Here is a 45,728-nt window from a genome sequence, read left to right on the forward strand (position 1 = left end):
CTCTGGCTCTGGCTCTGGCGCGGGACGCGGCATCCCGCTCTCGGAATCGCGAAAGGGTAGATCTCCGCACGCGCCCGTGCGGAGATCTACCCTTTCGCGATTCCCGGGGGCGAGAATGGGCGGATGCCGCAGCCCGACGCAGACGAAGCGCTCGACGCGATCGCGGCCGAGCTGTACATCCTGCCGCCGTCGGAGTTCACCGCGGCGCGCAACGCGCGCGCCGGCATGGCGGCCGGACCGCTCGCGAAGCAGATCAAGGCGCTGCGCAAGCCGACCGTGGCCGCGTGGGCTGTCAACCTGCTGGCGCAGGACGGGCAGCTCGCCGACGCGGTCGAGCTGTCGGCGGCGCTGCGTGAGGCCCAGGACGACCTCGACGCCGCCGAGCTGGGACGCCTCGGCAAGCAGCGGCGCCAGCTCGTCGCGGCCCTCGCGAAGCAGGCCGTAGGTCTGGCTGAGGACGCCGGCGGCAGCTTGAGCGCCGCCGCGCAGGACGACGTCGTGACGACGATCAACGCCGCGGTGATGGATGCCGCAGCCGCCGCCGCAGTGCTCACCGGCCGGCTGGTCACGGCGCTGGAGGCGGGGGACATCGAGCCCGGTGCGCTCGCCGAGGCGGTCGGCGGATCCGTGCCGGGGGTGGTGGCACCGCCTCCCCGTGACGACCTGGCCGAGCGCCGGGCGCGCAAGGCCGCTGAGAAGGCCGCCCGCGAAGCGGAGCGGCTCGCCAACGAGGCCGAGCGGGAACTCGCGCGCGTCGACGCGCGCCGTGCCAAGGCGCAGGAGCGCGTCGACCACGTGCGCGAGCGGATCGACGACCTCCGCCGCGACCTCGCCGCGCTCGAGAACGACGAGGCGGGCGCCGTCGACAAGCTCGAGACGATCGATCGCGAGCGCGCGGATGCCGCGGCGAAGGCCCGCGACGCGGCGAAGGAGTCCGAACGCGCCCAGGCCGCGCTCGACGACGCGTGACCGCCGCGCCTGACCACCCCGCCTGACCACCTCCCCTGACCGCCGCGCCTGACCGACGACGCGTGACCGCCGCGCGTGACCGCCGCGCAGGGAAGAGGCATCCGTCTTTCACAGGACTCTCGTAGACCCGACCCCTACCGTCGATCGCATGGCGACTCCCGCACCGCTGGTGCCCGCGACGGCGTCCGATGAGGGTGAGATCACGGTCTCGCCCAGCGAGCTGAGGGAGCTGCGGGACGAGCTGCAGCGCTTCATGATGGAGTACCGCTTCGGCCTGCAGGAGGTCGAGACGAAGATCGGCATCCTGCGCGAAGAGTTCCTGCTGACCCACGACTACAACCCGATCGAGCACGTCTCGAGTCGGGTGAAGTCGCCCGACAGTCTCGTCGAGAAGGTGCAGCGCAAGGGCATCGACGGCGACTTCGCCTCGATCAGGAGCAGCATCACCGACATCGCGGGCATCCGCATCACCTGCAGCTTCACCGCCGACGTGTACCGCCTCTTCGACCTGCTCACCGCACAGGACGATGTGCGGGTGCTGCACGTCAAGGACTACATCGCCCAGCCCAAGCCCAACGGCTACAAGAGCCTGCACGCGATCCTCGAGGTGCCGGTGTTCCTCTCGACAGGGCGCATCGAGGTGCCCGTCGAGGTGCAGTTCCGCACCATCGCCATGGACTTCTGGGCGAGCCTCGAGCACAAGATCTACTACAAGTACGCCACGCAGGTGCCGGACGAGCTGCTCGAGAGCCTCAAGGACGCCGCCGACACCGCTGCCGAGCTGGACGCCCGCATGGAGCGCCTCCACAGGGAGATTCGTGCTGGCAGCGCCTGGCAGATCAAGGGCTCCAGCGCCGGGCAGGCGGCGCCCGTCGCCGTGCGCGAGATCACGGGCGCTGCCGCTCCGGCGACGGGAGACTCGGATGCCGCAACCCGGCGCCGCGACGACGGCGGACTGCAGGCAGTCTGACGCCTCGGCTCAAGCGCACCGGAGCGTTCGGCGCGTTTCGTCTCGCTCGTTCCTCGCTCGCTCAACGACCGGGGGAGAGGTATCGGTCGTTGAGCGAGCGATCGCCAGCGACCGAGACGAAGCGCCTCGGGCTCACGGGCGGCGTTTCGTCTCGCCGGATCGGTCGAGTGGGCTCAGCTCGCGAGGACGGCGCCCGTGCCGGCGAGGTACTCGTCGACGTCACGAGGGCCGAAGACGGCGGTGTTCGCGACATAGCCCTGCGCGAGGGCCACGATCGAGCGGGCGGTGTCGGCGGCGAGAGCCTCGGCCTTGGCTCCATCCACTGACTGTGCGCGCGCCCACGGCCCGATCGCGTGAGTGAGGGCCGCCCTCAGGCGTCCTGCCGTGCGGAGCATCTCGTCGCGCAGCCCCGGCTCGACCATCGCCTCACCCCAGAACTGCAGGACGAGCGAGGTCGACAATCCGGCTTCGCTGAAGATCGACAGCATGCGGCGGAGCACCTGCCGAGGCGTCAGGACCTCGCCGCGGGCGCCCGCGGCCTCCAGAGCGTCGAGACGCGGAATGAGGAAGCGCCCGACCACATAACGGGCGAGTTCCGACTTGGTGGAGAAATGCGAGTAGATCGCCCCGGTCGAGAGGCCCGACTCCTCGACGATGTCGGCGATGGAGGTGTCTCGCACGCCTTTGCGCTCGAGCACCCGCAGCGCGGCGCGACCGATCTCGTCGCGGCGGGCTTCGCGGTACTCCTCCGACACTTTCGGCATGGAAACAGAATACCGATTCTGTTATTCTCACAAACAGAACCACCATTCTCTTTTAATTCCACTCATAGAAGGAGGTCGCGATGTCTCTTCACCGCGCACACACCGACGCTCCGGTGCGCCCCACCCGCTGGCCCGTCGCCGCAGCGTTCGGGCTCCTCGGCTCCGTCATCGTCGCCGTCATCGTGATGGCGTTCGTCTGGCCGGCCGCCACGTCGCAGCCCCAGAACCTGCCGGTCGGCATCTCCGGACCGACGGATGCCGTCACCGCCGTCGAAGACAAGCTCGGCGAGCAGGACCCTGCGCCCTTCGACCTCCACGAGGTCGACTCGCGGGAAGACGCGGTCGCGCAGATCGAATCCCGCGCGCTCTACGGCGCAATCCTCCTCGGCGATGAGCCCGAGGTGCTGGTCGCGACCGCCGCGAGCCCCGTCGCGGCGCAGGCGCTGCGCGGGGTGGCGACCCAGCTGCAGTCGCAGATCGACACCGCCGCCAAGACGGCGCTCACCGATCAGCTGACGGCGATCGTCGGCGCACTGCAGTCCGGCCAGAGGCCGCAGCTGCCGGAGGGTGCCGCGGGCGCCCCGCCGGAGATCCCGACCGTGACCGTCACCGACGTCGTGCCGCTCGCCGAGGGCGACAGCACGGGCGCCGGGCTCGCGGCATCCGTCTTCCCGCTCGTGCTGGGCGGCATGCTGGGCGGCATCCTGCTCACGCTCCTCGTGCAGGGCGTCGTGCGACGACTCATCGGACTCGTCGTCTTCGGCATCGCCGCGGGTGCGCTGATCACGCTGGTGATGCAGACGTGGTTCGGGATGCTGACGGGCGACTGGCTGCTGAACGCCACGGTCATCGGCCTCGGCGTGAGTGCGACCTCTGCACTCATCATCGGCCTCGCGGCGCTGATGGGCCCTCCCGGCATCGGCGTGGGCGCGGTCATCACGATGGTCATCGCCAATCCCATCGCCGGTGCCGCGATGCCGCCGCAGTTCCTGCCCGAGCCGTGGGGCGCGATCGGCCAGTTCTTCGTGCCGGGCGCGTCGGCGACGCTGCTGCGGTCGGTGATGTACTTCCCGGATGCCTCGACCGCACCGCAGTGGATCATCCTGGGCGCATGGCTGGTCGGCGGCGTCGTGCTGGCGCTCATCGGGCATCGGCGCACCCGCGCCGAGCTGACGCCCCCCGCGCGTCAGCTCGAGCCTGCCGAGCCCGCGGAGCCGGTGGCGTCGCTCGAACCGGCAGAGCCGCTCGCGCGCTGACCGGCCGCACGGATGCGCGTTCCGGCGCCGCCCCCACGGGCGGCGCCGGATTCGGCGCTCCCGCGGGACCTGCTCGCCGAGAGCGCGCGTCCGCGTGACGTGTCCTGGCTAGTCTGTTCGCGTGGACGACCTCGAACCGACGCTGCTGGTGATCCCGCTCCTGGCGGTGCTGGCGCCGCTGCTGGCGCGAGGGGTCGGCCGGTGGATGCGCGTCCCCGTGGTGGTGTTCGAGCTCGTGCTCGGCATCCTGGTCGGTCCCGCCGTGCTCGGCTGGGCGGTGCCGAGCGAGTTCATCGACACGCTGTCGGAGTTCGGGCTCGCGATGCTGTTCTTCGTCGCGGGCACCGAGATCGAGTTCGGCTCGTTCCGTGGCCGCCTCGGCCGCCGGGCGTCCCTCGGGTGGCTCATCAGCCTCGCCGCGGGGATCGCTGCGGGCTTCGTGCTCGCATCGGGGGAGGCGGCGATCGTGATCGGCGTCGCGCTGTGCTCGACGGCGCTCGGAACCCTCCTCCCCATCCTCCGCGACGCCGGCGAACTGCCCACGCCGTTCGGCAAGGCCGTCGCCGCCATCGGCGCCGTCGGCGAGTTCGGCCCGCTCATCGCGATCTCGATCTTCCTCGGCGGCCGCGAACCGGGCCTGTCGACCGTGGTGCTCGCCCTCTTCGCCGGTTTCGCGGCGCTCGCCATCTGGCTGGCGTTCAAGGTCCCGCGCGGCGCGATGCACGCGTTCGTGAGCTCCACCCTCCACACCTCGGGGCAGTTCGCGATCCGGGTGGTCTTCGTCATCCTCGCGGCGCTCGTCGCACTCAGCATCGTGCTCGACCTCGACCTGCTGCTCGGGGCCTTCACCGCCGGCATCATCTGGCGCCTCCTCATGCGCGACGCCTCCGAGCCCGATCGCGAGGCGGTGGAGAGCAAGATCGAAGGGGTCGCGTTCGGGTTCCTGGTGCCGATCTTCTTCATCTACACAGGGGTCACCTTCGACCTCGAGGCGCTCCTCGAGGAGCCGGCCACGTTCCTGCTGGTACCGGTCGTGCTCGTGGCGCTGCTGGTGGTGCGTGGGCTGCCATCCACCCTCGCCGCACCCGAGGGATCGGCGCGGCGCGATCGGCTGTCCATCGCGCTGCTCGGGGCAACCGGGCTCCCGATCATCGTCGCGGTCACGCAGATCGGCGTGGACGAGGACATCCTGACGACGTCGCACCAGACCGTGCTCGTCGCCGGCGGCATGCTGTCGGTCCTGCTGTTCCCCCTCATCGGCATGGCTCTCCGCGGCGAGCGGGTGAAGGCCACGCCGGCGCGCGAGGACGACATGGCGTGAGCACCCTCGAGCTCTTCGACGCCGCCCGCGCGCGGCTCGCCGACGCCCCGCGCGAAGCGCTGGGCGAGCTCGTCGTTCCTCGGCGCATCCTCGGGGTCGCGCGCGCCCCGCGCGTCGAGCGGCGCGGTGCCGCGTGGCATCTGGGCGCGCTGCTGCTCACCGACGACGCCGCGCTCGCGACGGCAGACATCGTCCGCGCGCGCCAGGAGGCCCGGCGCGGCTACGCCGCCGAGTCCCAGCGGCAGCGCGCCGAGCTCGCCGCAGCTGCACGCCGCGGTGGCTTCGCAGAGGGCGAGACGGTCCACCTCGGATGGCGGGTGCTGCGACCCGACGTCGTCGACGCCGGCGGAGAGTCCGGCCCCCTCGTCTCGCTCGACGGCGTCGCGAGCGTGCGGTGGAGCGCGGCCGGGGGACTCATGCCGCTCGAGGCGTACCTCGCCGAGCGGGTCGCTCTGCTGCTCGATCCTCCAGGCGGTGCCTAGACCGGGCGGTGCGTAGACCCGGCGCTACTGGGCGGAGCGCGACGTGTCAATACGGTCAGCGGCGCCAGGAGGGCCCCGTACGGTGTGGGCATGGCCGCTCGGGACCTCACACGTCAGATCGTCGTCATCAGCGCGTTCTGCTTCATGATCATCGCCGCGATGGTCGGTACCGGACTGTTCGGCGGCACGCCGGTGCAGGATCTGCAGGACGGCGCGCTCGATGAGGACGGTTCGTATCTCGCCCCCGCGAGCCCGGCGTTCTCGATCTGGTCGGTGATCTACATCGGCCTCTTCGCCTACACGGTCTGGCAGGCTCTGCCGCGGCAGCGGGGAAGCGAGCGACAGCGCGCACTGGGCTGGCTCATCGCGGGCACGATGGCGCTGAACGGCCTGTGGCTGGTGATCGCGCAGTTCGGCTCGCTCGCGATGACCGTGCTCTCGATCATCGTGCTGCTGGCGGTGCTGGGTGTCACCTTCCACCGCACGGTCATCGAGCCGGCAGACGGGTGGGCCGACAGGCTGCTCGTCGACGGCGTCACGGGCCTTCACCTCGGCTGGGTGACGCTCGCGACCGTCGCGAACATCACGGCGTGGCTGACTTCGATCGCCCCGCCCGAGTGGGCGGATGCCGCCGACCTGTGGGGCGTCATCGTGCTCATCGTCGTCGGGGTGGTGGGGCTCGGCATCGAGGCGGCGAGCCGCTGGCGGCTGGCGCCCGCGCTCGCCCTGGCTTGGGGGCTGAGCTGGCTCGCGGTGGCCAGGCTCACCGGCGACCCGTCCAGCGCTGCGATCGGCGTGACGGCGCTCATCGTCGCCGGCCTGATCCTCGCGGCCGGGGTGATCGGCACCGTGCTGCGCGTGGCGACGGGTGTGCGCAACGCCGAGGCGTGAGTCAGGCCGACGAGAATCGATCAGCGAAAGCGCGGAGCAGTCGCGCAGGCTCCGTGACGGATGCCGCGAGCACACGTCGGGCGATGGTGTCGTAGTCCGCCGAGTCGAAGTAGCCGTCGTCGCGGTACACGGCCATGCGCTCGGTGAACGCCTTCGTGGTCGGCTCAGGGTGGAACTGGGTGGCGTAGAGGCGATCGCCGACGCGGTACGCCTGGACGGGGCATCCGTCGTTCGATGCCAGCAGAACCGCTCCATGGGGCAGTTCCTCGCAGCCCTCCTTGTGGGCGGTGAGCGCCGTGAAGCGGCTGGCGAGGCCGCCGAACACCGGGTCGGCGCGGGCAGCATCGCCGAGCTCGACGATGACGGGGCCGGTGTCTTCGGGGAAGGCCCGGCTCACGATGCCGCCGAGCGTGCGCGTCGCGACGCCGATGCCGTAGCAGGTGAAGAGCGCGGCCGGCCCCATGCCAGACGCGGTGTGTTCGGCGATGCGCGCGAGGTCTGCCTCGAGGCGGCGCTGGGCGTCGGTCTTCGTCGAGTCCGGGTCGGTGACGTTGAATGGGCTGCCGCCGATGAGAAAGCCTGCGTAGCGCTCGAAAGCGTCTGCCGGCAGCGGTTCGCGCACGAGGTCGTGACGTGCGAGGCGGCTCTCGTCGAGGTGCATGGCCGCCCGGAACGACTCGTACTCGGCGGCCGCCGCGCCCACCTGCGGCCGCACGCAGACATAGAGCAGCGGCGCGGTTGTCATGCACGAATTCTAGGTCGCGGGTCGCCGCGCGTGCGAAGGGGCGACATCCGCGGTATTCGACGGGTATGCGTGTATCAAACCGGCACTATCGCGCTCGGGCATGGTGTGGACAGAATGGGCGCTATGACACAGGCTGGCGCCGAGCCATCCGTCGACTCCGCGGAGCCGGCGCGATGGGAGCGGGCCGCCGCACTCTTCGTGCGGTGGCGTGAGGGTGACAGCCGTGCGATGGACGAACTCGTCCGCCTGATGACGCCGCCGTTGTGGCACGTCGTGCGGGCGTACGGCGTCGACCCTGCGCTGGCACAGGACGTCGTGCAGACGACCTGGCTGACGCTCGTACGCCGTCACGAGACCATCAACGACCCGCTCGCGGTGTCGGGGTGGCTCACGATGTGTGCGCGCCGCGAGGCGTGGCGCGTCGGCAAGCAGCATCGGCGTGCCGATGCCACCGAGGCCGAGTCGCTCGAACCGCACCTTCCTGTCCACGAATCCGCCGAGCAGACCGCGGCGCAGGACGACGAGACCCGTCGCCTCTGGACAGCGGTCGCCACGCTCAACGATCGATGCCAGCGCCTGCTGCGGATCGTCGCGTTCGAGGACCGCCCCGACTATGCCCGTATCGCAGAAGACCTCGCGATGCCCATCGGATCGATCGGACCGACCCGCCAGCGCTGCCTCGCAAAGCTCCGCGCCGTGCTCGAGGGCGACGGATGGAGAGGTGACGACGATGGAAACTGAGGACTTCGCGGCCGACGCCGCGCTCTTCGCACGCATGCGCCGCATGTGGGAGGACGTCGATCCGGTGCCGGCCGAGCTGGTCGACCGGATGGTCGCTGCCGTCGCCGTCGAGGACCTGTCGCGCGAGTACGCCCTGCTGACGCTCGTCGAGGGCACCCTCGCGGCCGTCCGCGGCGAGACCGACACCGCGACGCTGCAGTTCAGCGACGGCACGACCAGCGTGCTGCTGCACGTGACCGCCACCGAGGACGGCGGCAGACGCGTGGACGGATGGGTGGATGCCACGGCGCTGGCCATCCGGCTGGTGCAGGGCGACCACGAGTGGTCGGCCGAACCGGGCGAGCACGGACGCTTCGCCTTCGACGAGGTCACGCCTGGGGTGGCGCGACTTCGCCTGGTCGTGAAGGACGCCGACGGCGCACTGCGCGACTTCCAGACCCCGCAGTTCGAAGTCTGATTATCGGAATCGGATGCCTCTGCTGAGGCATCCGATTCGCCATGCGCAGTGCAGTCACACATGAAGGGGAATCATGCCTGATCCGCAGAAGCCGACCCACACTCCACGATTGACCTGGCGGCAGCGAGAGGCGCGCCGCGTACGTGCCGCGCTTCTCGACCCCGACATCCTGCCGGTGGGGACCGGATTCGCTCCGACGGTCTACGAGCCTGACGTGCTCCTGCTCGCACCGACCGGCAAGACCGTGCCGCGGAGTCTCGACAAGTCGCCCCTTGCCGCGATCGCGGAGAGGCTGGGCTGGACCGTCGAGATCGAGGACCTCGAGAACCCAGAGCCGCAAGACGGCGTCGCGACCCGGTCGGTCGGGTCTTCGAAGAGCACGGTCGCCGCCGGCTCCCGCCGACGCCAGGGCGTGGCGCGCACCAAGCGCGTACGCATCGGCGTCGCTCCCGACCCGAAGACGCAGCAGCCGCTCACCCGTCCCGACGCGGCGCGCCTGCTCGTTGAAGCCCGTCGCGCGGGAGTCACCGGCATCGGGCTCAACCACGTCCTCTCGACCGACTCGCTCGATGTGAATCCGTTCAAGGGGAATCCGTTCAAGGGGAATCCGTTCAAGGGCAACCCGTTCAAGGGCAACCCGTTCAAGGGCAACCCCTCGGGGATCGAGGGGTACGCCTATCCGGGCCTCGGGGGACGGCAGCCGGTGACATTCATCGGTGGAGACCTCCCCGAGCCGAAGCTTCCTCTCGAGGACCGGCCGGTGGTGGCGATCCTGGACACGGGACATGGCAGCCACCCGTGGCTCGACGAAGCCGTGATCGATGCGGTCGCGGAGTACGGCGGCGAGATCGGCATCGTCGACGGCCAAACGGACCCCGACCGCTACCCGTCGATCGGCAGCCCCTTGGACGGCGTGGTCGACAGTGCTGCCGGGCACGGCACCTTCATCGCGGGCATCGTGCTGCAGGCGTGCCCGGAAGCCCGCATCCTCCCGGTTCGCATCGCTGATGGTGACGGGCTCATTCTCGAGAACGATCTGATCGCGGCGCTCGGCAGGCTCGTCGACATCGTGGAGGACACCGACGGCGGTGGCCGCATCGATGTCGTGAACCTCTCGTTCAGCTTCTACCACGAGACGCCCGAGCGGCAGTCCGTCGAGAGCGAGCTCTACGACCTGCTCGCGCGTCTGCGACGGGCCGGCACGGTGGTGGTGTGCTCAGCCGGAAATGACGCGACCGACCGCCCCGCTGCTCCTGCCTCCATGCACCACTGGGATGGTGCCGACTGCGGGATCGAGAAGGAAAAGGAAGCCGACCTGGTCCCCCTCGTGACGGTCGGTGCACTCAACCCCTCCCGCCACACGGTCGCCCTCTTCTCCAACATCGGCGAATGGGTGCAGACCTATGTGCGAGGCGTGTCGGTGCTCTCGATCATCCCGGTCGACTTCGAGGGCGGAATCCAATCCGACCTGCGCAGCGATGAGTACGGTCATCGGCGCGAGACGCTCGACCTCGACGACTTCCGGTCGGGGTTCGCCGTGTGGAGCGGCACGTCCTTCGCGGCGCCCCTGGTGGCCGGCCGCATCGCGCAGCGGCTGGCAGAAGCGCGCGGGGGGTCGGCATCGGCGAAGTCCCAGCCGCTCGTGCAGCACGTGAGCCGGGTCGTCAAGGAAGTGCTCGACGAACAGATGACGGAGAAGGAGGATCTGTCGGCGATCAAGCCGTCCGACTAGCCACCGCACGCCAGACCTTCGTCGCATGCGCGGCGAATTCGCGCCATGCTGTGAGGATGACCTTGACGGCTGGGGAGCTGTATCGGCGTGGTCGTGCTCACCTCAATGGGGGTCGCAACGCGGCGGCACGCCGCGAGCTCGCGCGCGCCGCGGCGCGGACGGACGATCCCGATCTTCGGGCGCGCATCGCCGGTTCGATGGCAGCCGTCGTGATCCGACAAGGCGATCCCGAAGCAGCTGAGCGCCTCTGCAAGGAAGCACTCGCATATCCGCGGCTGTCCCGCCAGACATCGGCGATGCTCCACGGGCAGCTGGGGCTCCTGGCATTGGAGCGAGGTGCACTCGACGAGGCGGTGAGCTGGCTCGACAAAGCGATCGACGGCATCGGGGACGAGGCAGAGCATCGAGCCCCGATGCTGCTCAACCGCAGCCTCGCGCACAGTCAGGCTGGGCGGTTCCGTGCGGCCAGGGCGGACCTCGAACGTGCCGCACCCGACTACGCGGCGACCGGCAACGATGTCGAGCGTGCCATGGCGGTCCACAACGCCGGGTACGTCGCCCTCCTGGAAGGCGATCTGATCGCGGCGCTGTCGACGATGGCGGCGGCGCGGGACGCGCTCGCTGCAGCCTCCGACGTCAACGCCGCGATCTGCGACCTCGACAGAGCCGAGGTCCTGCGCGACGCGGGGCTGGTCGTCGAAGCCGAGACCAGTCTGGTCCGCGTCGCTCAGACCTTCGGTGCGAACCGAATGCCACAGGCCCGAGCCGAGGCCGAATTCCATCTGGCCCGCGCCTTGCTCACACACGCTCCCGCCCGCGCGGAGCAGGTCGCGCGTCGCGCGGCGCAGCGGTTCCGCAGGGTGCACTCCGAGTGGTGGGCGCTCCGGGCCGACGGCGTTCGGCTGAGGGCCGCGCTCCTGTCGTCGATTCCGGATGGCAGCGGCGGCCGCACCGCCGGCAGCGGCTCCGCGCGGCGCATCGATCTCAGGGCGGTCGGCGAATTGTCCGACGCGCTCCGGAATCACCGGCTCGAGGCAGAGGCTGAGGCGCTGCAGCTCACCGCCGACCTGTGGCGCGCGCGGGTCGGCATCGACGACCGAGATCACGGCGGAGTGCGCGTCCGCCCGACCGCCCCGATCCAGCTCACCCTGCTCACCCGCCAGGTGCAGGCTGCCCGCGCCCTTGCGCAGGGGCGTGAAGATCTGGTGCGCGCTCGTGCGGCCGCCGGACTCGACGCGCTCAGCGAGTGGCAGGCGTCGTTCGGCAGCCTCGATCTTGCGACCTCGCTCGTGATGTACGGAGAGGGGCTGATCTTTGCGGGACTGCAGTCGGCTGTTCGTTCGATGCGCCCGGACGTGGTGTTCGAGTGGGCCGAGCGCGCCCGGTTCCTGAATCAGGAGGTCGTGCCGCTTCGCCCGCCACCTGATCCCGAGTTGGCGGCCGACCTGGCCGAGCTTCGCGCGCTGCGCGTCGAGGGCGGCCCCGATTGGCTCTCGTCAGGCAGGGCCCGGGAACTGGGCGAACAGCTGCGTCAGCGGCAGTGGGCCACCTCGGGTGCGGCGGGTCGACGTCCGCGCGCATCGCTCGACGAGCTGCAGGAGGGACTCGACGACGAGACGGCATCGGTGTCATATGTCTTCGATCGCTCGGGGATGGTGGCCGTCGCGGCGCGGCGGGATGGTGCCCGCGTCGTCCGGATCGACGCGTGGCCGGAGGTCGGGCGGAGCGTGGCTGCGTTGCGAGCGGATGCCGATGTGAGCGCCGCCGTGCGCGCGGGACCCATGGCCGCAGTGGTGCAACGCTCGTTGGACGAACGCGTCGCGGCGCTGTCGGCAGCGCTGCTCGCTCCGGTGGCGGAGGTCGTCGGCGACCGGAAGCTGGTGCTCAGCGTCCCCGGCATCCTGGGCGGCATCCCGTGGGCGCTGCTGCCGGCACTTCGCGGGAGGGTCTTCACCGTGGCCACTTCCGCGTCGCAGTGGCTGTCGACGAGGGAGCGCTCCGACGCTCGGCGGGTCGCCTTCGCGGCGGGGCCACGAGTCGAACGCGCCGCCGAAGAAGTCGCGCGGGCCGCGGAGGCATGGCCCGATCCGATCGTTCTGCGGGACGAGGACGCGTCGGTCATGGCGCTCACCGGTGCCGCGTCCCGCGTCGACGTGCTGCATGTCGCCGCGCATGGCCGCCATTCCGCGGAGCACCCGCTGTTCTCGGGTCTGCAGCTCCACGACGGAACCCTGTTCGGCTACGACGTCGATCTCATTGAGAAGGTGCCGCATACGGTCGTGCTGTCGGCGTGCGAGGTCGGCCGGTCGTCGATCCGCTGGCATGAGGAGGCCGTCGGAATGACCCGCGTCTGGCTCCACGCCGGATCGCGCAGCGTCATCGCGGCGCCAGTCGTGGTCGCCGACGACGCGGCGTGCGAGCTTCTGGGAGCGATGCACCAGGGTCTGGCGGCGGGCGTCGCACCGTCGATCGCACTGGCCGAGGCGTCTCGGCGGACAGGGATCGTGGCTCCCTTCCAGGTCCACGGCGCCGGATTCTGATCAACGCGGCTTCGCCGGCATCATCAGCCCTCACGGCAAGACGAACTCAGCCATCTGAGATCTCGCTTCGGCATGTATCAGAGCCGATGACGCCTGCTCCAAGTCATCGGAACGGCTCGTGCACGCCGGCGGGGGGTCGGGTGCAGAGCAGAAGGCCACTCTGGGGAACGCAGGTCGGGCTGCGGGTCTTCGCGCCGATCCATGAGGGGCGCCGCACTGGGGACTGGGGGCGGCGCCCCTCCTCCTGCGTCCTGACGGCGGTTCAGCCGCGGGAGGAGTTCGCGGTGCGTCCTCGCACGATGCCCACGAACGCGTCGACGGCGGGCGTTGTGCGATCCGCGGCCCACGCCAGCGCGACCGTGGAGGTGGGGCCGTCCAGGAGCGGCCTGTACTCGACGTCCTTGCGCTGGTGAAGCCGCGCGAGCGACATCGGCACGATGACGATCCCCACCCCTGCGGCGACGGTCGCGATCGCCTCGGCCGTGTCGGCCGGGGGAGCGAAGCGCGGCTTCTCGGTGCCGGGCACACTGATGCGCAGCACGTCGTCCTCCGGAACGATCAGCACCTCGCCGACGAGGTCGGCGGTGTCGAGCTCTCCGGCGGCCGTCAGGTGCGACTCCTTCGCACACACGACGACCGGCACCTCGTCGTAGAGCGGGATGACGTGGAGCCCGTCCTTGTCGATCGGCAGCCGCACGAGGGCGGCGTCGACCTCGCCGTCGACGACGGGCCGTCGCTGGTCGGCGAAGGCCAGGGGCACGAGCTCGAGGCTCGTGCGCGGCATCCGTTCCTTCCAGGTGTCGATCCACTTGCCCGGCGTCGCACCGGGGATCGCGCCGAGGAGGAACGTCGCCGGCATCGGCGGCTCGGCGGGGGGTACCGGCGACGGCCCGGGCGACGGCTGCGGCCGGCGCGGCTGAACGGGCTGCGGCTTCGCGGGCTTCGCCTTCGCTGCGGAGCCGGATGCTGCGCCACGGCGCTTGCCCGCGGCATCCCGTGCCCGTCCGCCTGCGCGCGACCCACCCTTCGCCATACCGTTCAGCGTAGCCCGGGCGCTATCGTTCGCTCATGGTGGCTATCCTCGCAACGGTCTTCGCAGCGCTGGCGGCGCTGCTGCACCTGTACATCTTCGTGATGGAGAGCGTGCAGTGGACGCAGCCGAAGATCTGGAAACGCTTCGGCGTCGCCGACCAGGCGGCCGCCGACACGACGAAGCCGATGGCCTACAACCAGGGGTTCTACAACCTCTTCCTCGCGATCGGCGTGGTGATCGGCCTCGTGCTGATCTTCGCGGGCTCGGATACCGCACCCGTCCGCGCGGCCGGCCTCGCGCTCGTGCTGTTCAGCCTCGGATCGATGGTCGCGGCGGCGCTCGTGCTGTTGAGCACGGGCATGCGCTACCTGCGCGCTGCGCTCATCCAGGGGACGCTGCCGCTCATCGGCTTCGTGCTGTTCCTGTTCGCCTGACGGCTCAGCCGCACGCGCTCCACCGGCCGACTCCGGTGGCGACCGCCGTCGACTCGAGGGAGCGGAGCAGCGCCTCCTGGCTGCGGTTGGGCGAGTAGATCTCGACGCGCGCATCGCCCTGCGCCACGAGCTCCCCGTTGACGAACCGGCCGTCGGGTGTCCAGACATAGAGCAGCGTCCGGCCGTACTGGTCGTGCACCTCGGCATCGGGCGCCACCCAGATCGTCGACCCGGCGGGGACGAGAGCAGTCAGCTTCGCCGTCGCCTCCGAGCCCCAGCAGTCGAGTTCGGGGGAGATCTCGGGGGTGTCGATTCCGAGCAAGCGGACACGCGTCGACTCGACGTCCTCGACGACGGCGTTCGGCGTCGCCGCCCGAGCGCGCAGCGTATCGCCGTCGTGCACGCTCTCGACCGTCATCTCGAACGCATCGGACGGAATCGCGGGCATCGTCGGCGCTGCGCCGGGCGTCGCGACGCCGACCTCTGCCGAGTCGCCGTCGCGCCCGGCCCACCACCAGACGGCCGCGCCCGCGACGGCGAGCAGGAGGATTCCGATGAGGACGCGTCTGAACACGTCGCGAGCCTATGCCGTGCGCGCGACGCTCCGCGATCGCGGGATCAGGCGGCCAGGCGCAGTCCCCGCTGGTCGGTGGCGACGCGCTCGCCGTCGGCGATCGTCTGGTCGTCGCCGATGAGTGAGCCTCCGGCGACGCGGGCGTCGTGTCCGACGTGGGTGCGGACGCCGATCTTCGCCTTCGGGCCGATCGCGGCGCGCGGACCGATGTGGGCGTGCGGCTCGATCACGGCGTCGGGGCCGATCACGGCATCCGACTCGACCCACACACCGCGGCCGACGTGCGCGCCCGCGGCGATCTGCACGCCCGGTTCGACATACGACCCCGCTTCGACGACGGCGCTCGGGTGCACCTTCGCTCCATGCGCGATCAGACCACGGCCGTTGACATGCTTGCGGTAGCGCAGCGTCTCGCCCTGGTCGTTCTCGATGTCGATGTAGTTCTTGCCCACGGTCCCCTCCTGGAGCCAGCACAGAGTGCTGAGTACAGAAATAACGGCGGGCGCAGGGCATATATTCCCGCGCATCAGAACGATTCGGTCACCCCGAGAGAATGGCTCCGCATTCCCGAGAATGCGGAGCCGGCAGCCATTCGCTCAGTGCGCCACGAACTCGTCGGCGGCCGACAGCGCGCGGTCGATCACGTCCAGGCCGCGCACCAGCTCGTCCTCGGTGATCACGAGGGGCGGGGCGACGTGCACGCGGTTGAAGTGGGTGAAGGGCCACACGCCCTCGCGCTTGCACGCCGCGGCGACGGCGACGATGGGTGCGGCATCCGCCCCGCTCGCGTTGAACGGCACGAGCTGCTCGCGGGTCTCGCGGTCTTTGACGAGCTCGATCGCCCAGAAGAGGCCCATGCCGCGCACGTCGCCGACGGACGGATGCCGCTCCGCGATGTCGCGCAGGCGAGGCTCGACCACGCGCGAGCCGAGGTCGCGGACGCGTTCGAGGATGCCGTCGCGCTTGAAGACCTCGAACGTCGCCACGCCCGCGGCGCATGCCAGCGGGTGCCCCGAGTACGTGAGCCCGCCGGGGAACGAGACGGTGTCGAAGTGCGCCGCGATACGGTCCGAGACGACGACGCCGCCGAGCGGCACGTAGCCCGAGTTCACGCCCTTGGCGAAGGTGATGAGGTCGGGCTGCACGTCGAACGCCTGGAACGCGAACCACTCACCGACCCGGCCGAAGCCGACCATCACCTCGTCGGCGATGTAGACGATGCCGAAGCGGGTGCACAGCTCTCGGACGCCCGCGAGATAGCCGGGCGGCGGCACCAGCACGCCGTTCGTGCCGACGATCGTCTCGATGACGATGGCGGCGATCGTCGACGCGCCCTCGAGCACGATGGTCTGCTCGAGGTGCTCGAGCGCGCGCTGCGTCTCTTCCTCGGGGCTCGACGAGTGGAACGCCGAGCGGTAGGGGTAAGGCCCGAAGAACTTCGCCGTCGAGCCGTCGCCCGGCTCGTTCGGCCAGCGCCGCGGGTCGCCCGTCAGCGAGATGGCGGTGGTCGTGTTGCCGTGGTAGCTGCGGTACATCGACAGCACCTTGCGGCGGCCGGTCACGAGACGCGCCATGCGGACGGCGTTCTCGTTCGCGTCGGCGCCGCCGTTCGTGAAGAACACCTTCTCGAAGCCATCGCCGGCGACGTCGGCGATGCGCCGGGCGAGCTCGCCGCGCACATCGTTCGCCATAGACGGCTGGATGGTCGCCAGGCGGCCGGCCTGCCGCTGGATGGCCTCGACGAGATCCGGATGCTGATGCCCGAGGTTGAGGTTCACCAGCTGCGAGCTGAAATCGAGGTAGGCGTTGCCGCTGTAGTCCCAGAACGTCGCACCCGCGCCCGCCGCGACAGGCAGCGGGTCGATGAGCGCCTGCGCGCTCCAGGAGTGGAACACGTGACCGCGGTCGTCCGCGCGCACGCGCGCCTCGGCGTCGGGGTCGGGGAGCGGGCGGCGGTCACCGGACGGGTCGGTGTACGCGGCGGTGGCGGCGAGCGTGTCGGTCATGGGGAGTCCTTGCGTGTCGTCGTGTCCGGTCGTTGAGCGAGCGAAGCGAGACGAAACGGCGCTTGCTCGTGGGTTCAGGCGTTTCGTCTCGCTCGTTCCTCGCTCGCTCAACGGCCAAAATCTCGGTCGTTGAGCAAGCTTGCGAGACGAAACGGGTCAGTTGTTCTGGGGGAAGCCGAGGTTGATGCCGGTGTGGCCGGACTGGCTGCGCGTGGCGGGGTCGAGCCAGCGGCTGGTGATGGCCTTCTCGCGCGTGAAGAAGTCGAAGCCGTGCACGCCGTAGGCCTTGGCGTCGCCGAACAGCGACTGCTTCCAGCCGCCGAAGGAGTGGTAGGCGACCGGAACCGGGATGGGCACGTTGATGCCGATCATGCCGACCTGCACCTCGTTCTGGAAGCGGCGGGCGGCTCCGCCGTCGTTGGTGAAGATCGCGGTGCCGTTGCCGAACTGGCCCGAGTTGATCAGCCCCAGACCCTCGTCGTAGGACGGCACGCGCACGACGGAGAGGACCGGTCCGAAGATCTCCTCCTGGTAGGCGCGGCTGGTGGTGGGGATGTCGTCGATCAGGGTGGGGCCGAAGAAGAACCCGTCCTCGTGCCCATCGACCGTGAAGCCCCGGCCGTCGACGATGATCTTCGCGCCGTCGGCCTCGGCGATGTCGACGTAGCTCGAGACCTTGTCGCGGTGCACGTCGGTGATCAGCGGCCCCATGTCGGGCTCGACGCCGTCCACGCCGGCACCGTTGCCGATGCGCAGCTTCGCGATCCGCTCCTGGATCTTCGCGATGAGGTCGTCGGCGACCGGCTCGACGGCCAGCACGACCGAGATCGCCATGCAGCGCTCACCCGCCGCACCGTAGCCGGCGTTGACGGCCTGGTCCGCGACCAGGTCGAGGTCGGCATCCGGAAGCACCAGCATGTGGTTCTTCGCGCCGCCCAGCGCCTGCACCCGCTTGCCGTGCTTGGAGGCGGTCTCGTAGATGTACTGCGCGATCGGCGTCGAGCCCACGAACGAGATGGACTGCACGTCCGGGCTCTCCAGAAGCCCGTCGACCGCGAGCTTGTCGCCTTGCAGAACCGTGAACACCCCGTCCGGCAGCCCAGCCTCCTGCCAGAGCGCCGCCAGCCACAGCGCCGCCGAGGGGTCCTTCTCGGACGGCTTGAGCACGACCGCGTTGCCGGCGGCGATCGCGATCGGGAAGAACCACATCGGCACCATCGCCGGGAAGTTGAACGGGCTGATGATGCCGACGACCCCGAGCGGCTGCTTCAGCGAGTACACGTCGATGCCGCTCGAGGCGTTCTCGCTGAACGCGCCCTTGATGAAGTGCGGGAACCCGGTCGCCAGCTCCACGACCTCCTGGCCGCGCAGGATCTCGCCCATGGCGTCCGAGACGACCTTGCCGTGCTCGGCGGTGATGATCTCGGCCAGCTCCCGCTTACGGGCATTGAGCAGCTCGCGGAAGCTGAACAGCACCGACTGCCGACGCGCGATCGAGAACTGCGACCACACCTCGTATCCGCGGACCGCCGACGCGATCGCCGCGTCGATCTCGGCCCGGTCGGCCAGTGCGACCCGGGCCGACACCATGCCGGTCGCCGGGTTGTACACGGGTGCGGTGCGGCCGGACGTCGACGCCCGCTCGGCACCATCGATCCAGTGCGAGATCACCCGCACATCGGCGTCTGTGGTCGCGGGGGCGACGGTGCTCTCGGCAATGCTCATGAGTGGTCCCTTTCGGCGTCGGACAGATCGTGTGGCGATCCCTTAGGCTTGACCCGTCCCAGCCTGTCAGAGAAGAAGAGGCGTCAACGGTGCCCGACCGTCGCGAAGATCGCACGAACCAAACGGATCGTCCGGCTGATCGAGTCGCAGATGCGACCTTGCCGACCGTGCGCGAGGTGATCGCTCTCGACGCGGTCGCGCACGGTGTTCCGGAGGTGCTCGCCGGCGGCGACGCGCTCGATGCGCGGGTGCGCTGGCTGCACGTCTCGGACAGCGCCGGCGTGGCCCGCCTGCTCGACGGCGGCGAGCTGCTGCTGTCGACCGGTTCGTCCTGGCCCGTCGAACCTGCCGACCTGCGCCGCTTCGTCGACGAGCTCGCCGATGCCGGTCTCTCGGGTCTCGTGCTCGAACTCGGCACGCATTACCGCTACGTTCCCGCCGTGGTCGTCGAGGCCGCGGCGGCTCGCGGTCTGGCGCTCATCGTGCTGCACCGCGAGGTGAAGTTCGTCACCGTCACCGAGGCGGTGCACAGCCGCATCATCACCGGACAGACCGACGCGCTGCGGGCCCGCGACGAGGTGCGCGAGCGCTTCACCGCTCTCGTGCTGCGCGGCTCACCCGCGGACTTCATCGTGCACCAGGTCGCGCAGACGCTGGGCGCGCCGATCGTGCTCGAGAACCTCGGCTACGAAGTCGTGGCGGCCGAGGTGCCGCTCGCGATGGAGGAGGAGCTGTTCACCGAGTGGGAGCTGCGCTCGCGTTCCGCGCACCGGCGCTCCGAGCAGCGCCGGCAGCGGGGCGCCGCGGCGAGCCCCGACGATTGGCTCATCGTTCCCGTCGAGGCACGGGGCATCCGCTGGGGCAACCTCATCGCCCTGCCCGGACCCGAGCACGCAGCCGGGCGCATGGCGGTGCTCGAACAGGGCGCGATCGCGCTCGCCGTCGGGCGCCTGGCAGACGGCGACGCCGACGAGTGGGTGCGCATCGGCCGCCGCCGCCTGGTCGACGGATTGCTCGCGGGACGCTTCGCGGGCGTCGGCGGGGCGGCCGCGAGACTCGAGGCCGCGGGCCTGCCCCTCCGCGGGGCGAAGCTGCACGGCCTGGTCGTGTCGGGCGCGCCCGTTGCGGTGGAGCGAGCGGATGCCGCGGCCCGCGCCCTGCGCGGACGAGCGCTCGCGGGATCGGCGCCGTCCGGCGTCGCGGCGCCCGCGGCGACGATCCTGGTGTCACTGCCGCCCGAGACGGTGTTCGACGACGCAGCGGTGGTGGCCTTCGTGCGCGCCCTCGTCGACGCCGTCGACGTGGAGCGGGTCACCGTGTCGGTGGGGCGCGGTGCCGAGGGCATCGACGCGGCCCTCGCCTCGGTGCACGAAGCCGTCGACCTCGCGGGCGGCCGACGCCGCCGAACCGGACGCGGACCGCACCTTCGACGCGCCGAGAACCGTCCGCTGGTGCAGCTGGTGGCGGCGCTCCGCGACGACCACCGCGTGCTCGAGCACGGCGAGCGGATGCTCGCGCCCCTCATCGCGCACGACCTGGCGCGCTCGGGCGATCTGCTCGACGTCCTCGAGGCGATGCTCGCGCACCCGGGCAACCGCACGGCGGCGGCCGGGGCATCCCATCTCTCCCGCTCGGTGTTCTACCAGCGCATCGCGCTCATCGAGGAGCTGCTGGGCGCCGATCTCGACGACGGCGAGACCCAGACCGCGCTGCACCTCGCGCTGCTCGTGCGCAGGTCGGCGGGGCGTTGATCCGAGGGGCCCGCGTCGCGCTGCAGGAGACGGCCGTCAGCCGAGGATGTAGACCTTCCGCAGCGTCTCGCGAACGGTCCACACCGTGCGCATGCCCGCGGTGAGACGCGCGACCGAGCCCGCCCGCAGCTCGATCGGCTCGAGTGCCGGGTCGTCGAACGACACCGTCGCCGAGCCCGACAGCACCACGAACACCTCGTCCGCCTCGACGTCGGTCGAGACGCCGGGCGTGTGCTCCCACACCCCGATCGTGTCGGTGAGCTCGGCGAAGCCGGTGCGGGGCGAGCCCTCGACCACCTGCTCGGCGGGCAGGGGCTCGAGCGCAAGCGCGAGGGAGTCGGCATCCGTCACGATTCCCGGGTTCACGAGTCGAACCCCAGTCCGACCGCGTCCAGCGTCTTCAGCAGCAGGTTGCGCTTGCCCTTGTTGTGGTCCGCGCGGTCCAGCGACCAGCGTGTGGCGTTGATGCCGATCGACGCCGCGGGCTCGGGCGGGAACGGAAGCGGGCGCTTCTGCACCATCTCGAGCCCGGTGCGCTCGTTCGAGACCCCGTCGAGCAGGTCGAGCATGACGTCGCCGGCGAAGCGCGTCGACCCGACGCCGAGCCCGGTGAAGCCCGCGGCGTAGGCGACCCGGCGCTCACGGGCGGTGCCGAAGAAGGCCGTGAACTGCGTCGAGGTGTCGATCGCGCCCGCCCACTGGTGGGTGAAGCGCAGGCCCTCGAGCTGCGGGAACGTGGTGAAGAAGTGGCTCGCGAGGCGTGCCCACGTCTCGGGGCGCTCCTCGTAGGCGGGATCGACCTTGCGGCCGTAGTGGTAGATCGCGTCGTACCCGCCGAACAGGATCCGGTTGTCCTTCGTGATCCGGTAGTAGTGGAACTGGTTCGCCATGTCGCCGATGCCCTGGCGGTCCTGCCACCCGATCGACGCGACCTGCGCGTCGGTGAGCGGCTCGGTCATCAGCACGTAGTCGTACACGGGCACCGTCATGAGCCGGTTGCGCTTGATGAGCGACGGGAAGACGTTGGTGGCGAGCGCGGCTCGGGATGCCTCGACGCGGCCGTCGGCGGTCGCCACGACGACTCCCGGACCGGTCGTGTCGAGGCCGGTCACGTGCGAGCGCTCGAAGATCTCCACGCCGCGCTCCTCGCACACGCGCGCGAGCTCCGCGGCCATGCGGGCCGGGTGCAGCATGCCGCACGCGTGCTTCTCCCAGACGGCGGCGAGGTACGTGGGGGAGTGGACGGATGCCTGCGCCTCCGCCTGGTCGAGATAGACGACGCCCTCCTCGCCCTCGGCGGCCCACTCCTTGAGCCACTCGACCTGGTGGGGCTCGACGGCGGGGGCGAACTGGCCGGTGCGCTCGAACTGGAAGTCCATGCCGTAGCGCGCCTCGGAGGCCTCGATCGCATCGAGGTTCTCGCGCCCGAGCCGGTCGAGCAGCGGCATCTCGTCGGGCCACCGGGCCATGCCGTTCTCGTGGCCGTGCGTGAGGCTCGCCTCGCAGAAGCCGCCGTTGCGGCCGGACGCCGCCCAGCCGACGCGCTGCGCCTCGACGATCACGACCTTCGCCGCGGGGTCGCGCTCGGTGGCGAGCAATGCGGTCCACAGGCCGGCGTAGCCGCCGCCGACGACGACGAGGTCGGCGCGATGCGTGCCCATCAGCGACGGCCGGTCGGGGAGGAGGGAGTCAGGGAGGTCGTCGCGCCAGAACACCGCGTGGCGGGTGTCGGCGAGGGAATGCTGGACGACGGATGCTGCCGGCCGCTGTCGTTCGAACACGGTCGTGCCCACGGGTATCAACTCCGATGCGGTGTCTGGTGCTCCCATCCTCGCCGGTTCGGGCCGGCGCCGCAGGCCCCGCCTGTCGGGACTTGACGGGCCGGTCGGACAGGTTGTCGCGCCCGCGTCAGGGCGCGGCGTCAGACCGCCGCGAGTTCGGCTGCCAGTGCGTCGACGTCGGCGACTCGCGCGTAGCTGCCGTCGAGCGCTGCCATGAACGCCAGATGCACCTGGGCGCCGGGCACGGTCCTGCCGTCGTAGGCGAGGTCGGGCGCCGCGCAGGCGTCCTGCGCCACGGCGAGGCGGAAGCCGAGATCGGATGCCGCGCGCACAGTGGCATCGATGCACATGCTCGACATCATCCCGGCCACCACGATCTCATCGGCCGCCGCCGCCCGCAGCAGGGCCTCGAGCCCGGTGCCGAGGAAGGCGTTCGGCTCGTGCTTGACGATGACGTGCTCGGCGCCGTCCGGGGCGACACGCGGGTCGAACTCCACACCGGGCGTCCCGGGGGCGAAGAACGCGGCATCCGGACCGTCCCACACGTGCTGGACGTGCACGACCCGCTCGCCCGTCGCCCGGAAGGCGGCGAGAAGTCGCGCAGCGGCATCGGCGGCGGCATCCGCGTCGACGAGCGGATGCCGCCCTCCCGGGAAGTAGTCGCGCTGGATGTCGATGAGGAGCAGGAGTCGGGTCACCGCAACAGCATAGATGCGTCGCGTCAGGCGTCCGGCGCGGCGAATTCACCGGTCGTTGAGCGAGCGAGGAACGAGCGAGACGAAACGCCTGAGCGCGGCTCAGAACGCGTCAGGCGTCCGGCGCGGCGTAGACGCGCTCGCCCTGCACGAAGGTCTGGAGGGTGCGGGTCGCGCCGATCCGGTCGGCCGGCCCGGCGAAGGGATCCCGGTCGAGCACGGCCAGGTCGGCGTACTTGCCGACCTCGATCGTGCCCGTGACGTCGTCGAGGTGGTTCACCCACGCCGATCCGGCCGTGTACGCGGTGAGCGACGTCGCGAGGTCGATCGACTGCTCGGGATAGAACGGGTCGTACTCGCCCTCCTCCTGACCGGGCGCGGCCATGCGGTTGACCGCGGTGTGGATCGCGGCCATCGGATCGGGCGTCGACACCGACCAGTCGCTCCCCGCTGCGAGCACGGCGCCCGAGCGCAGCAGGTCGCCGAACGGGTACTGCCAGGCGCTGCGCTGCTCACCGAAGAACGGCAGCGTCAGCTCGACCATCTGCGGCTCGTACGTCGCCCACAGCGACTGCATGTTCGCGGCGACTCCGAGCTCGCGGAACCGGCGCATGTCTTCGGGATGCACCACCTGGATGTGCGCGATGTGGTGGCGGTTGTCGCGGCGGCCGTTGCGGGCGATCGCATTCTCGACCGCGTCGAGGCACTCGCGCACGGCGCGGTCGCCGATCGCGTGGAAGTGCACCTGGAAGCCCGCCGCGTCGAGGAGGGGCACCGCCTCATTGAGGACGGCAGGGTCGACAAACGAGATCCCCGAGTTGTCGGTGAGATGGCCGTGGCCGTCGCAGTACGGCTCGAGCATCGAGGCGGTGAAGTTCTCGGCGACGCCGTCCTGCATCACCTTCACGGATGTCGCGGCGAAGCGCCCGCCCCGGTACCGCTCGCGCCGCTCGAGGATCGACGGGATCTGCTCGAGGCCCTGGGTTCGGTCCCACCAGATCGCTCCGACGACGCGCGCCGTCAGGGTGCCGTCGGCCGCTGCCGCGAGGTAGGCGGGGCCGGGGTCTCCGGCATCCCCGTACGAGCCGACGATGGCGTCCTGCCAGCCGGTGATGCCGAACGAGTGCAGGTAGCGCTGGCCGAGCAGCAGCGCCTCGGTGAGCCGCTCCAGGGGCTCTTCGGGCAGCAGGCGGTTGACGAGTGCCATCGCGCCCTCGTGCAGCGTGCCCGACGGGGCGCCGTCGGCGTCGCGCTCGATGCGGCCGTCTGCCGGGTCGAGGGTGTCGCGGTCGATGCCCGCGCGCCGCAGCGCGGCCGAGTTCACCCACGCGCCGTGGCCGTCGCGGTTCGGGAAGAACGCCGGGCGGTCGCCGGTGACGGCATCGAGCGCGGATGCGGTCGGCGTGCCGCCGGGGAACGCCGACATCTGCCACCCGCCGCCGAGAATCCACTCGTCGTCCGGGTGCGCGCGGACGTAGCCGCCGATGGCGTCGACGTACTCGGCGGCAGTGCTGAGCCCGGAGAGGTCGCAGCGGAGCATGTCGAGCCCGCCCCACACCGGATGCACGTGCGCGTCCTGGAAACCGGGGATCAGCATGCGTCCCGCGAGGTCCACGGCTTCGGTCGAGGGGCCGACGAGGTCGCCCAGGTCGCCGGGCGAGACGGCGACGATGCGCCCGTCCGTGACGGCGACCGAGCCCGCGCGCGAACGAACGGTGTCGGCGGTGAACACGGGTCCGCCGGTGAACACGAGGTCGGCGTAGGGCATGGGTCTCCTGTGGCCTCGGGGCGTTTCGTCTCGGTCGCTGGCGCTCCCTCGCTCAACGACCGGGAGGTGGGGTGGTGGTGCTCCCTCGCTCAACGACCGGGAGGTGGGGTGGTGGTGCTCCCTCGCTCAACGACCGGGGAACTCCCGGCGGGCGGGGAACTCGCCTCCTCGGGATGAAACGGGTCAGCCGCCGGTCATCGTGCGGGCGATCTGCGTCGCCGAGTCACCGGCGCGCTTGAGCACGAGCGCCACCAGGGCGAGGGCGACGAGCGTCAGCAGCAGCATGATGGTCGACACTGCGGCGATCTCGGGGCGGAGGCCCGAGCGCAGCGCGCTCAGCACGTACACCGGCCACGGCGTCGTGCCCGACACCTGCACGAACGCCGCGACGATCGTGTTGTCGAGGCTCAGCGTGAACGCCAGCAGGAAGCCGGCGAGCACCGCCGGCATCGCCAGCGCGAGCGTGATGCGGCGGAACGTGGCGAACGGCTTCGCGTACAGGTCGGCGGATGCCTCTTCGAGGTTCATGTCCTGACCCACCAGACGGGCGCGCACGATGTAAGACACCACGGCGGTGGCGAACAGCGAAGAGCCCACCGACAGGCGCACGATGCCGTCGTTGAAGAGCGAGATGCCCAGATCCTGGCCGAGGAACACCATCCAGGGGAGCAGCGCCACGGCGTCGACGATCTCGGGTGTCACCGACACCAGCAGCAGCAGCCCCAGGAACCACCACACCCACTTGCCCGGGTGGCGGGCCATCGCGATGCCGGCGAGGGTGCCGAGCACGGTCGCGATGACGGCGGCGATGAGCGCCGTGATGAGCGACACCCGCACCGCACTCTGGATGGCCGGCTTCGCGAGGATCGTGCCGAAGGCGTCGAATCCGAAGCCGTCCCACGACACCAGCAGGCGTCCGGTGTTGAAGGAGTAGATCACGATCACGATGATCGGCAGGAAGAGGAAGAGCATCACGGCGATGCCCCACACGGTGAAGGCGACATCCGACCACGACTTCCGTGCGCGTCGGCGCGGCGCGGAGGGCCGAACGGCCGCGCGAGCCCGGGACTGCAGAATCGTCTCGGTGTCGGTCTGGACATCCGTAGAGAGCGTCACGTCGTCACCTCCAGAGCGGCCGCGGGCGCGGCATCCGTCTTCGCCGTCTCGGCCACCGGCCCCAGCACCAGCCGGCTGCGCGAGCGGAACGGCAGCGCGACGAGCCAGATGATCACCGCGGCCACGCCGATCGTCAGCATGATCACGAGCATGAGCAGCACCGCCATCGCCGAGCCGAGCGCCCAGTTCTGGGCGGTCTGGAACTGGCTCGCGACGAGCTGGCCGACCATGTTGCCCTTCGCGCCGCCGAGCACGGTCGCGGTGATGTAGTCGCCCATCAGGGGGATGAACACCAGCAGCACGCCGGCGATGATGCCCGGCTGCGACAGCGGCAGCGTGACGCGCAGGAACGTGGCGGGCTTGCCGGCGCCGAGATCCTTCGACGCCTCGCGCAGGGCCGGGCCGACGCGGTCGAACGCGACGAACAGCGGCAGGATCATCAGTGGCAGGTAGTTGTAGACGACGCCGATGATGACCGCGGTGCGGGTGTACAGCAGATCGAGCGGACCGTCGAGCACGCCGATGCCCTGCAGCAGCGATGACAGCCAGCCCTCGGGCGCGAGGATCACCTGCCAGCCGATCGTGCGTACCAGGAAGTTCGTCCAGAACGGCACCAGCACCAGGGCGATGAGGATGCCGCGGCGCTCCGGTTTGACCTTGAACGCCATCCAGTACGCGACCGGCGCCCCGATCAGGAAGCAGAGCACGGTGCCGATCACACCGACCCACAGGGTGTTCTGGAACGTCGCGAAGAACGTCGGCGAGAAGGCCTCGACGTATCGGTCGAAAGACAGGATGTCGTTGGCGTGACTGCCGAAGACCCCGGGCTTGTAGCCGAAGCTGAACCACACCACCATCGCCACCGGAGCGACGAAGAAGAGCAGGAGCCATGCCCACGCCGGAACGGCGAGCGCGGCTCCTGCGGCACGACTACGCACCGGCGGCAGCCTTCACCTCGTTGTAGATCGAGACGCGGGTGGTCTGCGAGTCGTTGAGCTCCTGCTCGTGCATCGTCTCGAGCTGCTCGGGTGTGAAGAAGATCATGTCGGCCAGGTCGAGGCCGCTCTCCTCCGCCGCCGACTCCATGTCCTTGCCGCCCACGTTGTAGCCGATGTAGTCGAGGTTGAGCATGAGATTCTCGGGCGTCATCGAGTAGTCGATGAACGCATGTGCCGCCTCGGGGTGCGGCGCTCCCGCGGCGATGGCCCAGTTGTCCATCCACAGCTCGGTCACCGGGCCGGGGAGCACCCACTGCCAGCGCTCCGGCTCGCTCGACTCCATGAGACCGAGCCGCGCGTCGCCGTTCCACGCCTGCATCAGCACCTGCGTGCCCTGAGGGATCGCGTTGGTGCCCGGATAGGAGTCGAACGCCGAGATGTGCGGCGCGATCTCCTCGACGAGGAACTTGCGGCACGCCTCGAGCTCGTCGGGGTCCTCGGTGTTCCAGTCGAGGTCGTTGGCCCAGAAGTAGGCGCCGATGATCCCGGCGGGGTCGTCGGACATCGCCGTCTTGCCGCTCGCCTCGTTCTGGGCGGCGTCGAAGAAGTCGGCCCACGTGGTGAGCTCGCGCGTGATGACGGTCTTGTCGTAGACGTACCCGGTCGTTCCCCATGCCTTGCAGACCGAGTAGTCGTTGCCCGGGTCCCACGCGCGGCCGAGGAAGGCCGGGTCCATGTTGGACATGTTGGGCAGAAGCTCCTTGTTGAACTTCGTCAGCAGGCCGTTCTCGATCATCTGCGGGATGAAGACGCCGGTCGGCACGACGATGTCGTAGCCGGACGTGCCCTTCGCGGCGACGAGCTTCGCGATGAGCTCCTCGTTCGAGGAGTAGGAGTCGAGCGTGACCTTCGGACCGAGCTCGGCGGTGAAGCCCTCGACGACGTCCGGCGAGTCGTAGTCGCCCCACGTGTAGACCGAGACGTCTCCCTCGAGGTCCCCGCCGGTCGCTTGCGGGGCGGGCGCCCCGCTGCCGCCCGGCGCACACGCGGCGAGCACGGTGGCCCCGCCCGCGAGCGCGGCGAAGCTCAGGAAGCGGCGCCGCGAGAGCTCGCGCACGATCGCGGGTGCGGCAGCCTCGGGGGCGAGGATGCGGAGCGGGGTACGAGGCTGGGTCATCGGGTACTCCAGGTCGGGTCGAGAGCCGGGAAGGCGGATGCCGCGGCTGCAGGGCGTGCGTCGGGTGCGTCGTGCGTCGGTGCTGTGTGCGTCGGGTCGGGTCGGGCGTGTGGTGCGGATCAGGTGGAGCTGTGCGGGTGGAGCGTGCGTTTCGGGGAGCGGCAGTCAGGCCGTCGGGGGCGCGATGTAGCCGCCCTCCTCGGCGGCCGCGGCGTCGGCGGCGGGGAACAGCAGCACGTGGTGCGCCGCCCATGTGCAGACCACGGGGTCGCCGACGGAGAGCGCCGGTGCCTCCGGCGTCGGGCGCCGCACGATGAGACTCTGGTCGGGGCCGAGTCGCACCAGGTACTGCATCGTGTCGCCGAGGTGCGACACCCCGATCAGCTCTCCGCGGGCCGCGTTCGCCTCGGAAAGGCTCGCGCCGGCGCCTGCGCCCGCCCCCGTGCCTGAGCCCGATCCGGTCCCTGAGCCTGTCGAAGGGTCCATGTCGATCCGGATGAACTCGGGCCGCACGGCGGCCTCGCCGAGGTTCGTGCTGGTGAGCACGGGAGAGGTGGCACGCACCAGCGCGTAGGGCGAGGTGATCGCCGCGCCGGCTTCGGCGGCGGGGCCGCGGAAGAAGTTCTGCTGGCCGACGAACGCCGCGACGTAGGCCGAGGCCGGGCGGGCGTACACGGTGTCGGCATCGGCGAGCTGCTCGATGCGGCCCGCGCGCATGATCGCGATGCGGTCGCTCATCGACAGGGCCTCGCCCTGGTCGTGCGTCACGAAGACGAATGTGATGCCCAGGCGCGACTGCAGCAGCTTCAGCTCGAGCTGCATCTCTTCGCGCAGCTGACGGTCGAGGGCTCCGAGCGGCTCGTCGAGGAGCAGCACCGCGGGGCGGTTGACCAGGGCCCGGGCGAGCGCGATGCGCTGCTGCTGACCACCCGACAGCTGCGTGGGCTTGCGGTCGCCGAACCGCCGCATCTGCACCATGTCGAGCGCCTGGGTCACGCGCTCGCGCACCTCGGACTTCGGGGTGCGACGCTGCTGCAGTCCGTACGCGACGTTCTCGGCGACCGACAGATGCGGGAACAGCGCGTAGGCCTGGAAGACCGTGTTGACGTCCCGCTTGTACGGCGGTGCGGCGAGCACCGAGCGTCCCGAGATGCGGATGTCGCCGGCATCCGGCCGCTCGAAGCCCGCGATCATGCGCAGCGTGGTCGTCTTGCCGCAGCCGGACGGCCCCAGCAGCGAGATGAACTCGCCCGGCTGGATCGTCAGCGACAGGTCGTCGACGGCGACCTGATCGCCGTAGTACTTCGTGATCCCCGACAGGATGACGGACCCGCGCGCGGCCTCGCTCTCGGTGGGAACCTGCTCCGCCGCTGCGGTCGCCGTGCCTGTGGACATCGTCACCTCGTGAGGGTCCTTCTGGTCGCTGGCCGCGCAACGCTGCACGGCCGTTCGGGTGTGTCACGTATTCAATATCGCGCCCCGGCGCCCCGCAATGCGCCCCGGAGCGAACCAGACGATTCGCGGTGCCGGCGGGGGGCGGCGCGACAGTTCGTCCGGACTTGTGTGACGGCCAGGGAACCGCGATGTTTCAACGATGGACGCGTCGCGTCGGACGGATGCCTCGACCCGGCGCGACACTTCGTCCGCCGCGCATCGTGATGAAAGCGTGCTGCAAGCCGCCTCAGCGCTGGCAGACCGGGCACCAGAAGACGATCCGCTCGCGGGTGGGATCGGCGCCCAGGCTTCCGCCCCGGATGAGCGTGCCGCACCGCCGGCACGGCCGGCCCTCGCGGCGGTAGACCCACGTCGAACGCCCGGGGCGCTCGTCGCCGGTGAACGTGCGGCCCGACCGGTTGCGGTTGGCGCGGATCATCCGGGCTCCGAGATCCACGATGGCCGCGGCATCCGTCTCGTTCGCGGGTGTCGTCGGAAGGATGCCGCGGACGAAGAGGATCTCGTTGACGTACTCGTTGCCGAACCCGGCGATGCTGCGCTGGTCCTGGAGGGCGACGTGCACGGCGCGCGGGTCGGCGGCGAGCCGCAGGGCGGCCTCGACCGGGTCCCACGAATCTGAGAGCGGATCGGGGCCGAGGTAGCCGACCAGGTCGTCCTCGTCGGCGGTCGGCACCACCTTGATGTCCGCGAGGTCGAAGCCGACCGTCTCCCACTCGGTGCCGTCCGGCGCGGTGGCGCCGATCACGGCGCGGGCGCGGAATCCCGGTGCCCGCCACCGGTCGCCGCGGCGGTAGACGTGCCATTCGCCCTCCATCTTGAGGTGGGTGTGCAGCGTCCATGATCCGATGCGATGGAGCAGATGCTTGCCGCGCGAGACCACGCCGTGCACGACCTCGCCGCGCAGGTCGATCGTGGCCGCCTGCGGGACGCGCAGCTCGAAGCGCGTCACGGTCGCGCCGGCCAGCGCGGCGTCGAGGCGCCGGGCGGTGCGGAAGACGGTGTCCCCCTCAGGCACGGGCGCCCTCGCGCCCCGGTCCCTGAGCCTGTCGAAGGGCGTCGCCCGCGGTGAGCCGCCGCAGCGTGAGTCCGCGCGGAGACTCGACGAAACCGGCGTCCCTGAGCGCACGTCCGACGGCAGTGCCGTACACGAACACACCGTTGACCTGCTCGATCGTCAGGGTGTCGAGCCGTCGCACGCGGGCCGTCGCAGCGAGGTCGCGCGTGGCAGCGGCCAGCACGGCCTCCTCGCCGGTGAAGGCGAGCGCAGACTTGCCGCCGCGCTCGAGGTACAGCGCGAGAGCACCGTCGACCAGCACGACGAGCGCGCCCGCCTTGCGTCCCGGACGATGACTGACACCTTCGAGCCCCGGCCATGCGAGCGCGGCGCCGTACGGATTCGCGGGATCGGTGGCGGCGAGCGTGACGGCGCGCAGCGGCGGCGGATCGGACAGCCCGGCGAACTCGCGCAGGCGGTCGACCGTCGCGGATGCCGCGAACTGCGCCGCACCGAGCTGCTCGATGACGTACCCGCGCCGGCAGTGCCCGGCCTCTTCGAAGCCGGCCAGCACGCGGTACGTCTGCGCGAATCCGCCCGGCACGCCCTCGGACTGCACCGCGCCGCGCGTCACGACACCGTAGCGGTCGAGCAGCAGGCTCGCCGTCGCGGTCGCCCGCAGGGCCGCATCCGGCTCGGCGGCCGGCAGCAGCGACCATCGCCCGCCGATCGCGGGGGGACGGGCGGGGACGGATGCCGCGACCGACCGCACTGCGGCGCCCCGGTACAGGCGCGCCCGAGGGGTGCGCCGGCTCACCCGGTGCGCCTGCGAGCCACCCGAGACGAGCCCGCGGACGGGGGCGAACGTGTCGTTCGTGATCCGCCCTGCCCAGGTGAGCCGCCACAGCGCGTCGACGACGGACTGCTCGTTGTCGGCCCCCGTGGTCTGGCGCAGTTGCGCGGCGAAGTACGCACCGCCGCCTTCGAGCGCGGCGAGCAGCTGGGCGTCGAGGGATCCCGGCGCGATCTCGTCGGCATCGTCGGGCAGGGTGAGCGTGAGCGGCACGGTATCCGCCGGATGCAGCGCGATCCAGCCGTCGCGGCCGGGCAGGCTGCCATGGCCCGACCAGATCACCTCGCCGGTGGCGGTCAGCTCGTCGAGCATCCCCGGCGTGTAGTCGGCGACGCGCGCCGGCAGCACGAGCGACTCCCAGGCGCTCGCCGGGATCGGCACGCCGGCGAGCTGCTCGACGACCGCCGCGACGCCGTCGATCCCCTCGAGCGGCCGGGTGGCGTGCTGCCACACCGGCAGGAACCGGGCGTAGGCGTGCTGCGGCACCGGTTCGACGCTGCCCCGGATCGCGGCGAGCGAGCGCATCCGCAGCCGGCGCAGCACCTCGGTGTCGCACCACTCCGCCTCGTCGCCGCGTGACTCGGCGCTCGCGGGCGCCGCCTCGGGCAGGAAGAACCCACTGGTGACGCGGCCCTGGGACTCGAGGCGCTGCAGGGTGTGGCGTGCGACGGCGACGCCGATGCCGAGCCGGTCGGCTGCGGCATCCGCCCGGAAAGGCCCGTGGGTGCGCGCGTACCGGGCGATCAGGTCGCCGAGCGGGTCGGCGACGGGCTCGAGGAACGCCGTGGGAATGCCGACGGGCAGCGCCACGCCGAGGCCGTCGCGCAGGCGTCCGGCGTCTTCGATCGCGGCGACCCGGGTCGCCCCGGCGATGGTCACCCGGATCGCGCGACGCGCCGTGACCAGCGCATCGAGCAGAGCGGATGCCTCGCCCTCTGTCGCGTGCTCGAGGTCGCTCGTGGGCTCGGGGCGTTTCGTCTCGGTCGCTGGCGCTCCCTCGCTCAACGACCGGGAATCAGGTTCGGTCGTCGAGCGAGCGGAGCGAGACGAAACGCCTCTGACGCCGTCGCCGTCGGCCTCCAGCCGCGCGGCGGCCTCGCTCGCATCGAGGGGGCCGAGCAGGCGCAGCAGGTCGGCGACGCCCTCGAGCCCGCGCGCGCGACGCTCGGGATCGAGGCGCTGCGCCTCGCGCTCGAACTGCGCGATGATGTCGGGGTCGAGAAGCTCGCGCATCTCGACCTTGCCGAGCAGCTCCGACAGCAGCGCCGGATCGACGGACAGGGCGGCAGCCCGTCGCTCGGCCAGCGGCGAATCGCCCTCGTACATGAAGGCGCCGACGTAGCCGAACAGCAGGTCGCGCGCGAACGGCGAGGGCTGCGCGGGCTCGGTCTCGATGAGGCGGATGCGGCGTTCGCCGATGCCGCGCATGAGGCGGAGGAGTGCGGGCACGTCGTAGACGTCCTGCAGGACCTCGCGCAGCGTCTCGAGGATGATCGGGAACGTCGGGTACCGGCGGGCGACCTCGAGCAGCTGCGCCGACCGCTGCCGCTGCTGCCACAGCGGCGTCCGCTTGCCGGGGTTGCGCCGCGGCATGAGCAGCGCGCGCGCCGCGCACTCGCGGAACCGCGAGGCGAACAGCGCCGAGCCCCCGACCTCCTCGGTCACGATCTGGTCGAGCTCGTCGGGATCGAAGACGAAGAGGTCGGCGCCCGGAGGCTCGGCCGTGGCATCCGGGATCCGGGCGATGATGCCGTCGTCGCTCGCCACCGCGGAGCCGTCGACCCCCAGCCGCTCGCGGATGCGCGCGTTGACAGCCAGCGCCCACGGCGCGTGCACCTGCATGCCATACGGGGAGTGGAGGATGACGCGCCAGTCGCCGACCTCGTCGCGCCCGCGCTCGACGGTCAGCTGACGGTCGGTGGGCAGGGTGCCGGTGGCCTCGCGCTGCTCGGCGAGGTAGGCCAGCAGATTGTCTTGCGCGTACTCGTCCAGCCCGGCGTCGTGCAGGCGGGACTCGGCCTTCTCGGGCTTCGCCGTCGACACCTCTCGCGAGAACTTTCCGAGCGCTTCGCCGAGCTCGGCGGGGCGGCCGATGCCGTCGCCGTGCCAGAACGGCACCTTGCCGGGCTGCCCGAAGGCGGGGACCACGTTGACACGGTCGTGGGTGATCTCGACGATGCGCCAGCTCGTCGTGCCGAGGGTGAACACGTCGTTGACCCGCGACTCGTAGACCATCTCCTCGTCGAGCTCTCCGACCCGCGCGTTCTGCGACTCGCCCGCGATGAAGACGCCGAACAGACCCCGGTCGGGGATCGTGCCGCCGCTGGTCACGGCGATGTGCTGCGCGCCCGGGCGCCCGGTGAGCACGCCGAGGTCGCGGTCCCAGATGACGCGGGGACGCAGCTCGGCGAACTCGTCGGACGGGAACCGCCCGGCGATGAGGTCGAGCGTCGCCTCGTACGCCGACCGGGGGAGCGACCGGAACGGGGCGCTGCGCTTGAGCGTCTCGTACCAGCCTTCGACGTCGACGGGGGCGACCGCGGCGGCGGCCACCGTCTGCTGCGCGAGGATGTCGAGCGGGTTCTGCGGGATCGTGATCGCCTCGATCTGCCCGGCGAGCATCCGCTCGGTGACGATCGCGGTGTGCAGCACGTCCCCACGGTGCTTGGGGAACAGCGCCGCGCGGCTGACCTCGCCCACCTGGTGGCCGGCGCGGCCGATGCGCTGCAGACCGGATGCTGCGCTGGGCGGCGCCTCGACTTGGATGACGAGGTCCACGGCGCCCATGTCGATGCCGAGCTCGAGGCTCGACGTCGCGACGACGCAGCGCAGGACGCCCGACTTCAGCTCTTCTTCGACCTGCGCTCGCTGCTCCTTCGACACCGAGCCGTGGTGCGCCTTGGCCAGCACGGGGTCGGCGCCCGCCGTCGCGCCCGCCTGGGCCATCATCGCTGCGGGAACGTGCTGCTCGGGGAGGTCGAGGCCGAGACGCTCGGAGTAGATCTCGTTGAGCCGCCCTGTCAGCCGCTCGGCGAGGCGGCGGGAATTGCAGAACACGATCGTCGAGCGGTGCAGGAGGATGCGATCGACGATCGCCTCTTCGACGTGCGGCCACACCGAACCGGTCATCTCGGTCTCGCCCGCTCCGGACGCACGTCGGTCAGACCCGGCGGCTTTTGAACCGCCGTCGGCGAACCAGTCCTCGTCGATCGCCTCCTCGGGGCTGTCGGCGGCAGTGGCCGCGGCATCCGGAGCCGTCCACGCCTCGGCGTCGGACGCATACGGGCTCGGGGGCGGCGGCGGATTGAGCATGTCGCCGATCGGCACGACGACCTTCATGTCGAACGACTTGGTCGCGCGCGGGGCGACGATCTCGACCGGCTCCGCGCCGCCCAGGAACCGGGCGACCTCGTCGATCGGCCGCACCGTCGCCGACAGGCCGATGCGCTGCGCCGGTGGGGCGTCGGGCGCGAACGAGCGGCGCAGCGCGTCGAGCCGCTCGAGGCTCACCGCGAGATGGGCACCTCGCTTGGTGGCGGCGACCGCATGCACCTCGTCGACGATCACCGTGTGCACGTCGCGCAGCGTCTCGCCGGCCCGGCTCGTGAGCATGAGATAGAGCGACTCGGGCGTGGTGATGAGGATGTCGGGCGGCCGCTGCACGAGCTTGCGCCGGTCGCCAGCGGGCGTGTCACCCGAGCGCACCCCCACGGTGACCTCGGGCACCGTGAGACCGAGGCGCCGCGCCGACTGTCCGATACCGACGAGGGGAGATCGGAGGTTGCGCTCGACGTCGACGCCCAGCGCCTTGAGCGGCGAGATGTAGAGGATCCGGGTCGCAGGGGCGGCGGCATCGCCCACCTTCTTCTTCCGTCCGGCTGGCGCCACGGATGCCGGGGCCGCCGCCTTGTCGTGGAAGATGCGGTCTATCGCCCACAGGAACGCCGACAGCGTCTTGCCCGAGCCGGTCGGCGCGACCACGAGAGCGTGCTTGCCGGCCGAGATCGCCTGCCACGCGCCCTTCTGAGCGTCGGTGGGGGCGTGGAAGGCGCCGCGGAACCAGTCCTGCGTGGCAGGACCGAACCGCTCGAGCACGTCGCCCATCACTCCATCTTCGTCGTGATCGCCGACATCCGGCCAGGCCGCGGGGGAGCCGGTCGCGTAAGATCGGTGCTCGCGTGTTCCCCCGCACGCGTTCACCGCCCGAGGATCCCGATGGAGTCGACGCCCTCGAGCGTGCCGGACACCCCGGCGGCGCTCACCCCTACGGCCACCCCCACAGCCGACGATGCGTCCTGGGTGCGCTCGCGACGGGTGCACACCTTCGCCCTCGGAGCACTCGTGGGCGCCTTGGCCCTCTCGCTCGTGGTCGTGGTCACCGCGGTGTTCGCGGCGGTGCAGGGTCAGCGTTCACCGCTGCCTGCGGATCCCGCACCGGTCGCGGAGACGCGCGTTACGCCGCGGCCCACCACGCCGGCCCCGACGCCGATGCTCACCCCCACTCCGACGGCCTCGCCCGCCGAGAGCGAGACGGATCCCGCGGTCGAGGCGCAGACCTCCGAGCCCGTGGCCGTGCCAGTTCCGGTACCGGCGCCGACAGCGCCTCCGCCGACCGAGGAGGCTGACGCCTCCGATGACCCCGGCAACAGCGGCACCGCCCCGGGCCGCACCAAGGAGCCCAAGCGGCCCTGACCGCGGTCGCGTTCTCTCCCCCAGGGCGGGTACCGGAGGTCAGGTCCGCGAGGTCCCTGACCGACGTCAGTTCTCGTCCGGCAAGAGGATCCACAGCAGCAGGTACATCAGGATCGAGACGCCGAAGAACACGGTCGACGCGACGGTGAGCACGCGTACCGGCACCACACTGCAGCCGAAGCGGTCCGCGATGCCCTGGCAGACCCCGGCGATGATGCGTCCCCGTCGGGGACGAACCAGGCGATGCATGGGTTCATCATCGCGTGGCGATTGTATCCGCGCCAGGGGTCGGCGAACGGCTGGTCACCGTCAGCGCTCGGACAGACCAGGATCCAGAGCAGGATGTAGGACCTACAGCGACAGACCGAAGAAGACGACGGCGCTGGTGCGTCCGAATCTTTGCGGAATCAGTGACTCTCCTGCGGTTCCGTCGATAGAGTCGCGGGACCCCTCGATGGAGATGCCGTGCGACGATCCCTTCCCCTCGCCCTTGCCGCCCTTGCCGTTCTCGGCACCCTCACCGCGTGCGCGCCGGCGGAGCCGCCTGAAGCGACCCCCACGCCGACCCATCATGCGACGCCGACGCCGACGCCTACGGAGGAGGCTCTCGTGGTCGGAGCCGGGGACAAACCACCGGTCCTGCTGGAGGGGGATTGCGCCGCAGCGCTGAGTCCGGCGGATCTGCTCTCGGTCACCGGCCTCGAGATGCAGCTCACCTCCTCCGACAGCGACGGCGACGTCGGTAATGCCGGTGGGCTCGGTTGCAGCTGGGATGCCGGAAGTTCGGCCGTGCGCGTCGAGATCCTGCCGCGTGCCGGACTCGATGGTGCAGAGTTCCCAGCAGATCAGGTGCCGTACTACTTCGAGGAATGCGATCCGCAGTGGGTCTGCTCCGGGCGTGCGGAGGCGGAAGACCTGTGGTTGAGCGCGTCGTTCCAATACTTCCCCGGGGCGGACCGCGCCGAGATCGACCGCTGGACGTCAGCCCTCGCGGACATCGTGTTCGAGAACGTTCGTGCCTCGGGCAGCGAGCCGTGGACACGCGACCGAACGGGATGGTGGTCCGAGATGGATTGCGCGGCCCTCGCGGACACGATGTCGGGCCTCCTCGATGCGATGTTCGCCGGGAACACCGGCGGGTACATCGATCCGCCGCTGCCCGGCGTGCTGATGGCGGCTCAGGCATCGAACTGGTCGAGCTGCTACCTCGTGGACGGAGCGCACACACTCGAGGTGGACTCAGCCGCCGGTCAGGCGTGGGTCCTGCCGAGCACGACCGAGGACGAGCCCTTCGACACCGGTGTGCCCGGGATCACCGCCTGGCGGGACTCCAGCGTCCAGTCGATGACGTCCGCGAGCTACGCGATGACCGACGGCGTGAACAGGCTCGGGGCGAACATCGCGACGGATGCGCCGTGGTCCGCGGACGACGCCGCGATCGCCCTCGCCCGCGCGGCGTCCGACTGGCGCTGACCGCCGTCTGGGCTCAGCCCTCGGACGGGACCAGGATCCAGAGCAGGATGTAGATCCACAGCGACAGACCGAAGAAGACGACGGCGAGCGCGGTGAGGATGCGCACGAGCGTCACGTTCCAGCCGAAGCGGTTGGCGACGGCGGCGCAGACGCCGGCGATCCATCGGCCCTGCTGAGGTCTCACGAGTGCGTTCATGAGTCCATCATCGTGCCACCTGCCTGCCGGGCGCAGGGGTGCAGACCCCCGGGATCCGAGGGGCGCTGGCCCGCGGCATCCGTCCCCTTCCAAGAGGCGGATGCCGCGCGCCGCCTCAGCGCTCGGTCACTCGCGCGTCAGTGTTCGTGCAGACGGCCGTCGCGGTCGATCTCGAGCACGAGGCCCACGCCGATGCGCTCGAGGAACGCGTCGTCGTGGCTCACCACGAGCACCGCGCCGCGGTAGGCGGCGATGGCCTCGACGAGCTGGTCGACCGTGTCGAGGTCGAGGTTGTTCGTCGGCTCGTCGAACACGAGCAGCTGCGGCGGCGGATCGGCCAGCATGAGCCGGGCGAGAGCCACCCGGAAGCGCTCGCCGCCCGACAGTGTCCCGACCGGGCGCGTGACGGCCGCCCCTCGGATGAGGAACCGCGCCAGGCGATTCCGCAGCTCGACGATCGTGACGCCGGGCGCGGACGGCGCGACGTTGTCGAGCACGGATGCCGCGTCATCGAGCCCGTCCACACGCTGAGGCAGGTACCCGACGCGGTCCGTGTGCAGCGTGCCGCGTGCAGAACTCCACCATCCCGGCGCCGAATCGCCCGACAGGGCGTCTCCGGGCTGATTCGGCTCGCGATCCGTGGAGTTCTGCAGGCCGGAACCCACCAGCCGCTCGAGCAGCGTCGTCTTGCCGGCGCCGTTCGGGCCGATCAGCGCGACACGCTCGGGCCCTTGGATCACCCACGAGCGCTCGCCGTCGCCCAGGGTGGCGATGCGACGGCCCGCGGGGACACCGGGGTCGGGCAGGTCGATCTTCACGATGTCGTCGTCGCGCACGCGGCGCTCTGCGACATCGAGGGCTTCGCGGGCGGATGCCTCGCGGTCGGCCTTCTCGCCGCGCAGCTTGCCCGCCGAGACCTGGGCCGCCATCCGGCGTCCGTTCGCGACGATCTTCGGCACGCGCTTCTCGTCGTACGCCTTCTGCCCCATCGCGGCGCGGCGCGAGAGCGTCGTCTCGGCCTCGATGCGCTGGCGCTTCTCGCGCTTGACGGCTTGACGTGCCGCTCGCTCGGCGTCGCGGGCGGCGCCCTGCTCGGCATCCAGCCATGCCCGCCAGTGCGAGTACGGGCCGCCGAACACCGAGAGCTCGTTGGCGTAGAGCTCGGCGGTGTCATCCATCAACTCGAGCATCGCGGTGTCGTGGCTGACCACGACGAGTGCGCCCCGCCACGCGCGCACCATGTCGTACAGGCGCGCGCGGGCGTCGCGATCGAGGTTGTTGGTGGGCTCGTCGAGCAGCGTGATCTCGGGTGCGCGGAGACGGATGCCGGCGATCGCGGTGAGCACCGCCTCGCCGCCCGACAGCTGCCCGACGCTGCGGTCCAGCATGTCGGGCGCGAGCCCGGCCTCGGCGAGCGCGGCGTGCGCGCGTGCCTCGATGTCCCAGTCGGAGCCCACCGCGTCGAAGTGGCGCGGATCGGGATCGCCCGACTCGATGGCGCGCAGCGCGCGAAGGGTGTCGCCGACCCCGAGCAGGTCGGCGACGGGCCGGTCGACGTCGAGCGTCAGCCGTTGCGGCAGGTACGCGGCATCCGCTGTCCGTGCGATGTGCCCCGCGGAGGGGGTGAGGTCGCCCGCGATCAGGCGCAGCAGCGTGGACTTGCCGGAGCCGTTGCGACCGACGAGCCCGGTGCGGCCGGTGCCGAACGAGCCGGACACGTCGGCGAGAGCGACGGTGCCGTCGGCCCACGCGAACGAGACCCGGTCGAGGACGATGACAGGTGTGAGAGTGGTGGCAGGCATGAGGCCTCCTGTGTCGGTCATGCGCTGACACGGAGGACCGCGGAATCCGCCCGGAACACCGGGGCCGCAGAGGGGCCCGGAACCGGCGGGGAAGCGATGGTCGACGTGCAGCGCGGAATCTACAAGCGCTGCGAGACGTCGAGGGTCGACGGAGCAGCGCGATTACAGCGCGGTTGCGTCGATCAGCTTCAAGGGAGTTCCTCACCGAGGGGACAAAGGCCGAGAGACACGATAGCGGACGATTCCGGCGGTGGCCAGGGAGCGCGATCAGTCGGCGGCGTCGAGCGTCTGCAGCTGCTTGTCGAGGAACGTGGCCACGTCGGCGATCTCCTGCTCCGAGACGCTGTGGGTGAGGCCCGGGTAGACGCGGCCGCTGAGTTCGGCGTGCGCGGGCAGCCACTGCGTGGTGTGCGCGACGACGAACTCCGGGATGACGTCGTCGTTCGTGCCCCGGCCCCAGAACACCGGCGGGCGCAGCTCGGCGAGCTCGGCATCCCCTGCCACCTCACCGGGCGTGGCGTAGCCCGACAGGTTGACGGCGTACGCGAAGCGCTGCGGCTCGAGGCGCATCGCCTGCAGTGACACTGCACCGCCCTGCGAGAAGCCGAGGAGGCCGATGGATGCCGCACCCGCGGCATGCGCGTCGATCCACGTGATGACCGCCTCGGCGGCGCGGGTCACGTGCGTGGCGTCGCGCCCCTCGAGCCCCTCGATCGGGTACCAGGAGCGGCCGGGCGCCGGCCACGGCGGTGCCAGCGGGGCGGCCAGGCTCGCCACGGCGAACGCGTCGGGGAGGTACTGGCGGAGCGGATAGAGGTCGTGCTCGTCGGCGCCGTAGCCGTGCAGGAGCAGCAGCAGATGCCGTCCGTCGAGGACCGACCGGTCGGTCGACCAGAGCACGGCGTCGGCGTCGAGGACGAGTGCTTCCGACATGCCCCACATCCTGCCATCCGCGGCCGACACCGCGAAGGCGATGCCCGGCGCCGGCGCCGCCGGATCTCGACCGCGCCGATCAGATCTTGATCGGGAACGTCAGCAGGATGCCGACGCCGACGCAGGCCACCACGATCGCCAGGCCCAGCAGGACGCGGCTGATCCACGTCTTGACGTTGCGTTCCGACATCGCCGTCAGGAACAGGACGAGTGCGAACAGCACCGTCAGCAGCGAGTAGTTGTCGCCGCGCTGATTGTTCGTGAGAGCCTCTGTGAACTTCGCGTCAGCGCGCGCGTTCAGCTCGTCCGCCTCCACCTCACCGGGTGGCACGTACTCCTCGCGGATGAAGGGACCGTTCTCCTGCATGCCGTCGGCCTGCCACGCGTCGAAGGCGACCGTGAACCACGGCTGGAAGCGGTCCTGGATGTAGTCGGCGAGCTGGGTGTTGCCCTCGGCCGTCGCGACGACCCATTCGGCGTAGACGGTCAGGTCGAACTGCTGGGCAGAGCGGGCCTGGTCCGCCGCGCCGGCGGCCTGGATGCGGGCGGCCGACGCCTGGCTGAAGGCGATCGACATCTCGCCGCCCCACTTCGACGCCTCGAATCCGCACCAGGCGGTGAGCACCGCGGTCACCGACAACAGGAACACCCCGACGATGTCCTGCACACGGGTCATCCGGCTCTCGGTGCGCTCGTCCGCCATGCCATCCTCCCGGAAACGATGGCCTCAGACTATTGGGGCCTCGGCGTCGGCGGCGAGGACGCGCGGTGGAAACCGGAGGGAACGGGTATACAGGAGGCATGTCCGTACGCACTCCTGACCCCGAACCCGCGGGCGACGAGCCGTTCGGCCCGCCGGCCGGGAACATCTCCAACCCCGCGTGGTTGAGCGACATCGAGCTCGAGGAGGCGCGCCGGCGACTGCCGATGCTCTACGTCGAGGGGGTGCCGGTGCGCACCGACGGGATGGGGCAGGTCACGCAGGTCGGGATCCTGCTGCGCGCGACGCCGGTCGGCGAGATCTCGCGCACCATCGTCTCGGGCCGGGTCCGCTACGGCGAGACCGTCCGCGACGCCCTCTTCCGCCATCTCGAGAACGACCTCGGTCCGATGGCGTTCCCGATGCTCCCCCCGCAGCCGACGCCGTTCACGGTGGCCGAGTACTTCCCGCTGCCGGGTATGAGCGCGTACCACGACGACCGCCAGCACGCCGTGTCGCTCGCGTTCGTCGTGCCGGTCACGGGAACGTGCGAGCCGCGGCAGGACGCGCTCGAGGTCACCTGGCTGACGCCGGAGGAGGCGGCATCCGATGCCCTCTCGGCCGAGATGGAAGGCGGGCGCGGCACCCTCGTGCGGCTGGCGCTCGCGAGCGTGGGCGCGCTGCGCTGAGCAGTCCTCGCCACCGCGGGAAATTCCTCGCCAGCTGTCCGAGCCGCCCCATAGGCTCGCAGGGTGAGTCTCGAATCCCTGCCCTTCCCGTCCGACGCCGCCGGCTGGGCGGCCTTCGTCGACGAGCGCCCCACCGTTCGGATCGCCCGCGTGCACGAGATCGACGGTCGGTTGAAGGCCGAGTCCGCGCTCACGACCGCAGATCGCCTGGAGCTCTGGAACGACGCCGATATCGCCCTGAGTGCGGCCCTCAGCGAGTCGTATGTGCTGAGCGAGGCACACCCTGACCCGGCCGTGCGCGATCGGGCCGAGGAACAGGTGCAGACCGTCGAGTCGCTCTCGGCGGCCCGGCTGCTCGACCGCGAGCTGTGGAGCGCGTTCGCCGATGCCGAGACGACCGATCTCGAGGACGATCAGGCGCGACTGCTCGCCCACCTGCTGCGGGACTTCCGCCGCAGCGGTGTGGAGCTCGACGACGCCGATCGCGAGCGCGCCCGGCAGCTGGCCGACCGCGACACCGAGCTGTCGCTGGCGTTCTCGCGCAACATCCGCGACGGACGTCGCGAGATCACCGTGCCCGTCGAGGGCCTGGCGGGCATGCCTCAGGACTTCATCGACACCCACCCCGCCGACGAGCACGGACGCGTGACGCTCTCGACCGACTACCCCGACCTCATGCCGGTGCGCGACTACGCCCACGACCGCGCGACGCGGGTGGCCCTCGTGAGCGCCTACAACGACCTGGCGTGGCCCGAGAACGACGCGATCCTGGCCGAACTGCTCGATGTCCGCGCCGAGCGGGCCCGGCTGCTCGGCTATCCCGACTGGGCGGACTACGAGACCGAGACCCGCATGATCGGCTCCGGCGCGGCGATCCCCGCGTTCCTGTCGCGGCTCGACGACGCCTCGCAGCCGGCGGCCGAGGCGGAGTACCCACTGCTGCTCGAGCGGCTGCGCCGCGACGTCCCGGACGCGGACGTCGTCTCGATCGCCGACTTCTGGTACCTGCTGGGGGCGATCAAGCGCGAGCAGTACGACGTCGATGCGCAGCTGGTCCGCTCCTACTTCCCGTTCGAGCGGGTGGTCGCGGGTGTGCTCGACGTGATCGGGCGCCTGCTCGATGTCGAGTACGTGCCGGTCGACGCGCCGACGTGGCACGACGACGTCCAGTCGTTCGACGTGATCCGCGGCGGTGAGCGGCTCGGACGCATCCACCTCGACCTGCACCCCCGCGAGGGCAAGTTCAGTCACGCCGCGTGCTTCCCGCTGGCTCCGGGCGTCACGGGCCGGGTCCTTCCCGAGGCTGCGCTCCTGTGCAATTTCTCCCGCGGGCTTCTCGAGCACGACGAGGTGGTGACGTTCTTCCACGAGTTCGGCCACCTGGTGCACGACATCCTCGGCGGGCGCCAGCGCTTCGCGCGCTTCAGCGGAGTGGCGACGGAGTGGGACTTCGTCGAGGCGCCGAGCCAGCTGCTCGAGGAATGGGCATGGGATGCCGGAGTCCTCGCCTCGTTCAGCGGCAACGCCGAGGGCCAGCCCATCCCCGCCGACCTGGTAGCGCGCATGCGCACCGCCGATTCCTTCGGTCGCGCCCTCGAGGTGCGGCGGCAGCTGGGGCACGCGAACGTGTCGTACCACCTGCACGTCGATCGGCCGGCCGATCTGCAGGCCGAGACCGAGCGGCTCTACGCGGCAGCGAGTCCCGTGCAGCCGCTGCCGGGCCTGCACTCCTACGCGGGCTTCGGTCACCTCACCGGCTACGGCGCGTGCTACTACACGTATCAGTGGAGCCTCGTGATCGCGCGCGATCTGCTGAGCGGCTTCGGTGACGGACTGATGGATGCCGCAGCCGCCGGCCGCTACCGCACCGAGGTGCTCGAACGCGGCGGTTCACGGGACGCGCACGACCTCGTGGAGGGGTTCCTGGGCCGCCCGTCGTCGTTCGACGCGTACCGGGAGTGGCTCGCCGGCGCCTGAGGTTCTCGGCGGACGGTGGCGCGATGTAGGGTTCACCTACCCCCTGCGCAGCCACCTGCGACACAACCCCCCGGTGTCGTCGAGGACGGTGCGGCCACCGCTGCTCGCGCGCCCGGCGACATGTTCACCGGCGCCGTCGCGCGGCACGCACGCCTCCGCCGAGAGCACTCGCCGACACAGCAAGCCAGAAGCGGAGACACACCGATGTCCGATCACGCCGTGAGCGCCGGAAATCCGGGCCAGGAAGACCCCACACCCTTCGACAACCTCATCGGCGGCGGCTCGTCCACGACGTCCTTCGGGTCGGGGTTCACGACCACGTTCCGCGGCTACGACAAGGAAGAGGTCGACGCCGCGATCGCCGGACTCGACGCGAGGGTGCGGGCCGCGCAGGACGAGGTCGCTCAGCTGAAGCAGCACCAGCGCCGTGCCGGTGCCGCCGTCGCGCAGAGCCGCGCCAAGGCCGAGCGCCTCGAAGCGGAGTTGCAGGCTGCTACCGAGAAGCGTCAGGCCGAGATCGACGCCGCGATCGCCGCACGCCAGGCCGAGATCGATGCCGCGCTGGTGGCCCGTCAGACCGAGATCGAGCGCCTCGAGGCCGCGCTCGCCGAGGCTGAGGAGAGCCGCCGCACCGAGGTCGCGCGGGTCGCGACCGAGGCATCCGCCGCCCGCGAGGAAGAGGGCGACGTCGTCGCGCGCCTGCGGGGAGAGCTCGAGCTCGCGAACGCCAAGATCGCCGACGCCGAACAGCGCGTGCAGACTCTGAGCGACGAGCTGGTCGGCGCGACCACCGAGTCGCCGAACCGCCAGCAGTTCGAAGAGGTGCTGCGCGTCGCCGAAGACCAGGCGAGCCTGCTCCTCCGCAACGCCACGACGCAGGGCGACCGTCTGCTCGAGGCCGCGCGGGAAGAGATCGCGAGCCGCCGGTCGTCGGCGCACGCGGAGGCCGAGGCGATCATCTCGCAGGCGCAGCACGATGCCCAGCAGGTGCGACTCAAGATCGACACCGAGCTGACCGCGCACGAGGCCCGCGTCGAGCGGGAGGCGGCGCACGCCGCCGAGAAGGTGTCGCAGGCCGAGCGGGAGGCTGCGGCCATCCGCTCCGAGGCCGAGAAGGGTGCGGCCATGCTGCGCTCCGCTATCGCCCGTGAAACGGCGCGCGACCGGTCCGAGGCCGAGGAGGCGGTGCGCGAGCTGCGGCTCCGCGCCCTCGAGTTCGAAGCATCCCTCACCCGCCGGCAGGACGATGCGCACCAGGAGTTCCTCGTGCTGCACAACCAGGCGGTCGCCCACGCCGAGCGCATCACGCAGGACGCCAACGAGCAGGTCGCGGCGTCGCTCGATCATGCGCAGCGCGTGTCGGTGAAGGCCGAGGACTTCGAGCGCCTGATGCGGGCGCAGTCGCAGCAGATCGAGGCCGACGCGCAGCTGCGCGCGCGCGAGCACCTCGAGCGCGCCCACGTGAAGGCCGAGCGCGTCATCGACCTCGTGACGTCGCACTCGCAGGCCGTGCTGCGCGACGCCGAGGACCGCACCCGCCAGCTGCGCTGGCAGCAGCATCAGCTCATGAGCTTCATGGCGGAGGTCAAAGAGCTCATCCGCCCCGAGATGCCGCTCCCGTCCGCCGGCAGCGCGGACGATGAGGCTCCGGTAGCCGACGCCGACACGCAGGGGACGGATGCCGCACCCGGCGAGCCGGTCGAGGCCGAGTCCGTCGAGGAGGCGTCGGTTGAGGTCGAGCGCGACGATGCTCAGCCCGTCGAGACGGAGCGTGGCGACGCCGAGGCTGCCGAGGAGTTCTTCGCGGCAGAGGACGCCGCGGGCGACGACGAGGGAGACGCCGACGGCGAGTTGAGCGAGAACGTCCCCGCCGAGCAGAGCGACGAAGCCTTGCAGCGCGACCACGCCGAGCAGGACGACCACGCCGAGCAGGGCGACCACGCCGAGCAGGACGACCACGCCGAGCAGGGCGACCACGCCGAGCAGGGCGACGGGTCGCGCGAGCACTGACCCCCGGTCGTTGAGCGAAGGGCGCTCTGGCGCCCGAGACGAAACGCCCCGAACCTGGCTGATGCGCCGGGTGCGGGGCGTTTCGTCT

The 45,728-nt window shown here is 70.9% G+C and carries 39 protein-coding genes; 17 read left to right on the forward strand and 22 right to left on the reverse strand.

Annotated elements, in window-relative coordinates:
- Nucleotides 1–123: 123 nt before the first annotated feature.
- On the forward strand, nucleotides 124–969 hold the full coding sequence (locus tag B2K11_RS07520) for a transposase (protein ID WP_163617657.1): 846 nt from the start codon (nucleotides 124–126) through the stop codon (nucleotides 967–969).
- A gap of 148 nt (nucleotides 970–1,117) precedes the next feature.
- Complete coding sequence (locus B2K11_RS07525) at nucleotides 1,118–1,939, forward strand: GTP pyrophosphokinase family protein (protein WP_163617658.1); 822 nt, start codon at nucleotides 1,118–1,120, stop codon at nucleotides 1,937–1,939.
- 173 nt (nucleotides 1,940–2,112) lie between these two features.
- On the opposite strand, the gene B2K11_RS07530 is transcribed toward B2K11_RS07525, so the two are convergent.
- On the reverse strand, nucleotides 2,113–2,703 hold the full coding sequence (locus B2K11_RS07530) for a TetR/AcrR family transcriptional regulator (protein WP_163617659.1): 591 nt from the start codon (nucleotides 2,701–2,703) through the stop codon (nucleotides 2,113–2,115).
- A gap of 80 nt (nucleotides 2,704–2,783) precedes the next feature.
- Between B2K11_RS07530 and B2K11_RS07535 the strand changes: the two genes are divergently transcribed.
- From B2K11_RS07535 to B2K11_RS07550, 4 genes are all read left to right on the forward strand, one after another.
- Complete coding sequence (locus tag B2K11_RS07535) at nucleotides 2,784–3,959, forward strand: ABC transporter permease (RefSeq protein ID WP_163617660.1); 1,176 nt, start codon at nucleotides 2,784–2,786, stop codon at nucleotides 3,957–3,959.
- A 121-nt stretch (nucleotides 3,960–4,080) separates the two neighbouring features.
- The gene (locus B2K11_RS07540) at nucleotides 4,081–5,280 is read left to right on the forward strand and encodes a cation:proton antiporter (RefSeq protein WP_163617661.1); all 1,200 of its coding nucleotides are present in this window, start codon (nucleotides 4,081–4,083) and stop codon (nucleotides 5,278–5,280) included.
- Nucleotides 5,277–5,762 carry a glutaminase gene (locus B2K11_RS07545; RefSeq protein WP_163617662.1) on the forward strand — a complete coding sequence of 162 codons (486 nt, stop codon included), beginning with the start codon at nucleotides 5,277–5,279 and terminating at the stop codon, nucleotides 5,760–5,762. The genes B2K11_RS07540 and B2K11_RS07545 overlap by 4 nt, the downstream gene beginning before the upstream one ends.
- A 90-nt stretch (nucleotides 5,763–5,852) precedes the next feature.
- Nucleotides 5,853–6,653 carry a TspO/MBR family protein gene (locus tag B2K11_RS07550; RefSeq protein WP_163617663.1) on the forward strand — a complete coding sequence of 267 codons (801 nt, stop codon included), beginning with the start codon at nucleotides 5,853–5,855 and terminating at the stop codon, nucleotides 6,651–6,653.
- A gap of 1 nt (nucleotide 6,654) precedes the next feature.
- Here the strand turns inward: B2K11_RS07550 and B2K11_RS07555 are convergent, their stop codons facing one another.
- Nucleotides 6,655–7,398: a GMP synthase gene (locus tag B2K11_RS07555; protein ID WP_163617664.1), complete on the reverse strand. Its 744-nt coding sequence runs from the start codon at nucleotides 7,396–7,398 to the stop codon at nucleotides 6,655–6,657.
- A 123-nt stretch (nucleotides 7,399–7,521) separates the two neighbouring features.
- Here B2K11_RS07555 and B2K11_RS07560 point away from each other — a divergent pair, with 123 nt between their 5' ends.
- The 4 genes from B2K11_RS07560 (at nucleotide 7,522) to B2K11_RS07575 (ending at nucleotide 12,868) form a co-directional block, all read left to right on the forward strand.
- Entirely contained in the window at nucleotides 7,522–8,139 is a 618-nt protein-coding gene (locus tag B2K11_RS07560; protein ID WP_163617665.1) for a sigma-70 family RNA polymerase sigma factor, read from the forward strand.
- Entirely contained in the window at nucleotides 8,129–8,596 is a 468-nt protein-coding gene (locus B2K11_RS07565) for a hypothetical protein (RefSeq protein ID WP_204260043.1), read from the forward strand. Before B2K11_RS07560 ends, B2K11_RS07565 begins: the two co-directional genes overlap by 11 nt.
- A 73-nt stretch (nucleotides 8,597–8,669) precedes the next feature.
- Nucleotides 8,670–10,328 (forward strand): S8/S53 family peptidase, encoded by a 1,659-nt coding sequence (locus B2K11_RS07570; RefSeq protein ID WP_163617667.1) that lies wholly within the window; start codon nucleotides 8,670–8,672, stop codon nucleotides 10,326–10,328.
- Nucleotides 10,329–10,384: 56 nt separating this feature from the next.
- A complete protein-coding gene (locus B2K11_RS07575) occupies nucleotides 10,385–12,868 on the forward strand; it encodes a CHAT domain-containing protein (RefSeq protein ID WP_163617668.1) in 2,484 nt (827 codons plus the stop codon).
- Between the two features lie 262 nt (nucleotides 12,869–13,130).
- Here the strand turns inward: B2K11_RS07575 and B2K11_RS07580 are convergent, their stop codons facing one another.
- Nucleotides 13,131–13,901 carry a LysR family substrate-binding domain-containing protein gene (locus tag B2K11_RS07580; protein WP_163617669.1) on the reverse strand — a complete coding sequence of 257 codons (771 nt, stop codon included), beginning with the start codon at nucleotides 13,899–13,901 and terminating at the stop codon, nucleotides 13,131–13,133.
- A 35-nt stretch (nucleotides 13,902–13,936) separates the two neighbouring features.
- Between B2K11_RS07580 and B2K11_RS07585 the strand changes: the two genes are divergently transcribed.
- Nucleotides 13,937–14,335, forward strand: coding sequence for a DUF1304 domain-containing protein (locus tag B2K11_RS07585; protein WP_204260044.1), 399 nt, complete (start codon nucleotides 13,937–13,939; stop codon nucleotides 14,333–14,335).
- Between the two features lie 4 nt (nucleotides 14,336–14,339).
- Here B2K11_RS07585 and B2K11_RS07590 read toward each other — a convergent pair whose 3' ends face one another.
- The 4 genes from B2K11_RS07590 to B2K11_RS07605 form a co-directional block, all read right to left on the reverse strand.
- Nucleotides 14,340–14,909, reverse strand: coding sequence for a thermonuclease family protein (locus B2K11_RS07590; RefSeq protein WP_163617670.1), 570 nt, complete (start codon nucleotides 14,907–14,909; stop codon nucleotides 14,340–14,342).
- Between the two features lie 44 nt (nucleotides 14,910–14,953).
- Nucleotides 14,954–15,361 carry a transferase gene (locus B2K11_RS07595; RefSeq protein WP_163617671.1) on the reverse strand — a complete coding sequence of 136 codons (408 nt, stop codon included), beginning with the start codon at nucleotides 15,359–15,361 and terminating at the stop codon, nucleotides 14,954–14,956.
- Between the two features lie 144 nt (nucleotides 15,362–15,505).
- Nucleotides 15,506–16,915: an aspartate aminotransferase family protein gene (locus tag B2K11_RS07600; protein ID WP_163617672.1), complete on the reverse strand. Its 1,410-nt coding sequence runs from the start codon at nucleotides 16,913–16,915 to the stop codon at nucleotides 15,506–15,508.
- 156 nt (nucleotides 16,916–17,071) lie between these two features.
- A complete protein-coding gene (locus tag B2K11_RS07605) occupies nucleotides 17,072–18,640 on the reverse strand; it encodes a CoA-acylating methylmalonate-semialdehyde dehydrogenase (RefSeq protein ID WP_163617673.1) in 1,569 nt (522 codons plus the stop codon).
- A gap of 167 nt (nucleotides 18,641–18,807) precedes the next feature.
- Between B2K11_RS07605 and B2K11_RS07610 the strand changes: the two genes are divergently transcribed.
- Nucleotides 18,808–20,391, forward strand: a complete 1,584-nt coding sequence (locus B2K11_RS07610) for a PucR family transcriptional regulator (protein ID WP_163617674.1) — start codon at nucleotides 18,808–18,810, stop codon at nucleotides 20,389–20,391.
- Between the two features lie 36 nt (nucleotides 20,392–20,427).
- On the opposite strand, the gene B2K11_RS07615 is transcribed toward B2K11_RS07610, so the two are convergent.
- From B2K11_RS07615 to B2K11_RS07660, 10 genes are all read right to left on the reverse strand, one after another.
- Nucleotides 20,428–20,757: a cupin domain-containing protein gene (locus B2K11_RS07615; RefSeq protein WP_239525841.1), complete on the reverse strand. Its 330-nt coding sequence runs from the start codon at nucleotides 20,755–20,757 to the stop codon at nucleotides 20,428–20,430.
- Entirely contained in the window at nucleotides 20,754–22,184 is a 1,431-nt protein-coding gene (locus B2K11_RS07620; RefSeq protein ID WP_163617675.1) for an FAD-dependent oxidoreductase, read from the reverse strand. Before B2K11_RS07620 ends, B2K11_RS07615 begins: the two co-directional genes overlap by 4 nt.
- Before the next feature lie 128 nt (nucleotides 22,185–22,312).
- On the reverse strand, nucleotides 22,313–22,870 hold the full coding sequence (locus B2K11_RS07625) for an isochorismatase family protein (RefSeq protein ID WP_163617676.1): 558 nt from the start codon (nucleotides 22,868–22,870) through the stop codon (nucleotides 22,313–22,315).
- A 109-nt stretch (nucleotides 22,871–22,979) separates the two neighbouring features.
- The gene (locus tag B2K11_RS07630; RefSeq protein WP_163617677.1) at nucleotides 22,980–24,635 is read right to left on the reverse strand and encodes an amidohydrolase; all 1,656 of its coding nucleotides are present in this window, start codon (nucleotides 24,633–24,635) and stop codon (nucleotides 22,980–22,982) included.
- Nucleotides 24,636–24,818: 183 nt separating this feature from the next.
- Complete coding sequence (locus B2K11_RS07635) at nucleotides 24,819–25,751, reverse strand: ABC transporter permease (protein WP_239525843.1); 933 nt, start codon at nucleotides 25,749–25,751, stop codon at nucleotides 24,819–24,821.
- Nucleotides 25,748–26,689, reverse strand: a complete 942-nt coding sequence (locus B2K11_RS07640; RefSeq protein WP_163617678.1) for an ABC transporter permease — start codon at nucleotides 26,687–26,689, stop codon at nucleotides 25,748–25,750. Before B2K11_RS07640 ends, B2K11_RS07635 begins: the two co-directional genes overlap by 4 nt.
- Nucleotides 26,682–27,866 carry an extracellular solute-binding protein gene (locus B2K11_RS07645; protein WP_163617679.1) on the reverse strand — a complete coding sequence of 395 codons (1,185 nt, stop codon included), beginning with the start codon at nucleotides 27,864–27,866 and terminating at the stop codon, nucleotides 26,682–26,684. The genes B2K11_RS07640 and B2K11_RS07645 overlap by 8 nt, the downstream gene beginning before the upstream one ends.
- A gap of 165 nt (nucleotides 27,867–28,031) precedes the next feature.
- A complete protein-coding gene (locus tag B2K11_RS07650) occupies nucleotides 28,032–29,261 on the reverse strand; it encodes an ABC transporter ATP-binding protein (RefSeq protein WP_163617694.1) in 1,230 nt (409 codons plus the stop codon).
- 286 nt (nucleotides 29,262–29,547) lie between these two features.
- On the reverse strand, nucleotides 29,548–30,336 hold the full coding sequence (locus B2K11_RS07655; RefSeq protein ID WP_163617680.1) for an Fpg/Nei family DNA glycosylase: 789 nt from the start codon (nucleotides 30,334–30,336) through the stop codon (nucleotides 29,548–29,550).
- Nucleotides 30,329–35,272 carry a DEAD/DEAH box helicase gene (locus tag B2K11_RS07660; RefSeq protein ID WP_163617681.1) on the reverse strand — a complete coding sequence of 1,648 codons (4,944 nt, stop codon included), beginning with the start codon at nucleotides 35,270–35,272 and terminating at the stop codon, nucleotides 30,329–30,331. The genes B2K11_RS07655 and B2K11_RS07660 overlap by 8 nt, the downstream gene beginning before the upstream one ends.
- 111 nt (nucleotides 35,273–35,383) lie before the next feature.
- Between B2K11_RS07660 and B2K11_RS07665 the strand changes: the two genes are divergently transcribed.
- Nucleotides 35,384–35,860, forward strand: coding sequence for a hypothetical protein (locus B2K11_RS07665; protein ID WP_163617682.1), 477 nt, complete (start codon nucleotides 35,384–35,386; stop codon nucleotides 35,858–35,860).
- A gap of 66 nt (nucleotides 35,861–35,926) precedes the next feature.
- Here B2K11_RS07665 and B2K11_RS07670 read toward each other — a convergent pair whose 3' ends face one another.
- The gene (locus B2K11_RS07670) at nucleotides 35,927–36,109 is read right to left on the reverse strand and encodes a PspC domain-containing protein (RefSeq protein WP_163617683.1); all 183 of its coding nucleotides are present in this window, start codon (nucleotides 36,107–36,109) and stop codon (nucleotides 35,927–35,929) included.
- A gap of 216 nt (nucleotides 36,110–36,325) precedes the next feature.
- Between B2K11_RS07670 and B2K11_RS07675 the strand changes: the two genes are divergently transcribed.
- Nucleotides 36,326–37,333, forward strand: a complete 1,008-nt coding sequence (locus tag B2K11_RS07675) for a hypothetical protein (protein WP_163617684.1) — start codon at nucleotides 36,326–36,328, stop codon at nucleotides 37,331–37,333.
- A 13-nt stretch (nucleotides 37,334–37,346) separates the two neighbouring features.
- On the opposite strand, the gene B2K11_RS07680 is transcribed toward B2K11_RS07675, so the two are convergent.
- From B2K11_RS07680 to B2K11_RS07695, 4 genes are all read right to left on the reverse strand, one after another.
- A complete protein-coding gene (locus tag B2K11_RS07680) occupies nucleotides 37,347–37,529 on the reverse strand; it encodes a PspC domain-containing protein (protein ID WP_163617685.1) in 183 nt (60 codons plus the stop codon).
- Nucleotides 37,530–37,666: 137 nt separating this feature from the next.
- The gene (locus B2K11_RS07685; RefSeq protein WP_163617686.1) at nucleotides 37,667–39,331 is read right to left on the reverse strand and encodes an ABC-F family ATP-binding cassette domain-containing protein; all 1,665 of its coding nucleotides are present in this window, start codon (nucleotides 39,329–39,331) and stop codon (nucleotides 37,667–37,669) included.
- A gap of 267 nt (nucleotides 39,332–39,598) precedes the next feature.
- Nucleotides 39,599–40,264, reverse strand: coding sequence for an alpha/beta hydrolase-fold protein (locus B2K11_RS07690; protein ID WP_163617687.1), 666 nt, complete (start codon nucleotides 40,262–40,264; stop codon nucleotides 39,599–39,601).
- 79 nt (nucleotides 40,265–40,343) lie between these two features.
- Complete coding sequence (locus B2K11_RS07695) at nucleotides 40,344–40,967, reverse strand: hypothetical protein (RefSeq protein WP_163617688.1); 624 nt, start codon at nucleotides 40,965–40,967, stop codon at nucleotides 40,344–40,346.
- A 98-nt stretch (nucleotides 40,968–41,065) separates the two neighbouring features.
- Here B2K11_RS07695 and B2K11_RS07700 point away from each other — a divergent pair, with 98 nt between their 5' ends.
- The 3 genes from B2K11_RS07700 to B2K11_RS07710 all read left to right on the forward strand — a co-directional run bounded on the left by B2K11_RS07700 (nucleotide 41,066) and on the right by B2K11_RS07710 (nucleotide 45,640).
- On the forward strand, nucleotides 41,066–41,653 hold the full coding sequence (locus B2K11_RS07700; protein ID WP_163617689.1) for an NUDIX hydrolase family protein: 588 nt from the start codon (nucleotides 41,066–41,068) through the stop codon (nucleotides 41,651–41,653).
- Nucleotides 41,654–41,716: 63 nt separating this feature from the next.
- Entirely contained in the window at nucleotides 41,717–43,630 is a 1,914-nt protein-coding gene (locus B2K11_RS07705; RefSeq protein ID WP_163617690.1) for a M3 family metallopeptidase, read from the forward strand.
- A 204-nt stretch (nucleotides 43,631–43,834) separates the two neighbouring features.
- Nucleotides 43,835–45,640, forward strand: a complete 1,806-nt coding sequence (locus tag B2K11_RS07710; RefSeq protein WP_239525846.1) for a hypothetical protein — start codon at nucleotides 43,835–43,837, stop codon at nucleotides 45,638–45,640.
- Nucleotides 45,641–45,728: the final 88 nt, after the last annotated feature.

The sequence above is a fragment of the Microbacterium sp. B35-30 genome (genome assembly GCF_010634855.1).
Classification (GTDB): domain Bacteria; phylum Actinomycetota; class Actinomycetes; order Actinomycetales; family Microbacteriaceae; genus Microbacterium.

What these genes read in the sequence shown, in the direction of transcription:
- B2K11_RS07520 (WP_163617657.1), top strand. Translation starts at nt 124, where the DNA reads ATGCCGCAGCCCGACGCAGACGAAGCGCTCGACGCGATCGCGGCCGAG.
- B2K11_RS07525 (WP_163617658.1), top strand. Translation starts at nt 1,118, where the DNA reads ATGGCGACTCCCGCACCGCTGGTGCCCGCGACGGCGTCCGATGAGGGT.
- B2K11_RS07530 (WP_163617659.1), bottom strand. Translation starts at nt 2,703, where the DNA reads ATGCCGAAAGTGTCGGAGGAGTACCGCGAAGCCCGCCGCGACGAGATC.
- B2K11_RS07535 (WP_163617660.1), top strand. Translation starts at nt 2,784, where the DNA reads ATGTCTCTTCACCGCGCACACACCGACGCTCCGGTGCGCCCCACCCGC.
- B2K11_RS07550 (WP_163617663.1), top strand. Translation starts at nt 5,853, where the DNA reads ATGGCCGCTCGGGACCTCACACGTCAGATCGTCGTCATCAGCGCGTTC.
- B2K11_RS07555 (WP_163617664.1), bottom strand. Translation starts at nt 7,398, where the DNA reads ATGACAACCGCGCCGCTGCTCTATGTCTGCGTGCGGCCGCAGGTGGGC.
- B2K11_RS07560 (WP_163617665.1), top strand. Translation starts at nt 7,522, where the DNA reads ATGACACAGGCTGGCGCCGAGCCATCCGTCGACTCCGCGGAGCCGGCG.
- B2K11_RS07565 (WP_204260043.1), top strand. Translation starts at nt 8,129, where the DNA reads ATGGAAACTGAGGACTTCGCGGCCGACGCCGCGCTCTTCGCACGCATG.
- B2K11_RS07570 (WP_163617667.1), top strand. Translation starts at nt 8,670, where the DNA reads ATGCCTGATCCGCAGAAGCCGACCCACACTCCACGATTGACCTGGCGG.
- B2K11_RS07575 (WP_163617668.1), top strand. Translation starts at nt 10,385, where the DNA reads ATGACCTTGACGGCTGGGGAGCTGTATCGGCGTGGTCGTGCTCACCTC.
- B2K11_RS07580 (WP_163617669.1), bottom strand. Translation starts at nt 13,901, where the DNA reads ATGGCGAAGGGTGGGTCGCGCGCAGGCGGACGGGCACGGGATGCCGCG.
- B2K11_RS07585 (WP_204260044.1), top strand. Translation starts at nt 13,937, where the DNA reads ATGGTGGCTATCCTCGCAACGGTCTTCGCAGCGCTGGCGGCGCTGCTG.
- B2K11_RS07600 (WP_163617672.1), bottom strand. Translation starts at nt 16,915, where the DNA reads ATGACCGACACGCTCGCCGCCACCGCCGCGTACACCGACCCGTCCGGT.
- B2K11_RS07605 (WP_163617673.1), bottom strand. Translation starts at nt 18,640, where the DNA reads ATGAGCATTGCCGAGAGCACCGTCGCCCCCGCGACCACAGACGCCGAT.
- B2K11_RS07630 (WP_163617677.1), bottom strand. Translation starts at nt 24,635, where the DNA reads ATGCCCTACGCCGACCTCGTGTTCACCGGCGGACCCGTGTTCACCGCC.
- B2K11_RS07645 (WP_163617679.1), bottom strand. Translation starts at nt 27,866, where the DNA reads ATGACCCAGCCTCGTACCCCGCTCCGCATCCTCGCCCCCGAGGCTGCC.
- B2K11_RS07650 (WP_163617694.1), bottom strand. Translation starts at nt 29,261, where the DNA reads ATGTCCACAGGCACGGCGACCGCAGCGGCGGAGCAGGTTCCCACCGAG.
- B2K11_RS07660 (WP_163617681.1), bottom strand. Translation starts at nt 35,272, where the DNA reads ATGGGCGACGTGCTCGAGCGGTTCGGTCCTGCCACGCAGGACTGGTTC.
- B2K11_RS07665 (WP_163617682.1), top strand. Translation starts at nt 35,384, where the DNA reads ATGGAGTCGACGCCCTCGAGCGTGCCGGACACCCCGGCGGCGCTCACC.
- B2K11_RS07670 (WP_163617683.1), bottom strand. Translation starts at nt 36,109, where the DNA reads ATGCATCGCCTGGTTCGTCCCCGACGGGGACGCATCATCGCCGGGGTC.
- B2K11_RS07680 (WP_163617685.1), bottom strand. Translation starts at nt 37,529, where the DNA reads ATGAACGCACTCGTGAGACCTCAGCAGGGCCGATGGATCGCCGGCGTC.
- B2K11_RS07685 (WP_163617686.1), bottom strand. Translation starts at nt 39,331, where the DNA reads ATGCCTGCCACCACTCTCACACCTGTCATCGTCCTCGACCGGGTCTCG.
- B2K11_RS07690 (WP_163617687.1), bottom strand. Translation starts at nt 40,264, where the DNA reads ATGTCGGAAGCACTCGTCCTCGACGCCGACGCCGTGCTCTGGTCGACC.
- B2K11_RS07695 (WP_163617688.1), bottom strand. Translation starts at nt 40,967, where the DNA reads ATGGCGGACGAGCGCACCGAGAGCCGGATGACCCGTGTGCAGGACATC.
- B2K11_RS07700 (WP_163617689.1), top strand. Translation starts at nt 41,066, where the DNA reads ATGTCCGTACGCACTCCTGACCCCGAACCCGCGGGCGACGAGCCGTTC.
- B2K11_RS07710 (WP_239525846.1), top strand. Translation starts at nt 43,835, where the DNA reads ATGTCCGATCACGCCGTGAGCGCCGGAAATCCGGGCCAGGAAGACCCC.